Origin of the sequence: Streptomyces sp. NPDC058671 (assembly GCF_042716475.1) — a bacterium.
GTDB lineage: Bacteria > Actinomycetota > Actinomycetes > Streptomycetales > Streptomycetaceae > Streptomyces.
In genome coordinates this window covers 1-57,671 of sequence record NZ_JBHXSA010000032.1, presented here as the reverse complement: position 1 = coordinate 57,671, position 57,671 = coordinate 1, and the positions used below count along the sequence as shown (strand labels likewise).

The following is a 57,671-nucleotide window of genomic DNA, read 5'->3' as shown; positions in this document are numbered from 1 at the left end:
CCAGGATGGTGCTGAAGAGCCCATGAGGACGTGTTGGCCGCCGTCACGGCGTGGCCGAGGCGGCGTGAGCAGGTGTGCGCGTGGAGATGCCGATAGCTGACCGGCTGGAGAAGCAGCGGACGCTGCGGGACTGGCTGCGGTGGTAGCTGGACCAGGCCGATCGGACGATCCGGGAGCTTGAGGCCCAGCAGGAGCAAGACCGCCGGCGCCGGGAGGCGGCCCGCCGGGAGATGTCGTGGAAGGTGCTGCCGTCCCGCGCGGTCGAGGGTCATCCGGTGCTGCATCGCGGGAACCGCACGATCGCCAAGAACATGCCCAGCCTCCTCAGCAAAGCGGGAGTGTGGACTGCGTTCGAGGAGTTCCCCGAGCTGGGGATGTGCGACCGGTGCACCCCCTGGGGAAGCCTCGGCATCGACACACCCCCGGTGCGCCCGAGCGGCAGGTCCTGCCCCTACGGGCTCACCCCTCGGTGAGCCCCGCAGGGGGCAGGCATCACCAGGCAGGCGGGGAGACGCGGTCGTGCCACTCGTACGGGAGCTCGAAGCCGCCCCGGGGTCCGTCATGGCTGCTGGCCGGCGACGTCCCCGACAGAGTCGTCGGCCAACGTGATCACCGTGGTGATGCGCTTACCCACAGGCTCGCGGCGAACCGCGAAGCTCTGGGAGACGGCCATGACGATCTCCAGCCCGTGCTGACCGATCCGGTTGGCGTCGGGTGCCAGGACCGCTGGCGGTGTGGGGTTGCTGTCCCACACGCTCACCTCGACCGCCCCTCCCCCGTTGACCTCCAGGGTCAGCAGACACGGACCGGGTGCGTATTTACGGGCATTGGTCACCAGCTCGCTCACCACCAGCTGCACCGTGCCCATGACGCGCCCTGAGACCGGCAGGCCGTACACGGCCTGTACGTCGGTGAGAAAGCCACGGGCCAGGGCACGGGCGCCGCCGATGTCCTCACTGCCCTCGAACGCCCCGGACACCGCGAAGACATCCCCCCGCAGCAGCCGCATGCGCTCATCGCCCGCCGTCTGTTCCATTTGCCCGCCCCCGTCGTCGTTCCACCAGCCAGGCCGCCGTATACCCCCGAACCCTCACCACAAACTCCCCCACCGGCTCCCCTGGCCAGCCCTTACAGGGTCCCCGGCCAGAAAACCTCCGCACAGGCTGGCCGCACCAGGCGGGCGGGAACTCGGTTGTGTCACTCGTGCGGCGGCTCGAAGCCATCCCAGCCGATGACCACACGGACCGGCTCCACCACGAACGCGTCGCCAGGCGCGTCCGGGTGGGATCGGGTGAGGTGCTCGCGGGCCGCATCGTCGACAAAGTCCGCCGGGCCATCCAGAGGGCCGGCGGGAAGCGCGCTGGCCCCCCACCAAGGTATGGGGAACACAGGAGAGTGCTTTAACGACCACTCGGCTCACCACCCGCATTCACCGTAGTAGGCAGCAGCCGCCGAACCAGCGCTTTCGGACGGTGATAACCCGGAAGAACGACAGTGTGTTGCCGCCTTGGAACCACGCCCGCCCAACCTCTCTCCCGCCGGCGTTCCCACCTTCTGACAGCGGCGTTGCGTGCTGGCCGGGGCGACGCGCAACGTTCCGCAGAGCACAGCGAGGGCCTCCCGATGCTTGGCCGGGCTCGCCACCAACTGCCCAGGGTCATCGCCCGGGGGTGGTCCGTCCTGTCCTTGACGGCTGCGAGGCGTCGGTGAGGTCGGCTCCGGTAGCGGCGTCTCGCTGGTAGTAGTTGGTGCCATGCCAGTCGAGGCACATGACGGTCGCATCGTCCTGCAGGTGGCCGTCGTTGGCGTCGACGATCACCGCGATGAGGGTGCGGGCGGCCTCGCGGGGATGCAGATCGCGGGTGCGCACGATCAGGTCGGACAGATGGATGCTGGCTGCGTTGCGCTCTAGCATGCCGTCGGTCAGCATCACCAGCCGGTCGCCTGGCCGCAGGTCCAGTGACTGGACCCGGTAGGTATGAGGGGCGTGGAAGCCGAACGGCATATCGATCTTCGGAGTGATCTCGCGCACCTGGCCGTTCCTTATACGCAGCGGCCAGGGGTGCCCGGCGTTGATGAACTCGGTCTTGCCGTCGATCAGGCTGATCCGCAGGAGCTGACCGGTGACGTAGCTGTCACGGCCGTGCCGGCGCATGGCCTGGTCCGCCTGGTGGGCCTGCTCGGCGAGATCGGCACCGGCCCGTCGGGCCCGGCGCAGGGCGCCCACCGCAAGGGTGGCCAGCAGCGCGGCCTTGACATCGTGACCCATGGCATCGGTGACGGAGAGCTGGACGGTGTCCCTACCGATCGCGTAGTCGAAGGTGTCACCCCCGACGTGGTCGGCCGGCTCCAGCGCCCCGGCCACCGCGAACTGCGCCGCCTCACACGCCAGTGACGCCGGAAGCAGCCGGTGCTGGATCTCCGCGGCCAGACTCAGCGGCTTGGCTCGGCGTCCTCGCTGGTACACGTCGGTGAGGGACCGGTTCGCGATGACGAGATACGCCAGCGCGGGCGCGGTCTCGCCGATCTCCCGCATCACCTCCGCGTCCGGCGCCGCGGGCAGGAACAGTTCGAGGAGCCCTATGGCATCCCCCCGGTTGGTCACCGGGGCGACGACCCGCACCAGCGCACCCTCACCCTTGTCTTCCACGCTAGGCCGCTGGCCGCGGATCACATCGTCGTACACGGTGCCCCGCAGTTGGATCCGCCGAGCAGGTTCAGAGGTGTCGACACTGCCCGCCGCCCCCAACCGCACGACCGAGCCGCCGGTGAAGTCGGCGATCAGAAACGACACCGCCACCGCCCCGAGGCGCTTCTGGAGCATGCGCGCGACCACGTCGAGCGACTCCGTTGGCGCCGCAGCCTCCGCCGCCTCCAGCGTCCCCGCCAAAGTCATCTCCCCGGCCCGGTCACTCCCGCCCCCGGGAAGACGAGAGACCCGCGCTCCGTCCGGCTCTCTTACGGTCACAGTGGCTCCTTCATTGCTCGATGACGCTCCCGGATCCGCCGCCACCGCCCTAAGAAGCGTGGTGGGCGCTTGAGGCCGTAGACGACGGCACCCGCGGTGGAGAGCAGACCGCCAGCGGGGTAAACGTGCCAGCGATGATGGGCAAGATGTTCGTATGGTCCAGCTGCCGCAGGACCGCCTCCCCGCGCGCACCCCACGTCCCACGGTGATAGACCGCGCTTGTACCGAACAGCAGACAGGCCGACACCGCGTACACCGAGGGCGCCGCAGCCGAACATGAAAACGGCGGTCAGTTAAGTTCCCGAGCCCGTGCATCAAACTCCATGGTGCGCCCGGCGAGGGACGCCGGAACAGGGGGCGCGGCGCACCTATGCCGGGTCGTCAGTAGTCAGCTGGCGTTTGGTGAAACGGTGCCACCAGTGGCGGCGCCGGGGGTGCACTGCGCGACCCATGCGACGGCCCATCAGCAGGTACCCGATGAGGGCCCCCGTGGTGTTGAGCAGTACATCATCGACATCGAAGGCGCGCCCGACAATGAGGGCACCTTGGACGAGTTCGACGAGGACCATCACGAAAGCGGTGGCCACCGCTACGCGGACCAGTCCTCGCGTTCGAGGTACCAGTACCGGCAGCAGCACACCGAACGGTATCCCCATCACGATGTTGCCGCCGAGCTGCTTGACCGTGTCAGGGGCCATGGGATGCGCGAGGTACGCACGGATGGAGTCACCAGGACGCAGGTTATTGTGCGTCAGCGTCACGGATGCCGTCGACGGTTCCAGAGTCAGCCGGGCCAGAACCACCGCGAATACGACCGTTCCCGCGAAGGCCAGCATCATGGCCAGCACCCGGCCAAGCGTAGACAGAGGGGGTTTTCCAGGAGCCCTCTCCCCAAGTGTCTCCGCGGTCTTGTCACGCACGACTATCCGTGCCATTACGAGCTCCCAGCCAGGGTTGGTTTGCTTGGACGTTCCGATACCCGCGTTGTGGAGCGGAGCGCTGCGTGGCGGTTCACGCAGGGACCGAACATGTCCGTACAGGTCGATTCGCCCAGGAGATGGTGGCGAGCATGCGGCGCACCAGCGCATCGCCAGGTATCTCAGCGACCCTGTCAGACATTGACCACGGATCAGTTTTGGTTGGGTCATGGCCGGGTTCGCTGGCGCGATGCCCGGTTGTTTTGGTCCTTGCTGTTCGCGACGGCAGACGACGGCCCCCCAGTCAGGGGAGACGGGATCACGACCGGCTCGTGCACGCGTCACGATGGCGCAAGGGCTGCCTTCGACGAGTCTCAACTGGGCCTTGTGACGCAGCGTGTGTGTACTTCTCAACCTGCCTCCCGGCACCCGCCCGCGCCAGCGGCGCAAATAGCAGCATGGCCCACGCCTAGCGAGACGGTAGGGCGGCCGGGGAGTGGGCCGAGCCCGTTGGTCGCGCGGGCCGCCTCGGCGCTGTCGGCGGTCGTGAACAGGTTGCGGGACTGTGTGATCTGCATCAGTCGGTCCAGCTGCACGGGTATCGGGCCGGCGAGCACCAGGCGGCCGGAGCGCAGGAGCAGGAGCAGCGTGTTGAGCATGGCGGAGTCCGCGAAGGTGACCTGGCTGACGTCCAGGACGATCTGGCGCAGGGCCGGGTCGGCGGCGGCCTCGGTGGTGGCAGCTTTGAGCGGGGGCAGGGTGCCCTGGTCGAACTCTCCCTTGCACACGATGACGCGTACGCCGTCTTCGTCCTGCAGCACCTTTACCTGTTGTTCCATCTGCATACTCCTAGCTGCGTTGAGCCTGCGCGCACTGTCCGTGCCCGCCGGCGTGCGGTGTGGGGCCGTGGGCCCAGGGGGTACACGGCGCGGCGCCTCTTCGTTCCTTTCGCCAGTCACTCGTGGAGCACGCCTGGCGGGCTGGGGACGCTGGAACGAAGGCTGCGGCAGGCGCGGGTGTTCGGTCAGGTGCGGGGGAGACGGACGACGGTCACGAAGAAGTCGTCGATCTGCCGGATGGCGGAGACGAACTGGTCGAGGTCGACGGGCTTGGTGACGTAGGCGTTGGCGTGGAGCCGGTAGCTGCGCAGGATGTCCTCCTCGGCGGAGGAGGTGGTCAGGACGACGACGGGGATGTGGGCGAGCTCGGGATCGGACTTGATGCGTTCAAGAACTTGCCGGCCGTCGTATTTGGGGAGGTTGAGGTCCAGGAGGATGAGGTCGGGGCGTGGTGCGCTGGTGTGCTGGCCCTTGCGGTAGAGGAAGTCGAGGGCCTCCTGGCCGTCGTGGGCGACGTGGAGGGTGTTGCCGATCTTGTTGTCTTCGAAGGCTTCACGGGTCATGAGCTCATCGCCGGGGTCGTCTTCGACTAGGAGGACTTCGATGGGCTGGATGGTCGGGGTGCTCACGCAAGGGCTCCTTCACGGGTGGAGGGCTGGTCGCTGCGGATGGGGGCGGGCAGGGCGGGCAGGGTGAAGCAGATCCGGGTCCCGTCGGTGTGGGCGGTGTCGATCCAGATGCGGCCGCCGTGGTGCTCGATGAGCTTTTTGCACAGGGCCAGGCCGATGCCGGTACCGGTGTAGGTGTCGCGTCCGTGCAGGCGCTGAAAGATGACGAAGACCTTGTCGGCGAATTCTTCGGGGATCCCGATGCCGTTGTCGGTGACACAGAACAGCCACGTGTCGTCCTCGGCGCTGTCGCGAGCGACGCTGATGTGCACGGCGGGTGCGCGGTCCGGGGCGCGGAACTTGACGGCATTGCCGATGAGGTTCTGCCACAGCATCGTCAGCAGCGTGGGATCACCGGTGACGTGCGGCAGCTGCTCGGGGCGCTTGATGTGCGCGCCTGCTTCGTCCACGGCCACGGTGAGGTTGGCCAGGGCCTTGTCCAGGGTGGTGTCGAGGGCGACGGGTTCGCGGGCGTCGTTGTACCGGCCGACCCGAGAGAAGGTCAGCAGGTCGTTGATCAGGATCTGCATGCGTTTGGCGCCGTCGACGGCGAAGTCGATGTACTGCTTGCCGCGGGTATCGAGCTGGTCTCCGTAGCGTTTTTCCAGGAGCTGGCAGAAGGAGGTCACCTTGCGCAGGGGCTCTTGGAGGTCGTGGGAGGCGACGTAGGCGAACTGCTCGAGTTCGGCGTTGGATCGCCGCAGCTCGGCTGCCTGGGCGTCCAGGTCCTGTGCCTGCTGGGCCAGGCGTCGCTGTTGAGAGCGGGAGGCTGCGAGTTCGTCCACGATGCGCTGGCGCATGTCTTCAACGCCCGAGGCCATCGAGCGCAGGTCGCTGGGACCGCGGGCGGATATGCGGTGGCCGAAGTCGCCATCCGCGATTCGCCGGGCGTCGGCCCGCAGGTGGCGCAGCGGCCGCGCGACGATGAAGTGGAGTATGGCCGCCAGAGCGGTTCCGGTGAGGAACACGGCCGCGAGCAGGGCGGCAAAAGACCAGTTACGGACAGAGCGGGTGTGCGCCAGTGTGGCTTTGGCCTGCTCCGCACCCTGTGCGAGGTGCGTGTTCTGCTGAGCGAACAGGGTGCGGAGGCGATCGAAAGCCTGGCGCCCCTGCTCCAAATTCGCCCGGTCGCCGTCGCCGACCGGTCCTGCCTGCGCCGCGGTGATCAGCGGTGTCGCGTAGCGGCGGCGCCAGTCGTTCGCCGCCTGGCGCAGTGTTCGCAGGTCCGTCTGAAGCTGCTTGTCATGGGCGATCAGGCGGCTCATGGTGGCGGCGTGGACCTGTTCGGCCTGCACGCCCTCGGTATACGGCTTGAGGAGCTGCCGGTCGCCGGTGAACGTATAGCCGCGTACTCCCGATTCCTGGTCCACCAGCGCGGTCTGGAGGCGGAAGGCTTCCGCCCGGGCGGGCTGGACCTGGTTGATGAGCCGGTCGGATACCTCGGCGGTCTGCGCGAGCTGGTGCGAGCCGATGACCGCGGCCACGAGGAGGAGTACTCCCATCAGTGCCAGGGCCAGGTGAACCCAGCCCTGCACTGTCAGACGAGCAGCCAGCGTCAGGCCTGGCGGCGCGGAGGCGGAGGCGTTGCCCGCCAGGGCAAGAGGCGGGCTGGAGGTACTCACTTACGCGTTCCATTCCAGGTGTACGAGGGCGCGGTCATCGACGTGCCCGCCGTAGGCGGCCGACAGTGCCTGCGTGCGGGCGACGAGGGTGTCCAGGAGCTGCTCGGCCGGCAGGTGCGCGTGGTGCCGGGCAAGGGAGAGAAGCCCCTCTTCGCCCAGACGCTGTCCCGCCGGTCCTGTGCGGCCCTCGAACAGGCCGTCGGTGAACAAAAGGAGGGCTCCGGCGCCGGGCAGGTCGACGCTGGTCTGCGGCCAGGTGGCCAGCCCGGCGGGGAGTATGCCCAGGGCCGGCCCTGGGGGCGTCTGCAGCAGTTGCGTCCGCTGCGCGCCGGAGATGAGGAGCGCGGGCGGGTGGCCCGCCTGCAGCATGACGGCCCGGTCCCGGTCCGGGGTGAATGTCAAGGTGGTGAGGGTGGCGAAGATTTCGGCTGAGGAGCGTTCGGCGCACAGGATCTCCTCCATGAGAAGCATGAGGGCGCTGCCCCGTGCCCCGGCCATGGTGAAGGAGCGCCAGGCCACCCGTAGGCAGACGCCGAGCGCGGCTTCGGCGGGCCCGTGGCCCGAGACATCGCCGATCAGCGCGTGCACGCTGCCGTCCGCCGATTCGACGACGTCGAAGAAGTCGCCGCCGAGGAGCGCGTCGGTGCGGCCGGACTCGTAGCGGGTGGTGACACGGACGGTGTCGGACCGCAGGAGGGGGGAGGGCAGCAGTCCGCGTTCCAAGCGGGCGTTCTCCTCGGCCCGCAGCCGGCTGGCCTGCACGGCGGCCGCGGCCTGCTCGCTCTGGCGGCGCTGAATGGCGTAGCGGATCGCCCGCCCCAGGTCGGACGGCTCGATGAGGCCCTTGACGAGGTAGTCCTGCGCGCCGGCCGCCACGGCGGCCAGGCCCATGCCTTCTTCGGCGAGCCCGGTCAGCACCACTACGGCCGCGGCGGGTGAGGTGCGAAGGACCTCTCGCAACAGGTCCAGGCCCTGCGCATCAGGAAGATGCAGATCCAGCAGGACACATTGCGGGGGCTGCGCGCCTTCCAGCATGGTCCGGGCCTGCGCCAGTGTCCGCGCCTGCAGCAGCTGCGTGGCCGGGGTGGTGTCGTAGAGGAGCTCTTCCACCAACAGGGCGTCCCCGTCGTCGTCCTCGACGAGCAGGATCTGCGTCAAGGCGCCTTCACGGGGCGCGGAGGGAGGCGGCAGTTGGTCTTGCACGCCGTAGGCCGCCGGGCCGACGGCGTTGATGAGCCCCACTATGGTTCCCTCCACTTCACCACCTTGCTGGCGGCTCCGCGAGAGAATACTTGTCGTTCCTTAATGGTTGCAACGGGGGCTCGTACTCACTCCGCTTCTGCCGTCCCGCCCTGCCAGTCCAGGCACACCACCATCGCGTCATCAGCCGGCGCCGGAGTGCCTCTCCACTCCTCGAGCGCGCGCAGCACCGCGGCCGGGACCTGGGCGGCGGGCAGCAGCCGGGTGTCGTTCAGCGCCCTGGCCAGGGCCTGCTCGCCGTACTTCTCCCCCTGCGCCGAAGCGGCGTCGTAGATGCCGTCGCTGACGAACAGCAGCCGGTCCCCGCGCACCACGTTCATGTACTGGACCTCGTAAGGCGTCTCTTCCACCATGCCCAAAGGCAGCTGGGCCTCGAAGGGCACCAGCGAGACTTTGCCGTCGCGCAGCAGCCACGCCTGAGGGGAGCCGGCATCCACGACCTCCACACGCCCCGTGGACAGCTCGAACCGCAGCAGCAGCGTGGAGACGTGCATGCGCCCCTGGTAGTGGGCGTAGAGGGCCTGGTCTGTGAGCGCAGCCTGGCCTGCCAGCGTGGTGCCGCCGCGGCGTGCGTTACGCAGGGCGTTGACCGCAAGATTGGTGAGCAGGGCGGCGTCGATGCCCTCCCCCATGCCGTTGGTCACCGTGAGGGTCAGGTAGTCGGCCTCGGCGCACCAGTCGAAGTTGTCGCCGTGGATGTTGTAGGCCGGCTCGAGCTGGGCTCCCAGCTCGTACTCGGGACGAGCACAGGCCCGGGCCGGCAGGAGCTGCCACTGCAATTCGGCCGCCAGCGTCAGCCTCCGGGTGCGGCGCGCCTGCAGATACAGGTCTGTGTCCCGTTCGGACATCGCCAGCTCCCGGCCCAGGATGCCCGCGATCACCTCCAGTTCATCCACATCGCACGCCTCGGCGGGCAGCGTTACGCGCAGGACGCCCAGGCGGTCACCGCGCACCGTCACCGGTACCAGCGCCTCCACCCGTCCCGTCGCGACTTCCCGGACAGTGGTCTCCTGCGAGCCGAACAGGCGTCCCAGTTCCCCGGTGAAGGCGGAGATCGGCTTGCCCGTGTAGGGCGGAATCGTCACCGGCTGCAGCACGGTCATCCCGTAGTCCGCCAACAGCAGCTCCACCGGCTCAGCATCCCAGTGCCGGGCCAGCAGGTCACGCAACGTGTCCAGCAACTGGTGGGGAGCCGCGCTTTGCAGAGCCCGCTCCAGCGCAAGAAGAGTCTTCACCTTCGATGGACCACCTTCACAGATCGCCAGCCGCTCGGCGCGGCTGGGGGAACACGCATGAATGCGCGGAAAACGACTTCATAGGGCCGTAGCCGGCGGGGCGGCCCGTGGGAGACAGGTCGGCCGCGGGATGACACAGTAGGCGGGTGACCCGCTCCCCTGTTCTGCCCACCCACGTCGCCGAGGCCGCCAGCCGCGCTCTTGAGCTGATGGAGGAGAGGTGGGCGAACGGGTCCGAGGTGAGCATCGCGCCACTGTCGCCCTCGCAGCTGCGCGTGCTGTACACGCTCGAAGACCACGACGGCACGAGCCTACGCACTCTCGCGCGGACACTGTCGATCACCTCTGCTGCCACCAGCCAGCTCTGTGACCGCATAGAGGCAGTCGGCTTCCTCGAACGAGCCGCGAACCCGCGCAACGGGCGGGAGGTGCAGGTGCAGCTCACCGACCCGGGGCGCGCCTACCTGGAGCGGCTGCGAAGTGAGCGCCGCGGAGTCCTGATGCCGATCATCGAATCCCTGCCCAGTCGCGACCGCACCGCGCTGCTGCACGGCCTCTCTGCTGCAACTGCCGCCACCGCGGCTGAGGCCGCCCCGTCTGCGGGCACAGCACGCGGGGCCTGAGGCTGTCGCAACCATCCCGCTCCCCGTTCCGAAGGCGGACACGCCTTGCCTGCACACGAGGACGCGAACTTCCACCCCGGTTTCCGGATGCCATTCTGACCCAGGAACAACGGTTGTCAAAACTTAACGATCGGCGCGGTAGTCAGGTACTCATTCGCTGCGCTGTCCACCTGAGGCCATCCCGCCCGTGTCCTCCCAGAGGGGCGAGTGATTCAGCGCGGTCATGCCCTGCAGGAGAGCCTGCCGGTCGCGCGGCCCCAGCGGCTGCAGCAAGCGGCGAAGCTCATCCAGGCGCTGCTCTTCTACCTCGCGCAAGAGTTCCTGCCCGTCCACGGACAGGCTGATCAGGGTTTCCCGACGGTTGCTGCTGTTCTCCTCTTTCACCAGCAGGCCGGCGCCTTGCAGCCGGCCGATCAGTCGGCTGATCGACGACGGTATCGCACCGGTCGCCTCAGCGATCTTCGTGGAGGTGACGACACCGGCGGCGCCTACCACCCTCAGCACACGGAACTGAGCGGGCGGAACAGCGGGAGCGACCCGACGGTCTATGGACTCCCACAGCCGAACAAGCCCGTCCGCCGCCTCGGCGGCGCCCCCCTCAGACCCGCTCAAGCCGATCACCTGTCCCATCCCGCGTTCGTGCCTTCCACCAGTCCACCGCGCTGAAGGGCTCTCATCCCCACACCCGTGGCCCACCAGCACCACGCGGCGGGCGCAAGCCAGCGTAAGCCACCCTCCTCGCTCCCACTGTGTACTCCGCACCCGGCCCAGGCCGTGCACACCGGGCCGTACGACCGTCTGGCCCCTGTCGAAGCTGCGCACTGCGCCCTCCCTCACAGGCCCCGGTGCGCACGGGGCGTGGTCTCCACCCCGGCGCACCGGCGGGTGGGCCAACCGCCATCCGGGGGCGGCTGGCCCAGGTCCCCTGGGGCTTGTCCACAGCTACCGGCAGCGCCCGAACCATCCGCGGTTCTTCTTCGCCTCCGCTTCGGCCGCCTCGCGGGCCGCGGCTTTCTCCGCCTGACGCCTCGCAAGACGTTCGGCTGCCGCACGCTCGGTGTCCTCCTTCGCGTGCGACCCGCAGTCCTCGTCCCACGTCCCGGACCACGAGGACCGCCGCACCTGCTGTCACCGTGCGTCGGTGAACTTCGCCCACCACCGCGCACACCCGCCGCTTCGCCTCACCATGCTGATCGGTATCGCGGATAGGGCGACCCTCTGTGGCATTCCCCCGCGCAAGGTGACGGCATATCGACATCTGTTCATCGCGAAGAGGTCCGGATGCTCGGCCTGCAGGGCGAGGACAATTGACGTCACGTCGAGGCCCCGAGTCAGCCGTTCCCTGGCACCGGGTGTCCTTGGCCTTTCGTGGCCGCGTCGTCCAGATCAGGATGGCACCAGGTGGGGTGCGGCCTGGTAGGTAATGGCTGGCGTGTGCGTTCGCATGGCCAGACCGCCTAGCCACTGCTTGAGCCGGTTGATGCCCGCCGGTGTCCGGCGGGCGCGCACCGTCTCAGGCCGCGGCCTGCGGGGCTGCCGCGGCGATGGCGCGGCGGTATTCGGTGGTGTTGCGCTGGGCTTCTTCGAGCTGGTCTTCGAGGGCGATGATGCGGCAGGCGGCTTCGATGGGGGTGCCCTGGTCGACGAGTTCGCGGGCGCGAGCTGCGATGCGCAGCTGGTAGCGGGAGTAGCGGCGGTGGCCGCCCGCCGAGCGGAGCGGGGTGATGAGGCGGGCCTCGCCGATGGCGCGCAGGAAGCCCTGGGTGGTGCCGAGCATCTCGGCGGCCCTGCCCATCGTGAAGGCGGGGTAGTCATCGTCGTCAAGACGGCCGTAGGAGTCGTCTGCTGTCATCTGTACCTCTCTGTGGAAACGCACGGAGGGGCCCTGGTGCCGTACGGCACCAGGGCCCCGAAGGAACTGCTACACCATCGGCCGACCTTGATACCGCGCCGGCCTTCTGTGTCCGCAGACCGGTTCGACCACGACGAGCTCGACCCCCAACAGCACCACCGGGCCGTCCTCAGCCTCGCCGAACACATCGGCGCGGCGCTACGGGACGACCGCCAGGTCGCCCAGGGGCTCACCCTGACCGTCACCTACGCCGACCACAGCCACACCACCCGGACGCGTTCCCTGACCGAAGCCACCGCCCCCCCACCCTCGCCGGAACCGCCCGCGAACTGCTCACCGCCCTCGGCCTCCAACGCGCCGGCGTCCGATCCCTCTCCCTACGAGCCGAGCGCCTCCAGCCCGCCGAGACAGCGGTCCACCAGCTCACCCTCGGGACCGACGACGACCGGGCCCGGGACCTCGAGGCGGCCCTTGACCGCGCCCGCACCCGGTTCAGCCCCGGGATCGTCGGCAGTGCCGCCGCATACCGCCACGCCAGCTGACCACACGCCTCACGCCGCCGCCCCCGACCGGCCAGGAGCTGGTCAGCGCCTACCTCAAACGCAGCCTTCCCCACTCCCACCGGGCCAGGAACCAGACCTTCGCCGCCGAGATCCGCCGGTCCTTCCACTGGCGCCAGCGCCAACCTCACATCGTGCGCGCATACTTCGGCGGCGGGCATGTCCGCTACGTCATCGACGAGTGAACCCCATGAGTTTCTGATCAATAGGAGCCGACGGCCAGAAGCTCCGCGACGGCCTCGCCCTGTTCAGGGCTGCCGTGTTCGGTGAGGTTCTTAAGGGCCGCTTGGAGTTCGGCACGTGCGTGGGCAAGGCGTCCAAGGTGGCGCAGCGCGCGTCCGAGTTCGAGCCGGGTGGGACCGACGTACGCGGGGGTCTCGGCCGTGTCGAAGGCGACCAGGGCGTGCCGCAGAGCGGACTCGGCGTCGTGCCAGCGGTCGAGGGCCGCGTAGTCCCGGCCGAGCTGGAGAAGAGTGAGGCCCCGGTAGGAGGCGAGCACGCCGGGAGTGATGTCGGGCAGGGGTGCCTGAGAGGTCGCGAGGCTGCGGAGGTGCCAGTGGAGGGCGGCTTCGGCGTCGCCCCACTGGCGGAGGGTCTCGCCGAGCGCGTTGACGGTCGACAGCCAGGCCAGCCGGCTTTCGGGCGAGGTTTTTCCCCGGTGGCACGACTCCGCGTCGCGCAACCATGCGATGGCCTCGTCAGTCCTTCCGAGCCGTCGCAGCGCACCGCCTCCGTAGCCCAGGGCCCAGCTGATCTGCAGCGGGTCCTGGCAGGCGTGGGCGACGTCCAGGGCACGTACGGCGGTCTCGAAGGCGGCCTGGTGGTTTTGGGCGCAGAAGCCGTGCGCCCAGGCCAGGTAGTTGAGTTGGGTGGCTTCCTCGCGCTGGTCGCCCAGGGCTCGGGCCGCGCGGGCCGCGATGCCGAACACGTCGACCCATTCTTCCCAGTGATGGGTCGTGTCGGAGAACCAGTGCATGGCCTCGGCGGTGTCGACGACCTGCTGGTGCCGGCCCGCCGCGTACGCGTGGTGAAGGGCGGCGATCCATTGTGGTTGTTCGGCCTGCAGCCATGCCCGTGCCTGGGCGCGGTCCGCCGGAGCGGTCGCGGGCTGTGGATCGCCCACGAGCGGATCGTGATGCCTGGCGTCGAAGCGGGTGGCGGCCGAGGTCGCCCGGGCCAGCATCCATCGGGCGGCCTGGTCCAGGGCGGCTTCGCGGGTCGCCGGGGAATCCTCCAGGGTCACCTGTTCGGCCGCGAACAGCCGGAGAAGGTCGTGGAACCGGTAACGCTCGGTCGTCGGGGCCGCCTGGAGGAGACCCCGGTCGCAGAGCTCCTCCAGGTGTGATTCGGCAGTCCGGAGGGGGACGTCCGCCAGCAGGGCCACCGTCTCGGGACTCACATCGGGACCCGTGGCGAGAGCGCAGCGCCGCAGGACGCGCCGGGAGACGGGGCCGAGCTGCCGGTAGGAGAGCGCGAAGGCGGCCCTGACCTGCAGGTCCCCTGCCTGGAGGGCGTCGAGACGGCGCTCCTCGCGGCGTAGCCTGGCGGCGAGTTTGGCCAGGCTCTCCTGGGGGCGGGCGGCGAGCCGCTGTCCGGCGATCCGCACGGCGAGCGGCAGGCCGCCGCACAGGTCGGCGAGATCGCGCGCGGCCTGGGCCTCTGCCGCCACCCGCTGTGGGCCGACGATGCGGGTCAGCAGCCGAACCGCCTCCTCGCGTCGCAGCAAGGGGAGTTCGATCCGGTGGACCGCCGTGAGACCCGCGAGACTGTTGCGACTGGTGACGAGGGTGAGGCAGGACCCGCTTCCGGGCAGCAGCAGGCGGACCTGGCCCTCGTCGGCCGCGTTGTCGAGGACGAGCAACAGGCGTCGGGCCGCGAGCCGGGACCGGAACATGGCGGCCCGGTCGTCCTCCTCGCGGGGAAGCGACCGCTCGGACACCCCGAGCTCGCGCAGGAGCCGGGCCAGCGCCTCGGCCGGCCGTACCGGGCTGCTGTCCATGCCGCGCAGGTCGAGGTGCAGACAGCCGTCCGGGAAGCCGGGGGCGAGACGACGGGCCGCGTGGACGGCGAACGCCGTCTTCCCGAGCCCGGGGACACCCGAGACCACGACGACGGGTGCGGGTACGGCTCCCTGCGTCTCGCACAGTGTGGTAAGTCGGCCCAGGGCGTCGTCCCTTGCAGTGAAGTCGGCGAGGGCCCGGGGCAGGGACAGGACGTGTGGGTCGTCCGATCCTCGGACCGGACGGCCGCGCCGCCGGCCGGGGACGGCCGCGGCCTCCAGTTCGAGGGCCTGCTCGACGCTCAGTCCCAGGGGCCTTTTCAGGGCCTGGACCGTGCGGAGTTGAGGTCCTGCCGTCCGACCCAGCTCCAGGTTCCGTACGGCACGCACGCTCAACCCGGCGGCAAGAGCGAGGGCTTCCTGACTGAGCCCGGCAGAGAGGCGAAGGCCACGAAGAATGCGCCCGAATTCACGGTTTTCCGATTGCACGGGAGATTCTCCTGACAAGGTGTCAATACCGGACATAAGTACCGGCACAAGTAACGCGGCGCACTTGTGCCGGTCATTGTGCCTGGCCTCGATTTTTGGTGGGTGATGCACTCACCATGCGGGACGGGCCTGCGAGTTGTTCCGAACAGACACCCCGAGTGGGGATGCAAACGACATGAATGGACAAATTTCACGGTGTGGTTCTCCAGACGAGAAACAGGCGGACGGGCGCGTTTCCTTCCGGTGGTGATGGCGGTCGCGTGCGTGGTCTCCGTGGCCCTCGGAGGCCGGCTCCTGGAACGGTCCGACGCGCAGCGGCAGGAAGTGTCCAACCCCGCGGGCATGGGAGCTCAGGAGGGGGACTTCACCCTGTTCGAACCCACCTGGACCACCGCGCACATTCACCAGAAGGGGGTCCTGGGAGGTCACGACACCGGACTCGTGGTGACGTACGCCGGTCCACTTGGGCGCCACCCGGGAGGGGAGGGCGACTGGGTCGGGATCTACGAGAAGGGCCAGCTCTCCAAGGACCAGCGCAAGGACTGGGACTGGGTCTGCCCCAACGAGCAGGAGCGCTGCATGTCGTTCGGCTCGGCGATCATCCCCGCGGGCGATGACGGGCTCGAATCGGGCAAGACCTACACCGCCGCCTACTGGACCGGCAGTGCATCCGAGTCGGGGAGATCGCCGGCCGTGACCATCGACTTCGTGGTGCCTTGGTGACCCCCGCGTCCGGCCCACGATCCGACGACTCGAACCGCTTTCTCCGAAAGGCTTGACCAGCATGCGATTTTTCACTCGTGCGGACGGCAGGCGGAGCTTCGCCCTGCCAGCCCTCGCGGGCCTGTGCTCCCTCGTGTTCGTCCTCGGGAACCACGTTTCGGGTTCTCCGGAAGAACACGCGCCCCGCAGCGGGAGCGCCGACCGGATGAAACTCGTCGCGGCCAATGCGAGCGGCACCGGTTACAGCATCATCGACGCGACGTGGACCACCGCGCACATTCACCAGAAGGGGGTCCTGGGGGGCTACGACACCGGACTCGTGGTGACGTACCTGGCCCCGGTGGGCAGGAATCCCAGCGCCAACAGCGACTGGGTCGGAATCTACGAGCAGGGCCGGCTGGACAAGGCCCACCGCAAGGACTGGGACTGGGTCTGCCCCAACGAGCACGAGCGCTGTACGGACTACGGCTCCGCCGTCGTACCGGCCGGCAACGACGGCATCCTGCCCGGAGCCACGTACACCGTCGCGTACTGGGCGGACGGGGCGTCCGAGGGCAGTGACACACCGGTTGCGACGATGGAGTACGTGGTCCCGTGGTAAACAGATCCGCAGACATGCCGCGAGCCGTCTTCTTCTCGCGCCCTCGTCGTCTCCTCATCAGCTTCCTCGTCACGCTCGCGCTGGCGATCACGTCCTCGATCACCCTGATGCAGAGGCCCGCTGTCGCGGCCGAACCGCATGAAGTGCTCGACGAGGTCCGGCACCTCATCCAGACGCTCCGCGAGGAAGCCCGCGCCAGCGAACGCAGCACCACGGGCCAGAGCAGTGGCACCGCCAGTACGAGCCGTACGGGATCGGCACGCTCTCGCCCGGTCCAGAGCGACACGATCGAGCGCGTGGGTTTCCGGCGCATCAGTCTGGACGCGCTGCGCGTGCATACGAACATGCCTTCGGTCGAGTTCGTGATCCAGATGTCGAACATGTACGTCGCGGGCTTCTACCAGGTGCAGTCAAACGGGACACGCACCTTCTACCAGTTCAGAGACGACGACCCTCCGACGCCTCCGGTCGTCGTGGACCACCATGCGTTCTTCGGATTCACCAACGTGACGAACGTGCGCCTTCCGCACACGTCGAGTTATGCCGCCATGGCCGGTGAGGACGTCTGGACCCAGACGATCTCGACGTACGATCTGGAAACGTCCGTCGGTACGCTCGCTTACGCTTCCCCATTCAGCCTGAACGGCCTGGGGCGACCGCTTGCCCGACTGATCCTGACCCTGGTGGAATCGGCGCGCAGCGAGACGGTCTACAACCACGTCGTCGCAGGGCTCGAAACCACGGGCAGTTGGTACGTGGGGGACATGGAGCGGGTCATTCACAACTGGGCGGACATGTCGACCGCCCTCCGTGAGAACAGGGCCATCAGCGTCTTCATGTACACCTACTGGGCCTTTCTCACCGTCAACAGACTCCGCAGCGTTCTTCAGATCCGCCACATCCCCCCGAAGCCTGGCCCTTCGCCGTTCCTCGGCAAGGTTCCGAGGCTGGCCGTCATGCCGCTGGGTGACTCGATCACCCTGGGCGTGGGCAGTACCACCCGCACGGGATACCGTCCCGAGATCGCCGCGCAACTGGCCGACTCCGCTCAGCAGGTGGAGTTCGTCGGTTCCCAGGTGGACCCGGACGGCACTCACCACGAGGGTCATTCGGGGTGGCGCATCGACCAGATCCAAGCCGAGATCGAGACCTGGCTCGCGGCGGCGAAGCCGAACGTGATCCTGCTGCACATCGGCACCAACGACATGAACCGCGACTACCAGACCGGTACGGCACCGCAACGGCTGGGCCGTCTGCTCGACCAGATCCGCGCGGCCTCGCCCGACACCGCCGTCGTCCTCGCCACGCTGGTGCCGGCGACCGACCCCGCGGTCCAGGCTCGGGTAGACGCCTACAACCAGGCCATCCCTCAGATCGTCTCCTCCCGTGCGGCCCAGGGCCAGTCCATCGTCCAGGTCAGCATGGGGGCACTCACCACCGCCGACCTCAACGACAACCTCCATCCCAACAACGCCGGTTACACGAAGATGGCGGCCGCCTTCAACGGTGGCGTCCGGGCCCTGGTCGAGAAGGGCGGCATCAAGGAGACCGTCGTCGTCAACCCGGCGCCGCCGAAGCCGACGTCGAACCTCGGCGACCACGACGTGGACCTCAACGGCGACGGACGGGCCGACTACCTCGTCGTGGACGCCAACGGCGCCACCCGCGCCTTCCTCAACACTGCGGACGCGACCGGCAAGGTGAAGTGGACCGACCAAGGCTACGTCGCCACCGGATCGACGCAATGGACGGGCGGCCAGGTCAGATTCGCTGACGTGAACGGCGACGGACGGGCCGACTACCTCGTCGTGGAGCCCAACGGCGCCACCCGCGCCTTCCTCAACATTGCGGACACGACCGGCAAGATCAAGTGGACCGACCAGGGAGTCATCGCCACCGGGTCCTCCTACTGGACCTCGGACCTGATCAGGTTCGCCGACATCAACGGCGACGCACGGGCCGACTACCTCGTCCTGGAGTCCAACGGCGCCACCCGCGCCTACGTGAACACGGCGCACGAGACCGGCAAGGTCGTCTGGACCGACCAGGGCTTCATCGCCACCGGGTCCTCCAGCTGGGCCCCCGGTCAGATCAGGTTCGCCGACATCAACGCCGACCAGCGGGCCGACTACCTCGTCCTGGAGCCGAACGGGGCGACCCGCGCGTACCTCAACACGGCGGACCCGACCGGCAAGATCAAGTGGAACGATCAGGGAGTCGTCGCCACCGGCTCGACGCAGTGGACGGCCGACCAGGTCAGGTTCGCCGACATAAACGCCGACCAGCGGGCCGACTACCTCGTCATCGACGCCCAAGGAGCCATCCGTGCGTTCCTGAACACGGCGGACGCGACCGGCAAGGTGAAGTGGACCGACCAGGGTGTCATCGCCACCGGAGCAGGCGCCATCGGATCCAGTGTCCGCATCTGATTCCACCCGCACATGAACCGACCCCGCCGGCCCGGGCACAGTCCCGGGCCGGCGGTGACGCTGTACCGCGACCTCGACGCCGCCCTCGTCCTGTGGGTCATCGCCGGCCCCTGACCGATACGGACATCTACAGGGTCTTGGTCGTCAGCGAGCCACTCATCCTCGGCGTAAAGGCGCTGCAGGTGTTCGCCGTGGCGCGCCGACGACGCCGGCTACGGGGCGGGTAGGCGTCGGGCGAGGTCGGCGGCTGGCTGCCCGGCCGCCTGGCCGCGCCCCTTCGGGTCGAGCTGCTCCAGGACTTGGAGCAGCTCGACCGTTTCGCCGGCCCCGGTGGTGGTGAGCAGAGCGAGGCGGGGCTCGTCGGAGTAGGTGCCGGTCACAGGGTCGGTGTCATGGTCCACGCCGTCTTCAACTGCACCAGCCCGGGCCAGGGCACGGGACGGGCGATGCGGGCCCCTGCAGAACGGGCGATGCCCGCACCTGACGTGGTGCGGGCCTCGCGTGCGTCCTGGTGCGATCTCTCGGCCTCGTGTCAGTGCGCCACCTGCACGAATACCGCCCCGTGACAGTGGAATCGTCGCGATCTCTCACACCCATGACAGTGCGCCCCGCCCCGACAACTCATGCTGCCCCGCGGCGACACGCAGACCTCCCGCTGTCTCTCACTCCGCTGTCACGAAACCCAGAGATCGCACACCCTCGATGACAACTACTGCAGCACCCCAGGGACAACCACCCGCGATATCGCAATCGTGCACGTAAAGATCACTCGTCGTAGGGTTGAAGGGTGGACGCGACCGGGTCAGGCCCGTGTAGGCCGAGCGCTCGGAAGGCTGTCCTTGGCCTGGCCGCCACTCCGCGAAGGGAGTCGGACGCCATGAGTCTCACGATGAGAGCGCGGGCCAACAGCGCGCCGATCTGGTGGACGATCATCGTCAGCGTTTCAGTCTGCGTGTTGGGGTACGCAACACTCTGGGTGGCCCACGCGATTGGCTGGACGAAATCCGGAGCCGTCCCGTGGCAGCCGGTCGTCGGCATCGTGCTGGTTGTCGTCGCGATTGTGTCCTACGGCGGGTTCTACGTAGCGTGCCGCCGCGCCAGGATCGCAATCGCCTCCAGCTTCCTACTCACATTCCTGGTGATGTTGGCCTTCGCCCTCACCCTCCCTGGCTTCGCCGATTTGGCTGAAGAGAGTTACGCCAGAGGCTTCGTGGATGACTTCCGCACCATCGTCATGACGGTCGTTATCTCCTACTTCGGCAGCGAGGCGGTCGTCGGGGCTGCCAAGGTGACGGCGGCGAAGACCGCGCAGGACGCCACGGCAGAGTCCATTCGCCGCTCAGACCGTGACCTGGTGACTCCTCCACCACCAGAAGGTGACCTGGAGACTCCTCCGCCACCAGAAGACTGACGGCCGAGGTCAACGACGGTTGGCTCCAGCAACGTGATGCTGCGGCAGTCTGGCCAGCGCCGTCCCGGGATCGGCGGAACCGCCGCCGAGGCGCCGCCGGACTGGCCGGGGCTCCAGGCGCGCGCGGAGGCGGGTTCGGCCGTCCAGTCGCCGGTGGCGGCGCGGGCGGCGGTCAGGGCGCGCGGGTCACGGGCGGCCGACCCGGAGATTTCAGGGCCGACGCCGAGCAGCCGGCGTCGTGCGGTATTTACCGCCCGAGGGCTTGTCCGGCGCTCCTCGGTTGAGCCGCAGGGTGTCAGGCGGTGGCGATGTGCGCGAGGGTCCGGTAGAGCCCGCGGCGCTGGCCCGGGGGACGGTGGGGGCTATGCTGAAGCCGGATTCCTTTTCGGAGGTTTTCGGCTGGCCGGTCACCCGTACCATCCGCTTCGGCGGCAAGGGGGTCGGCCTTTTTCCTCGTCGCGCCCCGGCCTGATGTGTCGTCACTGACACCCCACCCTGTGACGCCAAACCGGCACATCGCATAGGGCGCCCTGGCCGCACGGCACGGGGTCAGCGGCCGTACATCCTCCGGCACCACTCCGGTGCACCCATGGGGGCCTGAATGCGCTGGGCTTGGCGGCAGAGGTCGCGCATCTGCGGGGCCTGCCGCGTCGTCGGCTGCCGACGCGGGGCGGTCTTCTTCGGGCTCTGGCGGGGCTTGGGGGCCGTCCTGGCGGGAGCCTTGGTGGTCTTCCTCTTCGTGCTCTTCGTGCTCTTCGTGCTCTTTCCGCTCTTCGTGCTCTTCGTGGTCGCGGGCCGCTTCGCCGTCGTCGGTGCGGTCCGGCGGGCGGGCTTGGCGTCGCCGGGCCGTACGGCCGGGCGCGCGGCGGCCGGTGCGGCGGGTACGGGGGCGGCTTTCGCCGGGGTGGGGAGGGGATCGGTGGCGGCCAGGGATTCACGGGGCGCGGCGGGGGTGGCCTCGGCCCACGTTCCGCGTCGGGAGCGGGGCCGGCGGGCGGTCGGCAGCGGGCGCGAGCGCAGCGGGCCGGGGCGGAGCGCCGGGGGCGGGAGCGTGAGGGACTGCCACGCATCCGGTGGTGAGAAGCGCGGCGAGAGCGACGAGGAGGATGTGGCGGGGGTGCATGGGCTTCACGCTGCCGCAGCGCGGGGCACGGTCCGGGGACGTCGCGGCCGGGTCCACCGTGACGAGTAAGCGAGCAGGCTGGCGCCCGGACCTGCGGACGGTTGCGGAACCGCGGGCGCCCGCCCGGCGGTCCGGGCGGGCGCCACCGGGACTGGGTTTGTCCGGGCGGTCACGGGTCCCGTGGGAGTCGGATGTGGCCAGTGGTGGCGATGCTGGCGAGGGTGCGGTGGAGCCGGCGGACCGCGTCTTCGGCTTCCGTGTACTCCTCGATGTTCGGGGGGACGGCGCCGAAGGTAGGACCGTGATCGGCAGGCAGGGCGCGCCAGTGCAGGACGGGTGTGAGGGCGGTGGCCGCTGCGCCGAGGAACCAGGCCAGGCGTCCGTGGACGTGGGCGAGGGCGATGGCCACCGCGGCGAGTGCCTCCCGCAGGTGTGCCAGCCGCTCGACCTCGGACAGGGCCTCCCGGGACTCCAGGGTGCCCACGATGGCGTCCAGGTCGGCGGCGGCCTGCGCCGCGACGGAACGGTCGGCGGGTGTCAGGACCCACGTGTGGTCACGGATCTGCCCTTCGGCTTCCTCCGCCAGCTCTTCAACGACCCCTCGTATATCCACACCCGTAATCCTAAATCCGTGCTGATCAACGGGAGAGCGCAGATGGCCTGCCGGTGATACATAGGCAGGACACGTCCTAACTTGATCTTTAACCTGTAGGAGCCTTCGGGGCCGGGTCGCATACTGGTTCGATGAGTTCGATCCCCATGCGCCACCGGTTCCGGGACCCTCGCAGCACGAAGTTCGACTTCCTCTCATCGGTTCTCGTGTGCTGTCCCGGCTGCGAGAAGGTAGCGCACGTCGGCACAGCACCAGACTCGTCCGGGGTGCACGATCAGGGCCTTTTCGCGTCAAGGCGTCTCGTTTGCCGGAGCTGCGGGATAGCGAAGGAATGGAGTCGGGGCGGTGTGGCCTTGCACCGGGATCGGCACGCGCCGGCCACAGACCCATACTTCGATGTCCGTCTCTGGCTGCAGACCGAAACCCGGCACGGGTGGGTATGGGCATACAACCTGGAACACCTGGACCTGATCAAACGGTTCGTGCAGGCACCGCTGCGTGAAGGGATTCCTTGGCACGACCACGGCCGGAAGATGACCGTGGTGGCCCGCCTGCCCGCATGGATGCAGCAGGCCAAGAACCGTGACGAGGTGCTGCGGGCCATCGCCCGCATTCATGCCTCGCTGCTTCGTACCTAACTTGATCTCTCACCTGTGCGGCGGGGTCGTGGGTTGAGCGACTTCTTGTTCCGGGACATGGGGCTGCCCGTTTTGCGGGGTGCGTGGACGTCATGGCGCGGGGTGGGCCGGGTGTTCTTTCGACCGGGTGGCCGTCCGGGTCCGGGGCGGGCGGGTTTCGGTGCTGCGGCTGGGCAGACGGCCTTCGGGCGGATGTGCCGAAAATCGCGGCGGACACGGGCGGGCGTCAGTCTGTCCGCGGGAACGGGCCTTTCCCATGGGCGGCGCCGGTCGGCTGCCAGTGGTCGGGCCAGTCGCAGTTGGGTGTAGGCGGCGAGAATGAGCCAGGTCCAGCGGTCGGCTGCTTCGGGGGTGCGGATCTTTGGGCAGGTCCAGCCGAGGGTCTGTTTGAACAGGCGGAAGGTGTGCTCGATGTCGAAGCGTCGCAGGTATGCCTGCCAGAGCCGGTTCGTGTCCGCTGGGGTGGCATCGACTCCGGACCACCACAGCCAGACCGGCTTCGGGGTGGCTCCGCCGGGCAGGTGCTCGATGCCAGGCGAATCACGGTCCCTTCGACGATCGGAAGGGCGCCGTCGGCCGCGGCCCAGGAAGAGCGGTGGGTGAGCTTGGGGTGAAGCCGGTCCCAGGACCGGGCGGCGGCGGTGCCGTAGAGGCGTGTGTGGGTGACGGTTTCGGTGTCCGGGGTGCCCCAGGTGTCGGGCTGTCCGAAGACGAACTCGCCACCGTGCGGGGGCGGACGGCCCTTGGTGTGAGGCTGCCGTGGCGGGGCCGGCCTGCGCAGGACCCGGTCTGAGCGCATCCGGGCCAGCACCTGCACCGGCAGGTCCTTCAGCAGGAAGGCGAGGCGGGGTGCGTCGTATCCGGCGTCCGCGATGACCAGGACGTCCGGGTCGCCGGTCTGCCACTGACCTGCGGTGATCGGCCGCTCGACCAGCTCGCGTAGTTGCCGGGCGGTGACCGTGGCGGTGTCGTCCCCCGGCGCCAGACGCAGGGTATCCAGTGGCGCGGTCCACGAGCTGCGGCCTGGCTCGAGTGCGCAGACGATCGAGTAGGGCCAGCCGGGGACAGGAATGTGCTGGTCCTTGCCCCGGCCGTAGGTGTGGCAGAGGATTCGCTGCGGTGAGGTGTGGGCGTCCGGCCTGAGCCAGCACGTGACGTCGACGGCCAGGACCAGCCGGCCGTCAGCAGCTCGTGGCAGCGGCACCGAAGCCAGGGCCCGTCGCATCCGGTCCGCGTCGACCTGGCCTCGGGCGAGCGCGGCGTAGAGCCCGCCGTGCCCGCGGTGGTGTTCACCCACCAGCGACAGCTCGGCCAGCGACCTCAGCGGCCCTTCCCCGCACAGAACCGCATCCGCCAGCTCGAACAGAGCATCCGAACGAGCGTGAGACAGGAGAAGAACTCGCCCCGGAAGCGTGACAGGGCGGCCAACGGCTCTCGCCGGGCATCGTGATGCAGCAGACTCATCCTCACGGCCTTCGTGCTGGACGTGTGTGTTCCTTGGTCGGAGCACATGTTCAGACGAAGGCCGCTTCCGCGTACGGCGGATACCGAACCGAGTGATCAAGTACGACGCACCGTTCGAGCCGCACGTTAAAGATCAAGCTAGCCGGGCGTGGTGCTCACCGGCACAGCCGCACCAGTTGAAGCCACGAACCGGCCGGTTCCCTCGAACGGGCGAGGTTTCGGCGGCTAGGCCGACAGCTGACGTCGACAACGAAGGGTCGACTTCAGTCCGGCAGGCTTAGACCACCGCCAGGCGGCAGGAACCAGTCGCCTGGCCTGCCGCCTTCCCTCTGCCCGGTCAGTTGATGGTGACTGCCCTCTGCCCGGTCACGGTCCGGGAGTCCCGTGCGGTGGCGAAGGTATGGAGGCCGGGGACGAGGGTCCAGGTTCCGGCGTGCCAGATGGTCAGGTCGTCGGCGGGGACGGTGAAGGTGACGCGCTGGTTGGCTCCCGGCGCGAGGGCCAGCTTGCGGAAGGCGACGAGGCGGCGCGGTTCGGCCGCCGCCGCGGCCGGGAGGGTGGCGTAGATCTGGACGACGTCGGTGCCCTGGCGGTTTCCGCTGTTGGTGACGGTGACCGAGAGGGTCACCGTCTTGGCGGTGGCGTTGTAGGCGGCTTCGAGGGAGCCGTGGGCGAAGGTGGTGTAGGACAGGCCATATCCGAAGGGGAACTGGGGTTGCTGTCCCTTGGCGTCGTAGTAGCGGTAGCCGATGGCGGTGCCCTCGTCGTAGGAGACGGTGGCGTTCGCGCCGGGGTAGGTCGCGGCAGTGGTGCCGGGGCCCTGCGCGGGGCCCGCGGGGAAGGTGACGGGGAGCCGGCCGGAGGGGTCGCTGTCGCCGAAGAGGACGGCGGCGAGCGCGGTGCCCATGCCGCGGCCTCCGTACCAGGCCTGGACGACGGCTTCGACGTCGTCCAGCCAGGGCATCGTCACGGGCCCGTCGGTGTTGAGGACGACGATGGTGCGGGGGTTCGCGGCGGCGACAGCGGTGATGAGCTGGTTCTGGTCCGCGGGAAGGGTGAGCTGTTCGTGGTCCATCGCTTCGCCGGCGATGCGGTTGACGAAGACGACGGCGGCGTCGGCCGTGCGGGCGGCCTGGACGGCGGCGGGGATCAGGGAGGCGGGCTGCCAGCCGAGCGTGAGTCCGCAGGTGCCCTGGTCGGCGGTGGCGTTGCTGTAGGTGAGCTCGATGAAGACGGTCTTGCCGGCGGTGAGCTCGATCGTGCCCTGAAGGGGGTAGTCATAGGTGCCCAGGAAGAAGCGGCGGGTGCCCCGGGAGCCGGAGACCACCGTGACGCCGCCGATCTTCAGGGTGGCGGTGCCGGCGGGCAGGAGGGAGAAGCGGTGCAGGCCCGTGTGGGTCGGGGTCAGGGTGCCCGTCCAGGTGGCGGACCAGACCGGGGGGAGGTTGTCGACCGGGGCGCTGGTGAAGTCGACGACGCTGTCGGTCCGGGTGGCGACCGGGGTGCCGGTGGGCTGGGCGGAGGCGTAGTAGCGGCCGGTGAGACCGAGGGCTCCGCCGGAGGTGCGCAGCGCGGAGGCCGGGACGGTGGTCAGCGGGATGTCGCCGGTGGTGCCCTGGGCGTGGGTGACGGTGGTGCCGCTGCCGGCGCGTGCCCTGATGGCCTGGAGGGGGGTGGTCCAGGTGCCGGGGTCGACGTAGGTGGAACCGGCGACGCCGGTGAGGGCGTCGGTGCCGGCCGGGCCGATGACGGCAAGCGACCTCAATGAGGACGGCAACGGCAGCGCCGAGGAGCGGTTCGCGAGCAGGACGGTCGAGGCGAGGGCCGCTTCGTGGGCGAGGCTCTTGTGAGCCGTGGTGCTGACGTCCGGGGCCGGGGCCGGGACGGGGTTGTCGACGAGTCCGTTGGCGAACATGGTCACGAGGATGCGGCGGGCCGCGTCGTCGAGCCTGGCGGTGGATACGGCCCCGCCGGTGAGTGCGCCGGGTGCGAGCTTGACGCCGCCGGGGCCGAGTCCGGCGAGGTCCATGCCGGCCTTGGCGGCGGCGACCTGGTCGTCGCCGGCCCAGAAGTCGGGGACGGTGTAGCCCTGGAGGCCCAGGCGGTTCTTGACGTCGGCGAAGAGGGTGGGGTTCTGGGTGGCGAAGGTGCCGTTGATCTTCGGGTAGGCCATCATCACCGAGGTGGTGGGCGCGGCGGCGATCACGCGGCGGAAGGGCGCCTGGTAGATCTCGTGCATGGCCCGGTCGGGCACCCGGGTGTCGGTGAAGAAGCGGTTCACCTCCTGGGTGTAACCGGCGAAGTGCTTGACAGTGGCGGTGACCTGACGGCTCTGCATGCCGGTGGTGAGGGCGGCGCCGAGGCGGCCGGCGAGCAGCGGGTCCTCACCGAGGCTCTCGGCCTGGCGCCCGAAGTGCCAGGTGCGGGTGAGGTCGATGGTGGGGCCGAGGAGGCTGTTGTAGCCCTTGGCACGTCCCTCGGTGCCGATGGCGACGCCGATGCGCCGGGCCAGGTCCTCGTCGAACGTCGCGGCCTGGGCGAGGGGCACCGGGAAGGCGGTGACGTTCTGCTCACCTCGGAGACCCGCCGACGCGTCGACCATGGTCAGGGCCGGGATGCCGAGGTGATCGAGGGCGGCGAAGTCGCAGCGGACGAGGGCCTCCTTCTCCGCCGCAGTCATCCGTGCGAGAACGGCGTCAACGCGGTCGAAGACACGGGGATCGGTGGCGGCGATTGCCTGAATGGTTGCTCCAGGCGTCATGGTGGCGACAGCTGCTGTTGCGATGGCGGCGGACAGGAAGGCGCGTCGGTTCACGGCGACTCTCCGGGTGGTGGGAGTGGGGGTGGCGGGCGGGACCCGCAGAATCGGATGCCGCATATCCGGCTGTAGGGGAATTTGCCGGTTATTCAGCGTCTCCCTTGAGAGCTTCCCGCGCCCCGCGAGAAGCTCCAGGGGCTTTTCAGGCGCTTCGGACTCAGCGCCTCACGCAATCCAAAAAGTTATGGCCACGAACACTTCGGGTCAACCCATCGTGCGCAAGAAATCCAGCGCCAACGCCCTGAGCTGCATCGACGCAATTCTTACGAAGAATTCCACAGGCTGTCCGCCGAGGAACCCCTCAAGTCACCATACGGATATTCGATAGCTCTCATCTGTCACGTGGATGCGGTTAATCGTTTTTCTCCGACAGACACGTGCCCGGCATGACTGAAAAGCCATGCCGGGCACTCTGTGATGTTCTCAGGTAGAGCCGATCATTTTTCAGATGACGCCGTCGGGCCGAGGGTGTGCGTGCCTGTGGCGAGTCTGCTGGGTTGACGCCCGGGAAGTTCGACGAGGGCCGTGCAGTTCGGGGGCACGGTGATCTCGGCCTTCATGCCGTCCGGGGTGGTTTCCCAGAACAGGGAGGCGGTGCCGTGGGGTGTCTCGTAGCGAGTGCGGGCCCAGGTGATGCCGCCTCCTGGGCGGGGCCTGAAGGCCAGGGTCCGGGCGCCCGGGGCCACCACCTCGATGCCGCCGACGACCCGGTGGAGCCAGTCCGCGACGGCGCCGAGGGCGTAGTGGTTGAAGGAGGTCATTCCCCCGGGGTTGAGGGTCCCGTCGGGGCGGAGGCTGTCCCAGCGCTCCCAGATGGTGGTGGCGCCCATGGTCACCGGGTAGAGCCACGACGGGCATTGGGTCTGCAGCAACAGGCGGTACGCCGTGTCCAGATGACCGGTGTCGGTCAGCGCGTCACAGATCAGGGGCGTGCCCACGAAGCCGGTGGCGATGCGGGCGTCGTCCTGGTCGACGAGTGCGGCGAGGCGGTCGCCGGCGGTCTGACGGCGGCCGGCGTCCAGCAGGTCGAAAGCGAGCGCGAGGGCGTACGCGGTGGGGCTGTCGCTGGTCAGGCGGCCGTCGGCGCGGACGTAGCGACGGCGGAAGGCTGTGGTGATCTCCTCGGCCAGTGTGTCGTAGCGGGCGGCGTCACCTGTGTCGCCGAGTTCGCGGGCGGCGCGGGCGAGGTGGCGGGTGGAGTGGGCGTAGTAGGCGGTGGCGACGAGGTACCGGTCGGTGCGGCCCGCGGCGGGATCCTCGGGCGGGGCGGCCGGGTCGAGCCAGTCGCCGAGCTGGAAGCCGGTGTCCCAGAGCCGGTCGGGTCCGGCGAGCTTCTCGACGAGGTCGACCCACGCCCTGCCCATGGGGTAGTGGCGCCGCAGGAGTTCGAGGTCTCCGAACCGCTGGTAGAGGGCCCAGGGGGTGAGGGTGGCGACGTCGCCCCAGGCGGCTCCGGGCCGGATGGGGGTCCACATCGGTTCGCCGGGGATGACGGGGACGTACCAGGGGATGGTGCCGTCCGGGAGCTGTTCGAGTCCCACATCCGTGAGCCAGGAGTCGAGCATGCCGACGCAGTCGTAGAGGAAGCTCGCGGTGGGGGCGAAGACCTGGATGTCGCCGGTCCAGCCGAGGCGTTCGTCGCGCTGGGGGCAGTCGGTGGGTATGTCGACGAAGTTGCCCCGCATGCTCCACAGGACGTTCTCGTGGAGGCGGTTGACCATCGGATCGCTGCACTCGAACCAGCCCGTGCGGCGCATGTCCGTGTGGTAGACGCGGGCGGTCACGTCCTGTGGGTCGAGATCGCCGGGCCAGCCGGTGATCTCGGCGTAGCGGAAGCCGTGGAGGGTGAAACGGGGCTCCCAGACGTACGGTCCGCCACCGGGCAGGACCAGGGTGTCGGTGGAGTGTGCTTCGCGCAGGGGCCGGGTGGCGAGCTCGTCGTCCTGGAGGACTTCGGCGTGCCGGAAGGTGAGGGTGGTACCGACGGGCCCGTCTGCGGTGACGCGCAGGCGGCCCACCAGGTTCTGGCCGAAGTCGAGCAGGTGACGGCCGTCGGGGGTGCGGGTGATGGTGCCAGGCGGGATCTCCTCGGTGCACCTGACCGGGGGGCCTTGGGGCGCGACGAGGGCCCCGGGGTTCCGGGTTCCGGCCCGTACGGGTGTCCAGCCGTCCGGGGACGCGGCCGGGGTGGCCCAGTGGGGGTCGTCGAGGCGGGCGTCGAAGACCTCGCCCTCGTACAGCCCGCTGGTCAGGATGGGGCCGACGGCGGCCTGCCAGGTGTGGTCGGTCGCGATCACGGTGGTGGTGCCGTCGGTGTGGGTGATCTCGAGCTGGGCGATGAGGGACTGGTCGGTGCCGTAGATGTTGCGGGTGCCGCCGTCGAAGCCGTACGTGCCGCGGTACCAGCCGTCTCCGAGCCATGCGCCGATGGTGTTGGCGCCGGGGGCGAGGAGGGCGGTGACGTCGTGGGTACGGTAGCGCAGCCGATGGGGGTAGACGGTCCAGCCGGGGGCGAGGGCCTCGTCGCCGACCCGGGTGCCGTTGATCTCCGCTTCGTACAGGCCGTGGGCGGTGATGTAGAGCCGTGCGCGTGCGATCGGCCTGTCGTCGGCCCGGAAGTGCTTGCGCACCCGGGCCGGACGGCGTTCCGCCGCGGGGTCCTCGTCCCAGGCCGCTCCGACGGGCACAGCGGACCAGTCGGTGGGTGCGAGCAGGCCGGCCTCGACGGTGCCGGGCTCGCTCCACGCGGACGGCTCGTCGTCGCTTTCCGACCAGGTGCGGACGCGGACGACGGCGCGTTCGCGGGAGGTGAGCGGTTCGGCGGGCCAGGCGACGAGGACGTGGTCCGCGCCGCTGACGCGGCCTGTGCGATGGGTGTGGCCGGGGCGTTCGATCTCGACTTCGTAGGCGTGCTGGTCGCCTGATCCGGCAGCGGGGGTCCAGGACAGTCGGGGGGTGCCGGTGCCGATGCCGAGACCGTCCGTCAGGTGCTCGAAGTGCACCGGGGAGGGCGGGAGGGGCTGCAAGGAAGGGGCCTTTCGTGTGCTCGGGGGGCGTTCGGCGGATCAGCCCTTGACCGCTCCCGACGTCAGGCCCTTCATGACCTTCTGGTTGAGGAAGAGGTAGATCACGAGGGTGCCGAAGACGTTGATGCAGATGGCCGCGAACAGCGGGCCGTACTGGGTGGCGCCGAAGTCGCCGGTGAAGTTGAGCAGGCCGACCTGGATGGTGCGGAGGTCCTGGCTGTTGGTGAAGGTGAGGGCGATCAGCAGGTCGTTCCAGATGAAGAAGAACTGCACGAGGCCGACGGTCAGGAGTGCGTTGCGGACCATGGGGACGCTGATGGTCCAGAAAGCGCGGAGGATGCCGGCGCCGTCGAGGGTGGCGGCTTCGAAGAGTTCGCGCGGGACGGTCCTGTAGTAGGTGGCCATCATGAAGACGGTCAGGGGCAGGCCGGTGCCGGTATAGGTGAGGATGAGCGGCCACAGGGTCCCGGAGAGGCCGGCCTGGAAGTACACCGTGAACAGCGGCAGGAGGATCATCTGCGGGGGGATCATCATGCCGGCGAGGAAGACGAGCAGGGTGAGGTTGCGTCCCTTCCAGACCATGATCTGCAGGGCGAAGCCGGCCGCGGTCCCGAGGAGCAGGATCAGTGCGAGGGAGGGGACGACGGCGAGGAGGCTGTTCTTGACGTAGAGGCCGATGTTGCCGGTGGTCCACGCCTCGGTGTAGTTGCCCCATTCCCAGGTGGTGGGAAGGCTCCAGGTGGAGTTGTTCAGGTAGTCGCTGTTGGACTTCAGCGACGTGAGGAACATCCAGATCAGCGGGTAGATCTCGATGATCAGGAGGACGCCGACGGCGAACCGGATCCAGAGGCGGCCGCCCGTCCGACGGGTGGGCCTGCTCGTGCGCCGGTGTCCGGCGGAGGTCTTCAGCGGTGTGTCGATGGCCATGGCGTTCAGCCCTCCGTGATGTCGCGTCGCGAGACGCGGTAGACCGCCAGGCTCACCAGCAGGCAGACCACGGTCAGGAGCAGCGCGATGGTGCTGCCGTAGCCGTACTCGCTGTAGGTGAACGACGACTGGAACATGTAAAGGGTCAGCGGGGTGGTGCCGCTGCCCGGACCGCCGTTGGTGAGGGCGACGACGGAGTCGAAGACCTTCAGGGTGCCGTTGATGCTGAAGATCAGGGAGGACATGAGCACAGGCAGGGAGAGCGGAAGCACGATGTGGCGGATGAGACGGAGGCCGGAGGCGCCGTCGAGGCGGGCCGATTCGAGGACCTCGTCGGGGATGTCGACGAGGCCGGCGAAGAGCAGGACGGCGTAGAAGCCCATGGAGCGCCAGATGTCCATGACGACCAGGACCCAGAAGGCGCTGCCCGCGCTGCCGAAGAAGTCGACGGATTCCATGCCGACGGCGTTGAGCAGGGAGTTGACCGGGCCGGGCTGCGGAGCCACCTGGAAGAGCTTCTGGAAGAGCAGGCCGACGGCGACGGTGGGCAGCACGACGGGGAAGAAGACCAGGGTGCGGACGAGCGCGGAGGCCTTCTTGAGGAAGAAGACGTACAGCAGCGCCAGGAGGTAGCCGGCGACGACCTGGCCGATGGTGACGACGGCCGCGTACTTCAGGGTGAACCACAGCGCGTCGTGCACAGCCGGGTCTTCGAGGAGGCGGTTGAAGTTGGCCAGACCGTTGCCGGTGAAGCCCTCGATGGAGTTGCCCTTGGTGAAGGAGTACCCCAGCGACCACACCATCGGGACGAGCATGATCAGTGTGTAGACGAGGAGTGCGGGACCGAGCAGGATCAGGATCGCCCTGCGGTCACCGAGTACGCGGTGCATGAGAGGTGTCCACTTCGTTTCTGGTGAAGGGCCGGCCGGACGAGGACGGGCGGCGCGCCTGGGGCCGGCAAGCCGCCCGACTCGTGGGTGTTACCTGCTGCCGAGCGCGGCCTGGACGTTCTCCATGAACTGCTTCGGGCTCACGCTGCCGTTGACGAGGCCGGCGGCGTTGGTCTGGCTGATCGTGGTGGCCTTGGTGCTGAAGAGCGCCTCGAACCACAGGACGTTCTGCTGGGAGGAGCTGATGGTCTTGCGGACGGTGCTGGTGACGTCGTTGGCGTCCTTGACCGGGGTGTTGACCTTGAAGCCGGAGATGGTGCCGTGGTCCTTCAGGGCCGTGCTGCCGTAGTTCTTGGTGATGCAGGACAGCCAGGCGCCGGTCTTCTTGTCGAAGTTCTTCGAGCCGAGGGTGATGGCGAGGCCGATGTTGGAGGGGTACTGGCCGACGGAGCCGGCTCCGCCCTTGACGGCGGGGAAGGGCATGAAGCCGACGTTCTCGGCGCCGACCTTGTTCTGCTCGGGGTCGGAGATGTTGGCCAGGGCCCAGCTGCCCATGTAGAACATGGCGGACTTGCCGGTGAGGAACTGGTTCATCGCGGTGTCGTAGTCGATGGAGCCGACGCCCTTGCCGAAGTAGCCCTTCTTGCCGAGCGCGGCGATCTCCTCGGCGGCCTTGACGTAGGCGGGGTCGGTCAGTTTGGCCGTGCCGGCGTCGACCTTGTCCAGGGCGTCGGGGCCGAGGCTGCGGTACAGGTAGCCGCTGATGAGGCGGGTCAGCGGCCAGCCCTGCGCACCGGAGGCGGAGAACGGCTGGACGCCCTTCGCGTTCAGTTTCTCCGACGCGGCCAGCAGTTCGTCCCAGGTGCCCGGGACGGCGACGCCGTTCTCCTTGAAGAGCTTCTTGTTGTAGAAGATCCCCTCGATGTTGTACTCGTACGGCAGTGCCTGCAGCTTGCCGCCGTAGAGGGCCTTGATGGTGGAGACTGCGGCCGGTTCCAGCTGACCGAGGACCCCGAGTCGGTCAAGCTCGAGCTGGATGTCCACGACCTTGCCGCTCTTGGCGAGCTGCTTGGTCAGCGCCGGGGCGTTACCGGCGGCGAACTGGGCGGGCAGCGCGTCCTGGCCGGCGAGCAGCTGAAGCTTCTGGTCCAACTGCGCCTGGGGAACCGTCTCCACCTTCAACGGCAGTGTGTCGTTCTCGGCCTTGCAGGAGCCCTTGGAGAGCGTGGTCAGCGCCGTCCGGGTGGTCGTGTTCTCGGTGACGCTGAGGTACGTGAAGTCCTTGGGCGCCGCGGAGGTGCCGCCGCCACTGCCGCCACAGGCGGTGGCGAGAACGGCCAGGGACAGGACGCCGGCCGAGGCGAAGGTCAGTCGGCGGGCGCGGATCGTGCGGTGGGGCACTGGAGACTCCCAGGGATCGTGAGAGAAGAAGGGGCGCTCAGCGGGCGCGAGGGGCGGCGCAAGGCTCAGCCGCGTAGAGACAGAGGTGTGTAGAACGTTCTCCATCTGGACTGGCAACACCATGACGCCATCCCTCTGGCGCCGTCAAGACACAGACGCGTAACATCATCTTCGCCTGGTCGAATGAACGAGCCCAGTCATGGCCCTGGGCGTAGAACATTGCACTCAGAGTGAGGAGATCGGGGTTCTCATGGCTGCGGACAGCGCGTCCAGGAACACCAAACGGGTGACGATCACCGACGTCGCCCGCCATGCCGGCGTGTCCACCGCCGCCGTGTCCAAGGTCATGCGCAACGCCTACGGCGTAAGCCCCAGCATGCAAGAACGCGTCCGGGCGGCCATGGCAGAGCTGGGCTACCGGCCCCATGCCGCCGCGCGGGGCATGCGGGGGCGTACGTACACGATCGGCGTCCTGCTCGACAACCTCCGCAACCCGTTTTTCGCCGACATCCTCGACGGCATCCGCGAACAACTGGGGGAAAGCGAGTACACGGTGCTGATCGGCGCGGCCGGCTTCGGCGCCGAGGACCAGGCGCGCACCATCAGGGCGATGGTGGACCGCCAGATGGACGGGCTGATCCTCATCGCGCCAGGGACACCCCGCACCGAGGTCCTGGCCACGGCCGTGGTGACCCCCACCGTGGTCATCGGTCACCACGACACCTCCGACGCGCACGACTCCGTCGTCGACGCGGACGACCTCGGCGCGGGACTGGTGGTCGACCACCTCGTCGCGCTCGGACACCGTGACATCGCCCTGGTCTCGGCCGCCGGGAACAAGGCCGGCCGCTGGCAGCGCACCCCGGAGATCGCCCTCGCCGACGGTTACCTCGAGGCCATGGACCGCCATGGCCTGTCGGGGCGCGCGCGCGTGCACCACGCCGCCTACTCCGATGAAGGCGGCCACGCGGCCGGCATCGCGCTGCTGTCCGATGACGCCCGGCCCACAGCGATTCTGACCGGTGCCGACATCGCGGCTCTGGGCGTCTACCGCGCGGCCGCTGATCTGGGTCTTTCCATCCCAGGCGACCTCTCGCTCGTCGGCTACAACAACACCGCGGTCGCCGCGCTCGCCCCCGTCCAGCTGACCAGCGTCGACCAGGCCGGACACACCATGGGCGCGACCGCCGCACGGATGCTGATCGAACGCGTCGAAGGGCGGCGCGACAGGGCCATGCAGGTCAGGATGACTCCACGACTGGTCGTCCGGCGAAGCACCGTAGCGCCCGGCGCTCCGTAGGCTCAGGGCACGGGAACGTGTCCTGCGCGGCGTATCGGAATGGAGGACGTCGCCCGGACAGCGGCCCCCCGGCCGACGGCGGTCCTCCGCCTGCATGACCTGCCGGCTCTCGGCCTCGTGCAAGCGTTGCAGGAAAGCGGTGTACGTGTGCCTGGCGATGTCGCGGCGGCGGGGTATGAGGACCTCGCCTTCGCCGCAACCTCGGTGGTGCCGCTGACCTCGGTCCGCCGGCCCGCACACGCCGTGGGCATGCGGGCAGGCCGACTGCTCATGGAGCAGACGGCCCAGTAGCCTCATGAACACGTTCACGAGGTGCTGACACCCGAACTGGTGGTGCGGCGTTCTCCGTTGGGCATCCCCGAGTAGCGCCTTGCCGGCATCACTGCCGCGCGCCTTCGGGCGAGTGGGCGGGTACGACACGGCGGGCCGCCGTGAAGAGCGCCGCGGCGAGGACGGCGGCAGCCACCCCGAGCAGAGCTACCGCGGAGGCGAGGCTGCCCGCCGGCTCCTTGCCGGCCAACAGGACCAGCGGGCAGAGGAACTGTCCGAAGAAGAAGGCGGCGGTCCACAGGCCCATGCCGCGGCCCCGGTCGGCGAAGTCCAGCAGGGACATGGCCCTCGTGACCAGCGACGGGAGCATCAGGCCGGTACCGACGCAGTTGACGACGGCTCCTGCGATCAGGAGGGGGAGGTTGTCGGCGAGGCCCATCAGGAGGAAGCCGGCGGCGCACAGGGCGAAGAGGACGGGCAGCCGGCTGCGACGGTTCGGGGAGAGACGGGTGAAGACGAGGGAGCCGAGGACGGTGGCGGCACTGGCCACCGCGGTGACGGCGCCGATGGTGCGGGTGGAGTCGGTGCCCAGGTCGTCCAGGAGGTAGGCCATCTCGACGGGAACGGTGTAGAAGACGACGGCGCCGAAGACCGTGAGGAGACAGGTCCCCGCCATGCGGCGTACAGGGAAGGCGCGTCGGGGGATCCGCTCAGCGGTCTCGGTCTCGCGCTGTGGGGGAAGAGGCGTCGGCAGGACGCGGGCCATGACGGGCGCGATGGCCAGACCCACGGCGTAGAGCCAGAAGGGGGCGCGCCAGTCGGCGGCCCCGAGGACTCCCCCGAGGACGAAGAAGACTGTCGCCGACGCGGAGGCGCACATGGCCTGCAGGGCGAGGTAGCGGTCGCGGAGTTCGCCGCTGTAGTAGTCGCCGATGAGGGTCGTGCAGACCGTCATGATCGCCGCTTCGGCGATGCCCACGAGGATGCGGCTGATCAGGATGGCGTGCAGCGAATCCAGCCAGAGGGGGGCTGTCCCGAAGAGGGCGTAAAGGGCGGTGGCGGTGACGAGCAGGCGTTTGCGGCCGAGCCGGTCGACGATCATGCCGGCGAACGGGGCGAGCAGGGCGAGAGCCAGCGCGGGGACGGTGAGCACGACGGGAACCAGCGCCGCGCTTCCCGGTACGCCGTCGAAGTGGTCCTGCATGCGGGGCAGTACGGGGGCAAGGAGCACCGCGCCGAGAACGGGCAGGCAGCTGCCGGCCATGAGCACGACGGCGGGCCGGCGTCCGGCCGCAGCGGTTTCGTGGGCTTGGTCGCGGGGCGGCGGTACGACAGCTGCGGGCATGACGGCGCTCCAGGGCGGGAGAGGGGAAGGGGCGCCCGGTCGGGACGGCGTACTTGGCCGATGCCGGGACCGGGGCGGAGGTGCCCTCGACTATGCGGGCCGGCAGGCGCGCTGCCCACCCTTTCCGCCATCCGGTTTAGCGATGACTCCCATCCATGGAATCGATGGGCCGTGCTCCGGATTTCTCGGCGGCGCGGCGACAGCCGGCAATGCGAGAAAACGTCAGGACTGCGTTTCCGCGATGCGGCGGCCGACCCTTGCCGCGGTCTCCCGGAGCCAGGTGTGGGCCGCGTCATGCGTGTGGACCGGGTGCCACCAAAGGGCCTCGCGCAGCGGCACGGCCTCGTAGGGCGGTTCCAGGACGCGTACGGCGGCGATGGGGGCGAGCAGGCGGGCGAGGCGGGCCTGGACGAGGGCGATGCGACGGGTGCCGGCGACGAGGGTGGGCAGGGCGTGGAAGCTGTCGACGGAGACCTCGACGCGCGGCTCGATGCCGAGCATGCCGAGTTGGCGTACGGCGGGGGCGTCGTAGGTGCGCTGGTAGGTGACCCAGGGCAGCCGGGCGAGGTCCTGCCGGGTCAGGCGGTCTTCGACGCTGGGGTGATCGTCGGCTACGACGAAGACCCACCGGTCGTCGTAGAGGTCGGTGGCGGGGAATCCGCTGATGACGCCGTGGGGCATCAGGAGTCCGTCGGTGGCGCTGAGCAGGCTGGCGGTGTCGTCGACGACGGTGATGGGGGTGCGGGTGAAGCGCAGCCGGATCCCCGGGGCCTCCTCGTGGATGACGCGGGCGAGTTCGACGCCGAAGACGTCGACGGCGTAGTCGGAGGCGATGATGCGGAACTCGCGGGTCTCGGTGGCCGGGTCGAACGTCGCCTGGCTGGTGAAGAGGCGTTCGAGCACGTCGTAGGCAGTGGCGGTGCGGTCCAGGAGGACCTGGCCGAGCGCGGTGAGCTCGTACTGGCTTCCCACGCGGGAGAGGAGTTCGTCGTCGAAGTGGCGGCGCAGCCGGGCCAGCGCGGCGCTCATGGCGGGCTGGCTCAGGCCCACGCGTTGCCCCGCCTTGGTGACGTTGCGTTCTTCGAGGAGGGCGCGGAGCGCGACCACGAGGTTGAGATCGAGTCGGGCCAGGTTCACGAGGCGAGGTCCCTTCCGGAACGGCACAGCACAATAGTATTTGTCTTATCGATGGCGTTGATCCACAGAATCTATTTCCCTGATTGCCCGATGCGGGTCCACATTAGTCCCATCGCAATCAGGAGGACATGTCGGTGAAACCTCAATCCGGTTCTGATCTTTTCGTCGGGCCTTTCGCTCTCGGCACTCTCGCGGCCGATGACGGGCCCGCTTTCCCCGCTCTCGTCGACCGCGAGGGGCGGGTTCTCGACCTGCGGACGGCCTTGGCCGATCCCGCTCTGACGATGCGGGGCCTCCTGGAGGCGTGGCCGGATGCTCTCCCCCGGCTGAAGGCCCTCGCCGCCGAGCCGGATCTCGATCGGCGCTCCCTGACCGAGTTCCGTGTTCTCGCGCCGGTCGAGCCGCGCCAGGTCTTCCAGTCGGGCGCCAACTACCGCCAGCACGTCATCGACCTGCATGTCGCGCACCGGGCTCCGGACGACGACCGCTCCGAGGAGGAACGGCGCGCCGAGGCGGCCGAGATCATGGACCGGCGAGCCGCCGAGGACTTGCCGTACGTGTTCATCGGTCTTCCCAGCGCCGTCACCGGCCCCTACGACGACGTGACACTCCCTGCCTGGGCGGCCAAGCCCGACTGGGAACTGGAGCTCGCCGTGGTGATCGGCCGCCCGGCATATCAGATTTCTCCCGAGGAGGCGCTGGAGTACGTCGCGGGCTACACGATCGCCAACGACCTGACCGACCGGGCCACCGTCTTCCGCAGGGACATGCCGCAGATCGGCACGGACTGGCTGCGCAGCAAGAACGCGCCCGGCTTCACACCGCTCGGCCCGTGGATCGTGCCGACCGAATCCGTCGGCGACACGAGTGACTTCCAGTTGACGCTGAAGCTCAACGGCGAGGTCATGCAGGACGAGTCCACCAAGGACATGATCTTCGACGTGGCGCGCATGGTGGCCTACGCTTCCCAGACGGCGCAGCTCCTGCCCGGTGACCTCGTACTCACCGGATCGCCCGCGGGCAACGGCATGCACTGGGGCCGGCTGCTGCGCGACGGCGACATCATGGACGCCTCCATCACCGGCCTCGGCGCACAGCGCACCCGCTGCACGGCGGAGGACGTGTGAACCGCACCGACCCCGAGGGCGCGATCGCCCTGGCCGCGGAGGCCTGCTCCAACTGGGGCCGTTGGGGCGAGGAAGACCGTCTCGGCACCGTGAACTTCCTGGACGCGGCCAAGCGCCGAGAAGGCGCCGCGTTGGTCCGCCGGGGAGCCAGCTTCTCGCTGTCCCAGCGCTTCGACATCAACGGCCCGCAGAAGGGCTGGCGGCGCCGGACCAACCCCGTCCACACCATGCTCGACACCGGCACGGACGCCGCCCTGGGCAACCAGGGACTCCCCCACGGCATCGGCGGCGCCGACGACGTGATCGCGATGCCCCTGCAGTGCTCCACCCAGTGGGACGGCCTGGGCCACATCTTCGACCACGGCAAGGCCTGGAACGGCCGTCCGGCCGAGCAGGTCGTCACCTCCGACGGCGACCAGATCACCGGCATCGAGCACATGGCGCCCCACATCGCCGGACGCGCCGTACTCCTCGACGTCGGCCGGACCGTCGGCGACGACGGCGAACTCCCCGACGGCTTCGCCATCACCGAGGAACACCTCACGGCCACCGCCGAAGCCCACGGAGTGACGATCGGCCGCGGCGACATCGTGCTCGTACGCACCGGACAGCTCGCCCGCGTCCGCCGGAACGGCTGGGGCGACTACGCCGGCGGCGCCGCCCCCGGCCTCTCGTTCACCACCGCGTCCTGGCTGCACCGCAGCGAGATCACCGCGATCGCCACCGACACCTGGGGCTTCGAGGTCCGGCCCAACGAGTTCGACCACGCCTTCCAACCCCTGCACCAGGTCGTCATCCCGCACATCGGCCTGCTGATCGGCGAGATGTGGGACTTCGAGGCGCTCGCCGACGACTGCGCGGCTGACGGTGTGTACGAGTTCTGGCTCACCGCCGCCCCCCTGCCCATCACCGGTGCCGTCGGATCCCCCGTCAATCCCGTCGCCGTCAAGTAGGCCGATCAGTCCGGGGCCACAGGCCCGAGGGACAAGGGAGTTCCCCATGAGCACACCCCGCAGAGTCCTGGTCGTCGGTGGCGGCGCCGCCGGAAACACCGCGACGATCCTGCTGCGACGCGCCGGGATCGACGTCGACCTCGTCGAGGCCAAGGAAGACTGGAACGCCACCGCCGGCTCCGGCATCACCCTCCAGGGCAACGCGCTGCGCGTCCTGCGCGAACTCGGCGTCTGGGAAGAGGTGAAGGCGTCCGGCTTCCCCTTCGGGTCCGTCGGCATCACCGCGCCCGACGGCACCGTCCTGCACGTCCAGCGCGACCTGCGCACCGGCGGCGACGACCTGCCCGCCACCGTCGGCATGCAGCGGCCCCGGCTCCAGCAGATCCTGATCGACGCCGTCCGCGCCAGCGGCGCGACCGTCCGCCTGGGCACGACCGCCACGGTCCAGGACCAGGACGCCACCGGCGTCTCGGTGCGGTTCGGCGACGGCAACGAGCACCGCTACGACCTGGTGATCGCCGCCGACGGCCTGGGTTCGGCCACCCGGGAACAGATCGGGATCACCGACAAGCCCGAACCGACCGGCATGGCCATCTGGCGGGTCGCCGCCCCACGCCCCGTCGGCGTCGAGCACACCGACCTCGCCTACGGCGGCCCCGCGTTCATCGCCGGCTACTGCCCCACCAGCGACACCACCCTGTACGCGTACGTCGTCGAGAAGAACCGCGACCGCTCCTCCATACCTCCCGAGTCGTACGCCGAGGAGATGGTCCGTCTCGCCTCGGCCTACGGCGGCGCGTGGCCGGAGATCACCGCGACGATCACCGACCCGTCGAAGGTCAACTACACGTGGTTCGACCGGCTGCTCGTCGAAGGTGCCTGGCACCGCGGTCGGGTCGTCCTCGTCGGGGACGCCGCACACTGCTGCCCGCCCACCCTGGCCCAGGGCGCGGCGCTGTCCCTGGAGGACTCCTGGGTCCTGGCCCAGATGCTGATCGCTGCGGACACCTGGGACGACGAGCTCCTCCAGGCCTACTACGAGCGCCGGATCGAGCGAGTTCGCCCGGTCGTGGAGGGCTCGGTCCAGATCGGCCAGTGGCAACTGGACGGCGTCCGCGACGCCGATGTGCCCGGGCTGATGGCCCGCACCATGACCATGCTCAGGGAGCTCCCGTGACCACGCCGACCGTGGACGTCCACGCCCACGTCCTGCTGCCGCAGATTGAAGCCCTCGTCGCGGGCCTTCCCGGACATGCCGAGGCCACGGCACTCGACAGGCGCCGCAACGGTCCCGACGCGCTCGCCGTCAGCGGACCCATGGTCCGCGACCGCATCCCGGCCCTGACCGACCCCGCCGTCCGGCTCGCCCGGATGGACACGCAGGGCGTCGATTTCCAGCTCGTGAGCCCTTCGCCGTCGCACTACCACTACTGGGCGGACACGGACACGGCCGAGAAGGTCTACCGCCTGGCCAACGAGGCGACCGCGGCGCACTGCGCGGCGGCGCCCGGCCGGCTGAAGGGGCTGGGTCTGGTTCCGCTGCAGCATCCCGAACTGGTCGTGTCTGCCTTGGACCACGCTCTGGAGCTGGGGCTCGCCGGAGTGGAGATCTCCAGCAACGCCCCGGGACAGGAGCTGTCCGATCCGGCGTACGAGCCCTTCTGGGCGCGTGCCGAGGAGACCGGGGCGATCGTGTTCCTGCATCCGTTCGGCTGCACGCTCGACGAGCGCCTTGACCGGTGGTACCTGTCCAACACCGTGGGCCAGCCCACCGAGAACGCCGTCGCCCTCTCCCACCTGATCTTCTCCGGCGTCCTCGACCGGCACCCCGGCCTGAAGATCGTCGCGGCCCACGGCGGCGGCTACCTGCCCACCCACATCGGCCGCAGCGACCACGCCTGGCGGGCCCGGACCGACGCGTCGACCGGATGCGCCCAACTGCCCAGCAGCTACCTGCGGCGCCTGTACTTCGACTCGCTCGTGCACGACCCGCGGGTGCTGCGGGCGCTGGTGGAAGCGGCCGGCGCGGACAGGGTGCTGCTCGGCTCGGACTTCCCGTTCGACATGGGATCCGACGACCCCGTCGGCGCGCTGCGTGCGGCAAACCTGTCCGAGGCCGACTTCCACGCCGTGCGCGGCGCCACCGCCGCCGCCCTTCTCCACCTCTCCCCCGCCTGAGGAGGCACCCCATGCCGAACAACCGCCTGCTCACCCATCTGAGGCATGTCGACCTCGCCGTGCCCGACTACGACAAGCAGCTCGACTTCTACGCCGGCGTGTGGGGCCTGACCAAGGTCGCCGAGGATTCCGGCATCTCCTTCCTCGCCGCCGAGGGCAGCCCTGAGCAGTACGTGGTCCGGCTCCGCAAGGCCGACGAGAAGCGCCTGGACCTGGTGTCCTACGGCGCCGCGACCCCGGCCGACGTGGACACCCTCGCCGAGCAGCTCCTGGCCGGCGGCGTGCAGCTGATCTCGCAGCCCGGCACCGTCGACACCCCCGGCGGAGGCTACGGCTTCCGGTTCTTCGACATCGACGGACGCACCATCGAGGTCTCCGCCGACGTCGAGGTCCGCCGGCACCGCAAGATCGAGGAGAAGGAAGCCATCCCGGTCAAGCTGTCCCACGTCGTCCTGAACTCCCCCGACCTGGGACGCACCCGCGCCTGGTACGAGCAGCACCTCGGCTTCCGGCTGTCCGACACGCTCAGCTCGCCCCACATGGGTGAGGTCATGCACTTCATGCGGATCAGCAGTCAGCACCACTCCATGGCGCTGGCGAAGGGTCCGCACACCTCCCTGCACCACGTCTCCTTCGAGATGCGCGGCATCGACGAGTACATGCGCGGCTCGGGGCGGGTCCTGCGGGCCGGCCACAGGAAGCTCTGGGGTCCGGGCCGGCACATGGCCGGGGACAACACCTTCACCTACTTCCTCGACCCGCACGGCAACACCGTCGAGTACACCACCGAGCTGGAGAACCTCGACGAGGACACCTGGCACCCCCACGTCTACGACTTCTCCCAGCCCGAGGTCACCGACCAGTGGGGCACCGCGAACGCGATGAACGAGCTCATCGCGAAGGAGTCGTTCAACGACCCCGACCGGGGCTGCTTCCTCGCACCGCCGGTCTGACCCCGGCCGGCCGAATCCCCGGGAACGCGGCGGACCCTGTCCCGCCCTGACTGCCGCCGCGTTCCCGGCCCCGGTCCACGGGACCGGAGCCGTCCGAAGAAGGCCGGCAACGGGCCATCTCTCCGTCCCGGACGGTCCGGTCCCGTGTCCCCCGTCTCTCCACCTGGGAGCCGCACCATGCGCTTCGCCGCTTTCGCATACCGGCACCGGAACCGTGTCGCCGTCGTCGAGGACGACGGCACGCTGTTCCCCTTGCCCGGAGTCACCTCGCTCGCGGACCTGATCCGCGACACCGACGGCCTCCCCGGCCTACTCGCTGCCGGAGCCGCGGCCCTGGACGTGCCACCCGGGCCGAACGTATCCGAGGTCCACCTCCTCTCGCCGCTCCAGCCCTCCTCCCTCAGGGACTTCGTCACCTTCGAGGAACACGTCGAGGGCGTGCGCCGCTCCGTCAGCGGTGAATCCGGAGTACCCGCCCAGTGGTACGAGGCGCCCACCTACTACTTCACCAACCCCCACGCGGTCTTCGGGCCTCATGACGACGTGCCCATGCCGCCCGGGTCGTCCGTGCTCGACTTCGAGCTGGAGGTGGCGGCCGTCATCGGCCGTGAGGGCCGTGACCTCACCCCGGAGCAGGCACGGGAGCACATCGTCGGCTACACCGTGTTCAACGACTGGTCCGCGCGAGACCTGCAGTCCGCCGAGATGCAGGTCGGACTCGGCCCCTGCAAGGGCAAGGACACCGCCACCACGCTGGGCCCCTACCTGGTGACCGCCGACGAGCTGGAGCCCTACCGCGACGCCGACGGCTTCCTGCGGCTGGCGCTGACGGCCGAGGTCAACGGCGAGAAGGTCGGCAGCGACCTGCTGTCCAACATGAGCTGGACGTTCGAGGAGATGACCTCCTACGCCTCGCGCGGCACCCGGGTCGTCGCGGGTGACGTCCTGGGATCGGGCACCTGCGGCAACGGCGGTTGCCTCGCCGAGCTGTGGGGCCGCTCGGGCACGCGGGTCCCGCCGCCGCTCCAACCCGGCGACACCGTCACCCTCACCGTGGAGGCCATCGGTTCTCTCACCACGCGCGTGGTCCCGGGAACCGAGCCGGTCGCCCTGCCCAAGGGGCGGCGCCGCAACCGGGAGCGGCCGTGAGCGGCGGGCGTCTCGCGGGGAAGGTCGTCGTCGTCACGGGCGCCGCCCGCGGCCAGGGCGCCGCCGAAGCGGCGGCCCTGCAACGCGAAGGCGCCACGGTCATCGCCACGGACGTGAACGGCGGGGAGGGCGTGCGCCGGCTCGATGTCACCCTGGCCGACGACTGGGCAGATCTGGCCGACTACCTCCGTACCACCCACGGGGCGGTGCACGGCCTGGTCAACAACGCCGGCATCACCTGGCGGGCCCGGCTGGACGAGGTCACCGCCAAGGACATGAGCTGCGTCCACGCCGTGAACGTGCACGGCCCGCTCCTGGGCATCCAGCATCTGACTCCGCTGATGCCGCCGGGTTCGTCGATCGTGAACGTCGGCTCCTCCGCCGCGCTGACCGCCCACTACCCGGTGGCGTACACGACGAGCAAGTGGGCCCTGCGCGGGCTGTCGAAGACCGCCGCCCTGGAGCTCGGCCCCCGGGGGATTCGGGTGAACACCGTCCATCCCGGGTTCATCGAGACGGAGATGACGACCTCCGCCGCGCCCGTCTTCCGGGAGGCCAACATCCGCGAGACGCCGCTCGGCCGGGTGGGCACCGTCGAGGAGGTCACGCCGCTGGTGGTCTTCCTGCTGTCCGACGAGTCGTCGTTCATCACCGGGGCGGAGATCCCCGTCGACGGCGGTCTCACCTCGCACGGCGGGGTGAAGTCCGTGTCCGACGCGCTGCTTGACGGGACGACGCGATGAGACGGCTGGAGGGCAGGGTCGCCCTGATCTCGGGCACGGCCCGCGGCCTGGGCCGTGCCGCGGCGCTCCGCTTCGCCGCCGAGGGCGCGATCGTCGTCGGCGGCGACCTCCTGCACGACGAGGCCGTCGAAACCCAGCGGCTGATCGCCCGGGAAGGAGGCACCGCCCTGACTCCGAGCCCTCTCGACGTCACCTCGCCCGACTCCGTCGACGCCTGGGTGGAGGAGGCCGTCGCCGCCTTCGGCGGTATCGACATCTGCTGCACCAACGTGGGAACCGCGCGGACCGCCCCCCTCACCGAACAGTCGCAAGAGGACTACACCTCGACCGTACGGGCCGAACCGGAATCAGTCCGGCTCACCGCCCGCGCCGCGTGGAAGCACCTGACGCGGAGCCGCGGCTGCGTCGTCACCATCGGCTCGACCGCCGGGCTCACCGGCTCCGGGACCGACCACCGCACCACGCACGCCGCGGCCAACGACGGAGTCATCGCCCTGACCCGTCGACTCGCCGCCGAAGGCGCCGAGCACGGCGTCCGCGCCAACTGCGTCAACCCCGGTCTGACCAACACCGAGGGGTCGCGCGGCAACCTGCTCGTCGACGCCCACCCGATGCGCGACACCGCCGGACACCTCCCCCTCGGCCGCCCGGGGCTTTCCCAGGACGTGGCAGACGCGGCCGTCTTCCTCGCCTCGGACGACGCCGCCTCCATCACCGGCGCCAACCTCGTCGTCGACGGCGGATGGTCCGTCGTCCTGCCCGGCCCCCTCACCCGAAAGGAGCACCCGAACCGTGGACAAGGTCATCCGTGAGGCGGCGGACGCCGTCGCCGACATCCCCGACGGCGCGTCGCTCGCCGTCGGCGGCTTCGGTCTCACCGGCATCCCCGAGGCCCTGATCCGGGCCCTGCACACGCAGAGGGCCCGCGATCTCAAGGTCGTTTCCAACAACTGCGGCGTGGACGGCCGAGGACTGGGCGTGCTCCTGTCCTCGGGGCGCATCTCCCGCGTGACCGGCTCGTACGTCGGCGAGAACAAGGAGTTCGCCCGCCAGTACCTCAGCGGAGAACTCGAGGTCGAGCTCGTCCCCCAGGGCACCCTGGCCGAGCGGCTGCGCGCCGGCGGCTGCGGCATCCCCGCCTTCTACACCCCCGCGGGAGTCGGCACCCAGGTCGCCGACGGCGGACTGCCCTGGCGGTACGCGGCGGACGGCGGCGTCGCCGTCGCCTCCCCGCCCAAGGAGATCCGCGAGTACGCCGGCCGGCCGCACGTCCTCGAACACGGCATCACCACCGACTACGCCCTCGTGCGCGCCTGGCGCGGCGACCGGCACGGCAACCTCGTCTTCCGCCACGCCTCGGCCAACTTCAACCCGCTGGCCGCCATGGCCGGCCGGATCACGATCGCCGAGGTCGAGGAGCTCGTCGAACCCGGCGCCCTCGACCCCGACCGGGTGCACCTGCCCGGCGTCTTCGTCCAGCGCGTCGTACCGCTCACCCCCGCCCAGGCGGCCGACAAGCAGATCGAGAAGAGGACGGTGCGAGCCTGATGGCGTGGAACCGCAACCAGATGGCCGCACGGGCCGCCGCCGAACTGGCCGACGGCTCGTACGTGAACCTCGGCATCGGCCTGCCGACCCTGATCCCCGCGTACGTCCCGGCCGGCGTGCACGTGGTGCTGCACTCCGAGAACGGCATCCTCGGCACGGGGCCGTATCCCACCGATGACGAGGTCGACCCGGATCTGATCAACGCCGGCAAGGAGACCGTCACCGTCCTGCCCGGAGCATCGTTCTTCGACTCCGCCCTGTCCTTCGGGATGATCCGCGGCGGCCACATCGACACCGCCGTCCTCGGCGCCATGCAGGTCTCGTCCGCCGGCGACCTCGCCAACTGGATGATCCCCGGGAAGATGGTCAAGGGCATGGGCGGCGCCATGGACCTCGTCCACGGCGCACGACGGGTCATCGTCCTGATGGAGCACACCGCCAAGGACGGCACCCCGAAGATCGTCGAGGACTGCACCCTCCCGCTCACCGGGCGCAGCTGCGTCGACCGGATCATCACCGACCTCGGCGTCCTCGACGTCACCGACGCCGGCCTGGCCCTGGTGGAGACCGCACCCGGCGTCACCGCCGAGGACATCCACGCCCGCACAGGCGCCCACGTGCACGTCGGGAGCACCACGGCCGCCTGCTGACCGCCCTCCCGCCCCTGCGGGCCCGCACCGAGGCCCCTCCCCCGCTCCTGCCCCGATGGTCCGTACACCAATGATCCCGACGCCGAAGATCCACCGCGACGGGAGGCGGATCGACCCGATCCTTCAAGGAGGCACCTGCCCGTGACGACCTCGCCCCTGCACATCGCCGTCGTCGGCGGCGGCATCGGCGGCCTGGCCGCCGCCCTCGCCATCGCCCGCTCCGGCCACCGCGTGACCGTGGTGGAGCGCGCCGCCCGCTTCGGCGAGATCGGAGCCGGCCTGCAGCTGGCACCTAACGCTTCCCTGGCGCTGGAGGAACTCGGCGTCCTCGACGCCGTACGGCGCTCCGCCGTCGCCCCGCCGCAGCTCGTCATGATGGACGCGCTCACCGGCGAGCAGGTCACCGCTCTCGACCTGCGCGGTGACGCCTACCTCAGCCGTTTCGAGCACCCCTACCTCGTCACCCACCGCACCGACCTCCACGGAGCGCTGCTGGGCGCCTGCCAGGAGCACCCGTCGATCACCCTGCGCACCGGACACACCCTCACCGACGCGGTCCAGACATCGGCCGAAGTGCGCCTCCACTTCGCCGAGACCCCTGAACGGCTCGCGGCGGACGCGGTGGTGGCCGCCGACGGCCTGCACTCCCGGCTCCGGCAGATCCTCGTGGATGACGGCGCCCCCGTCTGCTCGAAGTACGTCGCGTACCGCGGCGCCCTGCCCGTCAGCAGCATGACGGGATCGATGGCGCAGCACGCCACGACGGAATCGGTCATCGTCTGGGTCGGGCCGCGCATGCACCTCGTGCAGTACCCGGTGCGGCGCGGCGAGCTCTACAACCAGGTCGCCGTCTTCGAGAGCGACCACTACACCCCCGACTCCGACGACTGGGGCACCGAGGCCGAGCTGGAGGACCGATTCGCCGGAGCCTGCGACACCGTGCGCGACGCGTTGCCACTCATCGCGCGGGACCGGCGCTGGCCGCTGTTCGACCGGCTGCCCATCACCGACTGGGTCCACGGCCGCATCGTGCTCCTGGGCGACGCGGCGCACCCGATGCTGCAGTACCTGGCCCAAGGAGCCTGCCAGGCCCTGGAGGACGCCGTGGCCCTGGGGCGTGCCCTGCGCGCGCACGGCCGCCCGGAAGACGCTTTCACCGCCTACGCCGCCGTGCGCACGGAGCGGGCCGCGTCGATCCAGACCAACGCCCGGGGCTTCGGCGAGATCTGCCATCTGGACGGCATGGGAGCCGTCCTGCGCAACCAACTCCTGTCGGGTCGCACCGCGCAGGATTTCGACGACATCGCCTGGGTGTGGACCCCCGCCGGCGACCGCCAGCCCTCGATCACCCCGTGAGCACCCACCGCGAGGAGACACCATGAACGACGACCCCGCCTACCAGGCCCTCGAGGCCCTTGGCGCCGCCCCGCTCTGGCGCTTCTACGGCAACCTGTTCCCCGCCCAGCCCCGCAGCAGGGCCGTCCCCTACCGGTGGAGCTGGAAGGAGCTGCGCCCGCACCTGCTTCACTTTTCCCGGACCCTGTCCCTGGACGAGGCCGAACGCCGGGTCCTCATGCTCGTCAACCCCGGCCTGACCGACCCGCCGGCGACGGTCAACACCCTGTACGCGGGCCTGCAGATCATCCTCCCTGGCGAGACGGCCCAGGCCCACCGGCACACCTCCAACGCCTTCCGGTTCATCCTGGAAGGCGACGGCGCCTGGACGACCGTCAACGGCGAGCGCGTGTTCATGTCCCCCGGCGACCTCCTGCTCACCCCCGGATGGCACTGGCACGACCACACCCACGAGGGCGACGCGCCGATGATCTGGCTCGACGCGCTGGACTACCCCCTGGTCAACGCGCTGGAAGCCGGTTTCTACGAGAAGTACCCGCAGCGGCTCCAGCCCGTGACCCGCCCCGACGACGCCGGCAGCCGGCAGTTCCTCCACGGCCGCCTCACCCCCACCTGGATCACGCCCGACGGCCCCAACTCCCCCGTCACCCGCTACACCTGGCAGGAAACCAGCCGGGCTCTGGACGCCGTCGCCGACACCGCCGAGGGCAGCGACGTCGACGGCATCGTCCTGGAGTACACCAACCCCTGGACCGGCGGGCCGGTCATGCCCACCATCGGCTGCCGGATCCACCGGCTGCGCCCCGGTTTCGAGGGGGCGGGCCGGCGCCATACCGCCTCCACCATTTTCAGCGTCGTCCGCGGCGAAGGCACCACCATCGTGGACGGCAAGCGCCTGGAGTGGGCCGAGAACGACACCTTCGCCATCCCTGGCTGGGCCTCCTACCGGCACCTGAACACGTCGACGTCCAGCGACGCGGTCCTGTTCTCGTACAGCGACGAGCCCGTCATGCGCTCCCTGGGCCTCTACCGCAGCGAGACCGCCGACCCCGGCGCCTGACCACCCTTTCTCTTCTCCGACACCAGCAAGGAGGCCACGATGCGTCTGGCCCTGTTCGACAAGGGACGACTCGGCGTCGTCGACGGCGACACCATCACCGACGTGACCGACCAGGTCGCCCCCTCTTCCGCCAGCCCGGCCGGCGCGCTCCACCAGTACATCGAAACGGTGTCGTCCAACGTTTCCGGACCGGTGCCCGACCCGACGCGCGGACGCCGGGTGCCGCTGGCGGAGGTGACGCTGGAGGCGCCGCTGCCCCGGCCCGGCAAGATCATCGGCGCGCCCGTCAACTACCTCGACCACAAGGCGGAGATGGACTACCCCACCTCCATCGCCGACCTGGGAGTCTTCCTCAAGGCCAACTCCTCGGTGATCGGTCCGGGCCAGGACATCGTCCTGCCCTACTCCGACATCCGCACCGACCAGGAAGGCGAACTGGCGGTGGTCATCGGCCGGACCGCGTCGCAGGTCAGTGCCGACGACGCCCTGGACTACGTCTTCGGCTACACCTGCCTGCTCGACATCACCGTGCGTTCCGTGGAGGACCGTTCGACACGCAAGTCCTTCGACACCTTCACCCCCATCGGCCCGTGGGTGGTCACCGCCGACGAGATCGCCGACCCCGACCGGCTCGACCTGCGCTGCGACGTGGCCGGTGAGACCCGGCAGAACACCAACACCGCGTACCTCATCTTCGGGGTGCGGGAGCTGGTCGCCTACGCCTCCTCGGTGATGACCCTGTACCCGGGTGACGTGATCGCGACGGGCACTCCGGCCGGCGTCGGCCCGATCGCCGACGGAGACCGCGTCGTCGTCGAAATCGAGAAGATCGGCACGCTCGAAGTGGGCGTGGACGGCTCCCGGGCCACGCCGTACGAGTCCCGTCCAGGGCACCGCCGCGGCTGACGCATCCGTATACCCGCGCGGGGCGGTCCCGGACCAGAGGTGTCGGTCCAGGCCCGCGCCGCGGGGCCGTCTGAACAGGAGGGAACGATGACCGGAGCCCTCGACCCGGACGGCTACGCCGGTCACCTGATCCGGCGGGCCGAGCAGGTCCACACCTCGCTGTGGAGCAGGTTCGTCTCCGAGGCCGTGACGTCCCAGCAGTCCGCCGTGCTCGACGCCTTGCGGCAGCGCGGCGGGATCGACCAGCGCACGGTCGCCCGGCTGACGTCGTTGGACAGGTCGACGGCACACCACATCGTGCGCAGGCTGAGTGAGCAGAACCACCTCAGCCGGACACGGGACGAGACAGATCGGCGACGGACCCTGCTGGCGCTGACGGAGGAGGGCAGAGGGCTGCACGTCTCCCTCGCGCCGGCCGCCGAGAGGATCAACGGCGAGCTCCTCGCCGTCTTCCCCAGCGAGGAGCGGGACGGCGTGACGCGCGTTCTCGCCCGGCCGAGGGCGAACGGGATCCGGTCCACGCCGGCGATGACGCCTGACGCTGCGCGGCGGGACGGCGGGTGCGGACTTCGGTCAGGGCCGCGGCATGCTGGATCTGCGCACAACGAGCTCCGGCTGGAGCACGATGTCGGTGTGCCGATGGCCATGCTCCAGGTCCGGCGGCTCGATCTCCTGCAGCAAGAGCCCGGCTGCGAGGCGGCCGATCTCCGCGGCCGGGTGGCGCACCGAGGTGAGCGGGATGAGGCTCGCCTCCGCGAACTCGATGTCGTCGTAACCGACGACGGCGAGGTCGTCCGGGATGCGTACGCCTGAGTCGAAGGCCGTCTGCATGACGCCCAGTGCCAGGAGGTCGTTCGCGCAGAAGACGGCCGTCGGCCGGGGCGAGAGCCCGATGAGCCGGGCCCCGGCGTCCCGGCCGGAGCCGACATCCAGCTTCTCGGCCGGGATGTCGACGATCGCGTCGGCACCGAGCCCCGACTCCTCCACCGCGCGGACAAGGCCCTCACGCCGGTCCCGGACCTGCTGCAGATGATGAGGGCCCCGCACATAGGCGATACGCCGATGGCCGGCGGAGAGCAGGTGTCTGCCCGCGAGCGTGCCTCCCTGGACGTCGTCGGCGGCCACCGAACAGGCCGTCTGCGCGTCGACCGCCCGGTCGACGACGACGAACGGGATGTTCGCGCGCAGCAGCGCCTTCCATGGTTCGCCGTCGGACGCGACCGGTGCGAGCAGGACACCACGAAGGCGCTGCTCGACGAAGAGCGACAGGTAGGCCTGCTCGGCCGAAGCGCTCTCGGCGCTGTTGCACACCATCACACCGAGTCCCGCCTCGGCGGCCACTCGCTCGGTGCCCTGGGCGAGGGCGGCGAAAAAGGGGTTTCCGGTGTCCATGACCAGCAGACCGAGCATGCGGCTGCGACCGGCACGCAGTTGCCGCGCCGACTCGCTCCGAACGTAACCCAGCAGGTCGATCGCCGCGTGGACACGGGCCAAAACATCACCGGAGACACGCTCAGGCCTGTTCAGGACGTTGGAGACCGTCCCGACGGAGACGCCCGCCTGCCGCGCCACCTCCTTGATGCCCACCACTGCCGACCATCCGTTCGCCGTAAATCCAGGTGCTCGCCCCTCTGGGCGGCCCTGACCATCATAAATGAATCCATTCACCAAGGATCATCGAGCTCTCTTGACCACTCTCCAGATACATGTTTCTGTATCGATGAAACGATTCACATGCCGACGCGTACAGCGCGGCCCTGGTTCCGAGGTTGCCCAATGACTGTCGTACGGGACGCCGTGAAGGCCACGCTCAAGGCCCAGCGGATCGAGACGCCCTCCTGGGGCTACGGGAACTCCGGCACCCGGTTCAAGGTATTCGCGCAGCCCGGCGTCCCGAGGACGCCGTGGGAGAAGCTCGACGACGCCGCGAAGGTGCACGAGTTCACCGGCATCGCCCCGAAGGTCTCCCTCCACATCCCCTGGGACCGTGTCGACGACTACACCGGGCTCGCCGCGTATGCGAAGGACCGCGCCCTGGAGCTGGGGGCGATCAATTCCAACACCTTCCAGAACGACGACTACCGGCTCGGCAGCGTCTGCCACCCGGACGCGAAGGTGCGCCGCAAGGCCGTCGACCACCTGCTGGACTGCGTCGACATCATGGACGCCACCGGGTCGACGGACCTGAAGCTGTGGTTCGCCGACGGCACCAACTACCCCGGCCAGGACAACATCTCCGGCCGCCAGGATCGGCTCGCCGAGTCCCTCGCCGCGGTGTACGAGCGGCTCGGCGACGACCAGCGCCTGCTCCTGGAGTACAAGTTCTTCGAGCCGGCCTTCTACACCACCGACGTGCCGGACTGGGGCACCTCGTACGCCCACTGCCTCAAGCTCGGTCCCAAGGCGCAGGTCGTCGTGGACACCGGTCACCACGCTCCGGGCACCAACATCGAGTTCATCGTGGCGTTCCTGCTGCGGGAGGGAAAGCTCGGCGGCTTCGACTTCAACTCGCGCTTCTACGCCGACGACGACCTGATGGTCGGCTCCGCCGACCCTTTCCAGCTCTTCCGGATCATGCACGAGGTCGCCAAGAACGGCGGTCTCGACGCGGCCGCGAACGTGGCCTTCATGCTCGACCAGTGCCACAACATCGAGGCGAAGATCCCGGCCGTCATCCGCTCCGTGATGAACGTCCAGGAGGCCACCGCCAAGGCCCTCCTCATCGACCCCGACGCGCTCACCGCCGCCCAGGCCGCCGGTGACGTCCTCGCCGCCAACGCGGTGCTGATGGACGCATACAACACCGACGTCCGCCCCCTGCTGCAGGAAGTCCGCGAGGAACAGGGCCTGAATCCCGACCCCATCGCCGCATACGCGGCGTCCGGGTGGCAGGAGCAGGTCGCATCCGAGCGCGTCGGCGGCGAACAGGCCGGCTGGGGCGCCTGAGCCCCCACCCCTCCTGCACCGGCCCGCCGATCCGAACTGCTCTGGCGCCGAGCACGCGCCCTTCACTTCCTCCTCCGCACGCTTCGCACCTGAAGGACCGATCTCACATGGCCACGCATCCCGAAGTCGCCGCCCTCCTCGACCGCGCGCGGCGGCTGGGCTCCGATCCCCGGAACACCAACTACGCCGGCGGCAACGCCTCCGCCAAGGGCACCGTCACCGATCCCGTCACCGGTTCGGACACTGAGCTGATGTGGGTGAAGGGCTCGGGTGGCGACCTCGGCACGCTCACCGAGAGCGGGCTCGCCGTCCTGCGGCTCGACCGGCTGCGGGCGCTCACGAACGTGTACCCGGGGGTGGAGCGCGAGGACGAGATGGTCGCCGCCTTCGACTACTGCCTGCACGGCAAGGGCGGCGCGGCGCCGTCCATCGACACCGCCATGCACGGCCTGGTGGACGCCGCGCACGTGGACCACCTCCACCCGGACTCCGGCATCGCGCTCGCCTGCTCCGCCGACGGCGAGAAGCTGACCTCGGAGTGTTTCGGCGGGAAGGTGGCGTGGGTGCCGTGGCGCCGGCCCGGCTTCCAGCTCGGCCTCGACATCGCGGCGATCAAGGAAGCCCATCCCGAGGCCGTCGGCGTGGTCCTCGGTGGGCACGGCATCACCGCCTGGGGTAAGAGCGCCGAGGAATGCGAAGTCAACGCGCTGTGGATGATCCGCACCGCGGAGACCTTCCTCGCCGACCGAGGCAAGGAACAGCCCTTCGGCGCGCCGCTGGCCGGCTATGCGGCGTTGGAGGACAAGGAGCGCCGGGAGCGGGCCGCCGCGCTCGCCCCCGTCATCCGGTCCCTGGCCTCGCAGGACCGCCCGCAGGTCGGCCACTTCACCGACTCCGACGTCGTCCTCGACTTCCTCGCCCATGACCAGCATCCGCGTCTCGCCGCCCTGGGCACCTCGTGCCCGGACCACTTCCTGCGTACCAAGGTCCGCCCGCTGGTCCTGGACCTTCCGCCCACGGTCCTGCTGGACGAGGCCGTGGCACGGCTGAAGGAGCTGCACGCGCAGTACCGCGAGGAGTACGCCGCCTACTACACGCGGCACGCCACGGCGGATTCCCCCGCGATGCGCGGCGCGGACCCGGCGATCGTCCTTGTTCCAGGCGTGGGCATGTTCTCCTTCGGCAAGGACAAGCAGACCGCCCGGGTGGCGGGCGAGTTCTACGTCAACGCGATCAATGTGATGCGCGGTGCCGAGGCGGTGTCGGCCTACGCCCCCATCGAGGAGGCGGAGAAGTTCCGCATCGAGTACTGGGAGCTGGAGGAGGCCAAGCTGCGGCGCATGCCGAAGCCGAAGCCTCTGGCGACGCGAGTGACTCTGGTGACGGGCGCCGGATCCGGAATCGGCAGGGCCATCGCCCACCGGCTGGCAGCCGAGGGTGCCTGCGTCGTCGTCGCCGACCTGAACAGCGAGAATGCCCAGGCGGTCGCCGAAGAGCTCGGCGGCCCGGACAAGGCCGTGGCAGTGACGGTGGACGTCACGTCCGAGGAGCAGATCGCCGCTGCGTTCCGCGAGACCGTCCTCGCGTTCGGCGGTGTCGACCTGGTCGTCAACAACGCGGGGATCTCGATCTCCAAGCCACTGCTGGAGACGACAACGAAGGACTGGGACCTTCAGCACGACATCATGGCCCGCGGCTCCTTCCTGGTCTCCCGTGAAGCCGCCCGGATCATGATCGAGCAGGGCCTGGGCGGCGACATCATCTACATCGCCTCCAAGAACGCCGTCTTCGCCGGTCCGAACAACATCGCCTACTCGGCCACCAAGGCCGACCAGGCCCACCAGGTCCGCCTCCTCGCCGCCGAACTCGGCGAGCACGGCATCCGCGTCAACGGCGTCAACCCGGACGGCGTCGTCCGCGGCTCCGGCATCTTCGCCGCCGGATGGGGCGCCCAGCGCGCCGCCACCTACGGCATCGAGGAGGCCAAGCTCGGCGAGTTCTACGCCCAGCGCACCCTCCTCAAGCGCGAGGTGCTTCCCGAGCACGTCGCGAACGCGGTCTTCGCCCTGACCGGCGGCGACCTCACCCACACCACCGGCCTGCACATCCCCGTCGACGCCGGCGTCGCCGCAGCCTTCCTCCGCTGAAAGGCCCTTGCTCGCCCTGGGTCGGGTGACTGACGCACTCGCCCCAGGTGCACCGCGGACCGGCGGCACAAAGCCGTACGGGAACCGGCCCTGACACCGTGCCCGCCAGGCGCCGCCGGTCCGCCCCCTCTCCTGTCCCATCCCTGATGAGCCGCCCGCACCGCAGAGGTATCCCCGTGACCACCATTCCACCGTCCTCCGCCTTCGCGTCCGCGTTCGCCGCGGTCGATCTCGGCGCTACCAGCGGACGGGTGATCGTCGGCCGCGTGGGCCGGGACAACCTCGACCTCACCGAGGTTCACCGCTTCCCCAACACACCCGTGCGGCTGCCGGACGGCCTGCGCTGGGACGTCCTCGCCCTGTTCCAGGGCATCCTCGACGGCCTGCGCGAGGCGAGCCGCTCCGGCGGTGTCGCTTCCATCGGTGTCGACACCTGGGCGGTGGACTACGGACTCCTCGACGCCGACGGCGCCCTGCTCGGCCACCCGTTCCACTACCGCGACTCCCGCACCGACAGCGCCGCCGCCGGCGTCTGGGCCAAGGTTGGCGTCGAGGAGCTGTACGGCATCACGGGACTTCAGCACCTGCCGTTCAACACGGTCTTCCAGCTCGCCGCGAGCGCGGGCACCGCCCAGCACGATGCCGCCCACACCCTCCTGCTCGTCCCCGACCTGCTGGTCCACTGGCTGACCGGCTCGATCGGCGCCGAGGAAACCAACGCCTCCACGACCGGTCTCTTCGATGCCCGCACCGGCACCTGGTCCACAGACCTCCTGAGCCGGCTCTCCCTCGACCCCACTCTGTTCCCTCCGCTGCGCGCCCCGGGCGACCCGGCCGGCACCCTGCTCCCCCACGTCGCCGCGTTCACCGGCCTCGACCCCCGTACCCCGGTGACAACGGTCGCCTCACACGACACCGCCTCCGCGGTCGTCGCCGTGCCCGCGACGGTGCCCGGCTTCGCGTACATCTCCTGCGGCACCTGGTCGCTGGCCGGCCTGGAGCTCGACACCCCGGTGCTGAGCGAGGCGTCCCGGGCGGCGAACTTCACCAACGAGCGCGGCGTCGACGGGACGATCCGCTACCTGCGCAACATCATGGGCATGTGGCTCCTGGAGGAGTGCCGGCGCACCTGGGAGAAGGAGAACCTGCCCACTCACATCCCCACGCTCCTCGCCGACGCGGCCCGGGCCGAGCCCTTCGCGTCGCTCGTCGACCCGGACGCCCCGGAGTTCCTGGCCCCTGGCGACATGCCGGCCCGCATCCGGGGGTACTGCGCCCGTACCGGGCAGGGTGTTCCCGGCAGCCAGGGCGCGGTGGTGCGCTGCATCCTGGAAAGTCTGGCCCTCGCCCACCGCCGCGTCTTGCGGCAGGCTGCCGCGCTCGCCGACCGTGACATCACCCAGATCCACCTTGTCGGCGGCGGCTCGCGCAACGACCTGCTGTGCCAGCTCACCGCCGACGCCGCCAGCCTTCCGGTCGTCGCCGGCCCCACGGAGGCCACCGCGCTGGGCAACATCCTCGTCCAGGCTCGCGCCGTCGGCCTGGTCGGAGGCCTCGCCGACATGCGCCGCTTGATCGCCTCCACCCAACACCTACGGCACTACGCCCCCCGAGGTGACAGCGCCGCCTGGGACGCGGCCGCCGCCCGACTCGAAGCCGCCCCGTGGAACTGCTGATGCGTGTCGCCCTCTTCGCCACCTGCGTCAACGACGCGCTCCACCCCTCCACGGCCGTCGCCACCGTCAAGGCCCTCGAACGCTCCGGCGCGGACGTCGACTTCCCCGCAGGACAGCCCTGCTGCGGCCAGCCGCAGTACAACACCGGCTATCGGCGGGAGACCGAACCCTCGGTCCGCCGCACGGCCCAGCCGCGACACAGGACCCGATGGGGTGACCACGTAGTCAAGACCCTCGAAGGCCCTCGGTTGAGGGGATGGCGCACGGCGGGGCCGGCGCCGCGGACATCGTCCAGGTCCACATAGGGCACGGCCGGGGCCGCGGTGCGGCCGAAGGAGACAGTCGGCAGCGAGGTCCTGGCCGGCAGGGCGGGCAGCGGGTCGGCGCCGTGCAGGGAAAGGAGGAGAAGAACACCGTCCACGTTGCCGACGGCTACGTAGCTTCCGACGCGCGCCCGGCTTCGGCCAGGCTCCGCGAGCATGAGCACCACCTGTTTGTCGGCCGCCTCCAGTTCGCGGCTTGCGGGCCGCACCACGGTGGAGAACAGGCGGTCGTCGGAGTGCCGGTCTGATAGATGTCGGGGATGCCGTCGGCGTCGTCGTCGCGCTCTTCCACTTCCCACAGCTTGCCGCGCACCACGTCCACGACGTGCCGGAACTTGCGCAGCTGGACGAAACCGAACCAGCCGGTGAGGACCAGACCGGTGACCACGAACCACGCCACGATCAGCGGGAGCTGGGTGCCGGCCTCGGGCACGGCGTAGCAGACGATCGCGCCGAGCCTCCTGCACGCCGACTGGCTGGGGAGGCAGTGCACACCTGCCGGTGGCTGGGGCGTCGACTCGGCCATGCCCTGATGCGCGTCCCCTTAACTGATCGTTTCAGAATGAAACGCTTGGCCAGAGAGTTGCGCGCTGCGATGATGCGAACTTGACCGGGTGGTGGGGGATGGGGACACCAGATGACGCGATGGCAGCTCTTGCATGGAGACGTCCTGGTCGGTGAGCTCAGCGAGTACGGCTGTGATCAGCCATTCGTCCTAGGCCCTGTCTGATAATTGATCTTGTGGTGGGTCGTGGTGAGCTGACGGATGCGGCGTGGGGTCGGATAGCGCCGTTGTTGCCGGGTGTTG

At 69.6% G+C, this 57,671-nt stretch carries 47 protein-coding genes and 5 pseudogenes; 28 read left to right on the top strand and 24 right to left on the bottom strand.

Going from position 1 to position 57,671, the window contains the following annotated elements; all coding sequences use genetic code 11:
- Positions 1-230 precede the first annotated feature (230 nt).
- The gene (locus ACFWV2_RS29980) at positions 231-473 is read left to right on the top strand and encodes a hypothetical protein (protein WP_384409691.1); all 243 of its coding nucleotides are present in this window, start codon (positions 231-233) and stop codon (positions 471-473) included.
- 86 nt (positions 474-559) lie between these two features.
- On the opposite strand, the gene ACFWV2_RS29975 is transcribed toward ACFWV2_RS29980, so the two are convergent.
- The 9 genes and pseudogenes from ACFWV2_RS29975 to ACFWV2_RS29935 form a co-directional block, all read right to left on the bottom strand.
- A complete protein-coding gene (locus ACFWV2_RS29975; protein WP_384409689.1) occupies positions 560-1,036 on the bottom strand; it encodes an ATP-binding protein in 477 nt (158 codons plus the stop codon).
- 621 nt (positions 1,037-1,657) lie between these two features.
- The gene (locus tag ACFWV2_RS29970) at positions 1,658-2,896 is read right to left on the bottom strand and encodes a PP2C family protein-serine/threonine phosphatase (protein ID WP_384409687.1); all 1,239 of its coding nucleotides are present in this window, start codon (positions 2,894-2,896) and stop codon (positions 1,658-1,660) included.
- 166 nt (positions 2,897-3,062) lie between these two features.
- Positions 3,063-3,236 (bottom strand): annotated as a pseudogene (locus ACFWV2_RS29965) (hemolysin III family protein); the annotation flags it as partial.
- 100 nt (positions 3,237-3,336) lie between these two features.
- Positions 3,337-3,903, bottom strand: a complete 567-nt coding sequence (locus ACFWV2_RS29960; protein ID WP_384409685.1) for a VanZ family protein — start codon at positions 3,901-3,903, stop codon at positions 3,337-3,339.
- 392 nt (positions 3,904-4,295) lie between these two features.
- Positions 4,296-4,724: an STAS domain-containing protein gene (locus ACFWV2_RS29955; RefSeq protein WP_384409683.1), complete on the bottom strand. Its 429-nt coding sequence runs from the start codon at positions 4,722-4,724 to the stop codon at positions 4,296-4,298.
- Positions 4,725-4,909: 185 nt separating this feature from the next.
- A complete protein-coding gene (locus ACFWV2_RS29950; protein WP_384409681.1) occupies positions 4,910-5,353 on the bottom strand; it encodes a response regulator in 444 nt (147 codons plus the stop codon).
- Entirely contained in the window at positions 5,350-7,014 is a 1,665-nt protein-coding gene (locus tag ACFWV2_RS29945; RefSeq protein WP_384409679.1) for an ATP-binding protein, read from the bottom strand. Before ACFWV2_RS29945 ends, ACFWV2_RS29950 begins: the two co-directional genes overlap by 4 nt.
- Positions 7,015-8,271 (bottom strand): PP2C family protein-serine/threonine phosphatase, encoded by a 1,257-nt coding sequence (locus ACFWV2_RS29940; protein WP_384409677.1) that lies wholly within the window; start codon positions 8,269-8,271, stop codon positions 7,015-7,017. It abuts the gene before it with no gap.
- Between the two features lie 71 nt (positions 8,272-8,342).
- A complete protein-coding gene (locus ACFWV2_RS29935) occupies positions 8,343-9,509 on the bottom strand; it encodes a PP2C family protein-serine/threonine phosphatase (RefSeq protein WP_384409674.1) in 1,167 nt (388 codons plus the stop codon).
- Positions 9,510-9,655: 146 nt separating this feature from the next.
- Between ACFWV2_RS29935 and ACFWV2_RS29930 the strand changes: the two genes are divergently transcribed.
- Positions 9,656-10,132, top strand: coding sequence for a MarR family transcriptional regulator (locus ACFWV2_RS29930; RefSeq protein ID WP_384409672.1), 477 nt, complete (start codon positions 9,656-9,658; stop codon positions 10,130-10,132).
- A gap of 150 nt (positions 10,133-10,282) precedes the next feature.
- Here the strand turns inward: ACFWV2_RS29930 and ACFWV2_RS29925 are convergent, their stop codons facing one another.
- A complete protein-coding gene (locus ACFWV2_RS29925) occupies positions 10,283-10,762 on the bottom strand; it encodes a MarR family winged helix-turn-helix transcriptional regulator (RefSeq protein WP_384409670.1) in 480 nt (159 codons plus the stop codon).
- An 883-nt stretch (positions 10,763-11,645) separates the two neighbouring features.
- On the bottom strand, positions 11,646-11,984 hold the full coding sequence (locus ACFWV2_RS29920) for a MerR family transcriptional regulator (protein ID WP_384409668.1): 339 nt from the start codon (positions 11,982-11,984) through the stop codon (positions 11,646-11,648).
- A 12-nt stretch (positions 11,985-11,996) separates the two neighbouring features.
- Here ACFWV2_RS29920 and ACFWV2_RS29915 point away from each other — a divergent pair, with 12 nt between their 5' ends.
- Entirely contained in the window at positions 11,997-12,746 is a 750-nt protein-coding gene (locus ACFWV2_RS29915) for a hypothetical protein (protein WP_384409666.1), read from the top strand.
- Here the strand turns inward: ACFWV2_RS29915 and ACFWV2_RS29910 are convergent, their stop codons facing one another.
- Complete coding sequence (locus tag ACFWV2_RS29910) at positions 12,747-15,068, bottom strand: NB-ARC domain-containing protein (RefSeq protein ID WP_384409664.1); 2,322 nt, start codon at positions 15,066-15,068, stop codon at positions 12,747-12,749.
- 210 nt (positions 15,069-15,278) lie between these two features.
- Between ACFWV2_RS29910 and ACFWV2_RS29905 the strand changes: the two genes are divergently transcribed.
- The 3 genes from ACFWV2_RS29905 (at position 15,279) to ACFWV2_RS29895 (ending at position 18,785) form a co-directional block, all read left to right on the top strand.
- On the top strand, positions 15,279-15,755 hold the full coding sequence (locus ACFWV2_RS29905; RefSeq protein ID WP_384409662.1) for a hypothetical protein: 477 nt from the start codon (positions 15,279-15,281) through the stop codon (positions 15,753-15,755).
- Between the two features lie 205 nt (positions 15,756-15,960).
- A complete protein-coding gene (locus ACFWV2_RS29900; RefSeq protein ID WP_384409660.1) occupies positions 15,961-16,356 on the top strand; it encodes a hypothetical protein in 396 nt (131 codons plus the stop codon).
- Between the two features lie 14 nt (positions 16,357-16,370).
- Positions 16,371-18,785, top strand: coding sequence for an FG-GAP-like repeat-containing protein (locus tag ACFWV2_RS29895; RefSeq protein ID WP_384409658.1), 2,415 nt, complete (start codon positions 16,371-16,373; stop codon positions 18,783-18,785).
- A 212-nt stretch (positions 18,786-18,997) separates the two neighbouring features.
- On the opposite strand, the gene ACFWV2_RS29890 is transcribed toward ACFWV2_RS29895, so the two are convergent.
- Entirely contained in the window at positions 18,998-19,186 is a 189-nt protein-coding gene (locus tag ACFWV2_RS29890; protein WP_384409656.1) for a hypothetical protein, read from the bottom strand.
- Positions 19,187-19,662: 476 nt separating this feature from the next.
- On the opposite strand from ACFWV2_RS29890, the gene ACFWV2_RS29885 reads away from it, so the two are divergent.
- Positions 19,663-20,196 (top strand): hypothetical protein, encoded by a 534-nt coding sequence (locus tag ACFWV2_RS29885; protein ID WP_384409654.1) that lies wholly within the window; start codon positions 19,663-19,665, stop codon positions 20,194-20,196.
- 1,292 nt (positions 20,197-21,488) lie between these two features.
- Here the strand turns inward: ACFWV2_RS29885 and ACFWV2_RS29880 are convergent.
- Entirely contained in the window at positions 21,489-21,932 is a 444-nt protein-coding gene (locus ACFWV2_RS29880) for a hypothetical protein (RefSeq protein ID WP_384409652.1), read from the bottom strand.
- Positions 21,933-22,063: 131 nt separating this feature from the next.
- Between ACFWV2_RS29880 and ACFWV2_RS29875 the strand changes: the two genes are divergently transcribed.
- Positions 22,064-22,570 carry a hypothetical protein gene (locus ACFWV2_RS29875; protein ID WP_384409650.1) on the top strand — a complete coding sequence of 169 codons (507 nt, stop codon included), beginning with the start codon at positions 22,064-22,066 and terminating at the stop codon, positions 22,568-22,570.
- On the opposite strand, the pseudogene ACFWV2_RS29870 reads toward ACFWV2_RS29875, so the two are convergent.
- From ACFWV2_RS29870 to ACFWV2_RS29845, 6 genes and pseudogenes are all read right to left on the bottom strand, one after another.
- A pseudogene (locus ACFWV2_RS29870) lies at positions 22,567-24,034 on the bottom strand (NF041680 family putative transposase). The gene ACFWV2_RS29875 and the pseudogene ACFWV2_RS29870 sit on opposite strands and share 4 nt — an antisense overlap.
- Before the next feature lie 337 nt (positions 24,035-24,371).
- Complete coding sequence (locus ACFWV2_RS29865) at positions 24,372-26,714, bottom strand: glycoside hydrolase family 3 protein (RefSeq protein ID WP_384409648.1); 2,343 nt, start codon at positions 26,712-26,714, stop codon at positions 24,372-24,374.
- 575 nt (positions 26,715-27,289) lie between these two features.
- Positions 27,290-29,878 carry a family 78 glycoside hydrolase catalytic domain gene (locus tag ACFWV2_RS29860; RefSeq protein WP_384409645.1) on the bottom strand — a complete coding sequence of 863 codons (2,589 nt, stop codon included), beginning with the start codon at positions 29,876-29,878 and terminating at the stop codon, positions 27,290-27,292.
- 39 nt (positions 29,879-29,917) lie between these two features.
- Positions 29,918-30,805, bottom strand: a complete 888-nt coding sequence (locus ACFWV2_RS29855) for a carbohydrate ABC transporter permease (RefSeq protein ID WP_384409643.1) — start codon at positions 30,803-30,805, stop codon at positions 29,918-29,920.
- Between the two features lie 5 nt (positions 30,806-30,810).
- Positions 30,811-31,695: a carbohydrate ABC transporter permease gene (locus ACFWV2_RS29850; protein WP_384409641.1), complete on the bottom strand. Its 885-nt coding sequence runs from the start codon at positions 31,693-31,695 to the stop codon at positions 30,811-30,813.
- 90 nt (positions 31,696-31,785) lie between these two features.
- Positions 31,786-33,096, bottom strand: coding sequence for an ABC transporter substrate-binding protein (locus ACFWV2_RS29845; protein WP_384409639.1), 1,311 nt, complete (start codon positions 33,094-33,096; stop codon positions 31,786-31,788).
- A gap of 250 nt (positions 33,097-33,346) precedes the next feature.
- On the opposite strand from ACFWV2_RS29845, the gene ACFWV2_RS29840 reads away from it, so the two are divergent.
- Positions 33,347-34,396: a LacI family DNA-binding transcriptional regulator gene (locus ACFWV2_RS29840; RefSeq protein ID WP_384409637.1), complete on the top strand. Its 1,050-nt coding sequence runs from the start codon at positions 33,347-33,349 to the stop codon at positions 34,394-34,396.
- Positions 34,397-34,435: 39 nt separating this feature from the next.
- The gene (locus ACFWV2_RS29835; RefSeq protein ID WP_384409635.1) at positions 34,436-34,687 is read left to right on the top strand and encodes a substrate-binding domain-containing protein; all 252 of its coding nucleotides are present in this window, start codon (positions 34,436-34,438) and stop codon (positions 34,685-34,687) included.
- Between the two features lie 88 nt (positions 34,688-34,775).
- On the opposite strand, the gene ACFWV2_RS29830 is transcribed toward ACFWV2_RS29835, so the two are convergent.
- Together ACFWV2_RS29830 and ACFWV2_RS29825 are read right to left on the bottom strand one after the other, a co-directional pair.
- Complete coding sequence (locus ACFWV2_RS29830; protein ID WP_384409633.1) at positions 34,776-36,011, bottom strand: MFS transporter; 1,236 nt, start codon at positions 36,009-36,011, stop codon at positions 34,776-34,778.
- Between the two features lie 222 nt (positions 36,012-36,233).
- Positions 36,234-37,148 carry a LysR family transcriptional regulator gene (locus tag ACFWV2_RS29825; RefSeq protein ID WP_384409631.1) on the bottom strand — a complete coding sequence of 305 codons (915 nt, stop codon included), beginning with the start codon at positions 37,146-37,148 and terminating at the stop codon, positions 36,234-36,236.
- Between the two features lie 128 nt (positions 37,149-37,276).
- Here ACFWV2_RS29825 and ACFWV2_RS29820 point away from each other — a divergent pair, with 128 nt between their 5' ends.
- From ACFWV2_RS29820 to ACFWV2_RS29755, 14 genes and pseudogenes are all read left to right on the top strand, one after another.
- The gene (locus ACFWV2_RS29820; protein WP_384409629.1) at positions 37,277-38,275 is read left to right on the top strand and encodes a fumarylacetoacetate hydrolase family protein; all 999 of its coding nucleotides are present in this window, start codon (positions 37,277-37,279) and stop codon (positions 38,273-38,275) included.
- Positions 38,272-39,228 carry a cyclase family protein gene (locus tag ACFWV2_RS29815; protein ID WP_384409627.1) on the top strand — a complete coding sequence of 319 codons (957 nt, stop codon included), beginning with the start codon at positions 38,272-38,274 and terminating at the stop codon, positions 39,226-39,228. Before ACFWV2_RS29820 ends, ACFWV2_RS29815 begins: the two co-directional genes overlap by 4 nt.
- Positions 39,229-39,274: 46 nt before the next feature.
- Positions 39,275-40,405 (top strand): FAD-dependent oxidoreductase, encoded by a 1,131-nt coding sequence (locus ACFWV2_RS29810; RefSeq protein ID WP_384409625.1) that lies wholly within the window; start codon positions 39,275-39,277, stop codon positions 40,403-40,405.
- Entirely contained in the window at positions 40,402-41,406 is a 1,005-nt protein-coding gene (locus ACFWV2_RS29805; protein ID WP_384409623.1) for an amidohydrolase family protein, read from the top strand. Before ACFWV2_RS29810 ends, ACFWV2_RS29805 begins: the two co-directional genes overlap by 4 nt.
- Before the next feature lie 11 nt (positions 41,407-41,417).
- Positions 41,418-42,359, top strand: coding sequence for a VOC family protein (locus tag ACFWV2_RS29800; protein WP_384409621.1), 942 nt, complete (start codon positions 41,418-41,420; stop codon positions 42,357-42,359).
- Between the two features lie 177 nt (positions 42,360-42,536).
- Entirely contained in the window at positions 42,537-43,508 is a 972-nt protein-coding gene (locus tag ACFWV2_RS29795) for a fumarylacetoacetate hydrolase family protein (RefSeq protein WP_384409619.1), read from the top strand.
- Complete coding sequence (locus ACFWV2_RS29790; protein WP_384409617.1) at positions 43,505-44,251, top strand: SDR family NAD(P)-dependent oxidoreductase; 747 nt, start codon at positions 43,505-43,507, stop codon at positions 44,249-44,251. The genes ACFWV2_RS29795 and ACFWV2_RS29790 overlap by 4 nt, the downstream gene beginning before the upstream one ends.
- Complete coding sequence (locus ACFWV2_RS29785) at positions 44,248-45,063, top strand: SDR family NAD(P)-dependent oxidoreductase (RefSeq protein ID WP_384409614.1); 816 nt, start codon at positions 44,248-44,250, stop codon at positions 45,061-45,063. Before ACFWV2_RS29790 ends, ACFWV2_RS29785 begins: the two co-directional genes overlap by 4 nt.
- The gene (locus ACFWV2_RS29780) at positions 45,044-45,799 is read left to right on the top strand and encodes a CoA transferase subunit A (protein ID WP_384409612.1); all 756 of its coding nucleotides are present in this window, start codon (positions 45,044-45,046) and stop codon (positions 45,797-45,799) included. The genes ACFWV2_RS29785 and ACFWV2_RS29780 overlap by 20 nt, the downstream gene beginning before the upstream one ends.
- Positions 45,799-46,449: a CoA transferase subunit B gene (locus ACFWV2_RS29775; protein ID WP_384409610.1), complete on the top strand. Its 651-nt coding sequence runs from the start codon at positions 45,799-45,801 to the stop codon at positions 46,447-46,449. The genes ACFWV2_RS29780 and ACFWV2_RS29775 overlap by 1 nt, the downstream gene beginning before the upstream one ends.
- A 141-nt stretch (positions 46,450-46,590) precedes the next feature.
- Positions 46,591-47,805, top strand: coding sequence for an FAD-dependent monooxygenase (locus ACFWV2_RS29770; RefSeq protein ID WP_384409608.1), 1,215 nt, complete (start codon positions 46,591-46,593; stop codon positions 47,803-47,805).
- A 22-nt stretch (positions 47,806-47,827) separates the two neighbouring features.
- Positions 47,828-48,865, top strand: a complete 1,038-nt coding sequence (locus ACFWV2_RS29765) for a cupin domain-containing protein (protein ID WP_384409606.1) — start codon at positions 47,828-47,830, stop codon at positions 48,863-48,865.
- A 39-nt stretch (positions 48,866-48,904) separates the two neighbouring features.
- Complete coding sequence (locus ACFWV2_RS29760; RefSeq protein ID WP_384409604.1) at positions 48,905-49,771, top strand: fumarylacetoacetate hydrolase family protein; 867 nt, start codon at positions 48,905-48,907, stop codon at positions 49,769-49,771.
- 87 nt (positions 49,772-49,858) lie between these two features.
- Positions 49,859-50,104: pseudogene (locus ACFWV2_RS29755) on the top strand (MarR family transcriptional regulator); the annotation flags it as partial.
- Between the two features lie 240 nt (positions 50,105-50,344).
- Here the strand turns inward: ACFWV2_RS29755 and ACFWV2_RS29750 are convergent.
- A complete protein-coding gene (locus ACFWV2_RS29750) occupies positions 50,345-51,361 on the bottom strand; it encodes a LacI family DNA-binding transcriptional regulator (RefSeq protein WP_384409602.1) in 1,017 nt (338 codons plus the stop codon).
- 186 nt (positions 51,362-51,547) lie between these two features.
- On the opposite strand from ACFWV2_RS29750, the gene rhaI reads away from it, so the two are divergent.
- The 4 genes and pseudogenes from rhaI to ACFWV2_RS29730 form a co-directional block, all read left to right on the top strand.
- The gene (gene rhaI / locus ACFWV2_RS29745; RefSeq protein ID WP_384409600.1) at positions 51,548-52,717 is read left to right on the top strand and encodes an L-rhamnose isomerase; all 1,170 of its coding nucleotides are present in this window, start codon (positions 51,548-51,550) and stop codon (positions 52,715-52,717) included.
- A gap of 89 nt (positions 52,718-52,806) precedes the next feature.
- Positions 52,807-54,864 (top strand): bifunctional aldolase/short-chain dehydrogenase, encoded by a 2,058-nt coding sequence (locus ACFWV2_RS29740; RefSeq protein WP_384409717.1) that lies wholly within the window; start codon positions 52,807-52,809, stop codon positions 54,862-54,864.
- Between the two features lie 146 nt (positions 54,865-55,010).
- Positions 55,011-56,540, top strand: a complete 1,530-nt coding sequence (locus ACFWV2_RS29735; RefSeq protein ID WP_384409598.1) for a rhamnulokinase family protein — start codon at positions 55,011-55,013, stop codon at positions 56,538-56,540.
- A pseudogene (locus ACFWV2_RS29730) lies at positions 56,540-56,728 on the top strand (heterodisulfide reductase-related iron-sulfur binding cluster); the annotation flags it as partial. The gene ACFWV2_RS29735 and the pseudogene ACFWV2_RS29730, both read left to right, overlap by 1 nt.
- Before the next feature lie 436 nt (positions 56,729-57,164).
- Here the strand turns inward: ACFWV2_RS29730 and ACFWV2_RS29725 are convergent.
- Positions 57,165-57,320, bottom strand: a pseudogene (locus ACFWV2_RS29725) (D-alanine glycine permease); the annotation flags it as partial.
- Positions 57,321-57,671 lie beyond the last annotated feature (351 nt).

What these genes read in the sequence shown, in the direction of transcription:
- ACFWV2_RS29980 (WP_384409691.1), top strand. Translation starts at nt 231, where the DNA reads ATGTCGTGGAAGGTGCTGCCGTCCCGCGCGGTCGAGGGTCATCCGGTG.
- ACFWV2_RS29975 (WP_384409689.1), bottom strand. Translation starts at nt 1,036, where the DNA reads ATGGAACAGACGGCGGGCGATGAGCGCATGCGGCTGCTGCGGGGGGAT.
- ACFWV2_RS29970 (WP_384409687.1), bottom strand. Translation starts at nt 2,896, where the DNA reads ATGACTTTGGCGGGGACGCTGGAGGCGGCGGAGGCTGCGGCGCCAACG.
- ACFWV2_RS29960 (WP_384409685.1), bottom strand. Translation starts at nt 3,903, where the DNA reads ATGGCACGGATAGTCGTGCGTGACAAGACCGCGGAGACACTTGGGGAG.
- ACFWV2_RS29955 (WP_384409683.1), bottom strand. Translation starts at nt 4,724, where the DNA reads ATGGAACAACAGGTAAAGGTGCTGCAGGACGAAGACGGCGTACGCGTC.
- ACFWV2_RS29925 (WP_384409670.1), bottom strand. Translation starts at nt 10,762, where the DNA reads ATGGGACAGGTGATCGGCTTGAGCGGGTCTGAGGGGGGCGCCGCCGAG.
- ACFWV2_RS29920 (WP_384409668.1), bottom strand. Translation starts at nt 11,984, where the DNA reads ATGACAGCAGACGACTCCTACGGCCGTCTTGACGACGATGACTACCCC.
- ACFWV2_RS29910 (WP_384409664.1), bottom strand. Translation starts at nt 15,068, where the DNA reads ATGTCCGGTATTGACACCTTGTCAGGAGAATCTCCCGTGCAATCGGAA.
- ACFWV2_RS29900 (WP_384409660.1), top strand. Translation starts at nt 15,961, where the DNA reads ATGAAACTCGTCGCGGCCAATGCGAGCGGCACCGGTTACAGCATCATC.
- ACFWV2_RS29895 (WP_384409658.1), top strand. Translation starts at nt 16,371, where the DNA reads ATGCCGCGAGCCGTCTTCTTCTCGCGCCCTCGTCGTCTCCTCATCAGC.
- ACFWV2_RS29885 (WP_384409654.1), top strand. Translation starts at nt 19,663, where the DNA reads ATGAGTCTCACGATGAGAGCGCGGGCCAACAGCGCGCCGATCTGGTGG.
- ACFWV2_RS29875 (WP_384409650.1), top strand. Translation starts at nt 22,064, where the DNA reads ATGAGTTCGATCCCCATGCGCCACCGGTTCCGGGACCCTCGCAGCACG.
- ACFWV2_RS29865 (WP_384409648.1), bottom strand. Translation starts at nt 26,714, where the DNA reads ATGACTGCGGCGGAGAAGGAGGCCCTCGTCCGCTGCGACTTCGCCGCC.
- ACFWV2_RS29855 (WP_384409643.1), bottom strand. Translation starts at nt 30,805, where the DNA reads ATGGCCATCGACACACCGCTGAAGACCTCCGCCGGACACCGGCGCACG.
- ACFWV2_RS29850 (WP_384409641.1), bottom strand. Translation starts at nt 31,695, where the DNA reads ATGCACCGCGTACTCGGTGACCGCAGGGCGATCCTGATCCTGCTCGGT.
- ACFWV2_RS29840 (WP_384409637.1), top strand. Translation starts at nt 33,347, where the DNA reads ATGGCTGCGGACAGCGCGTCCAGGAACACCAAACGGGTGACGATCACC.
- ACFWV2_RS29835 (WP_384409635.1), top strand. Translation starts at nt 34,436, where the DNA reads ATGGAGGACGTCGCCCGGACAGCGGCCCCCCGGCCGACGGCGGTCCTC.
- ACFWV2_RS29830 (WP_384409633.1), bottom strand. Translation starts at nt 36,011, where the DNA reads ATGCCCGCAGCTGTCGTACCGCCGCCCCGCGACCAAGCCCACGAAACC.
- ACFWV2_RS29820 (WP_384409629.1), top strand. Translation starts at nt 37,277, where the DNA reads ATGTCGGTGAAACCTCAATCCGGTTCTGATCTTTTCGTCGGGCCTTTC.
- ACFWV2_RS29810 (WP_384409625.1), top strand. Translation starts at nt 39,275, where the DNA reads ATGAGCACACCCCGCAGAGTCCTGGTCGTCGGTGGCGGCGCCGCCGGA.
- ACFWV2_RS29800 (WP_384409621.1), top strand. Translation starts at nt 41,418, where the DNA reads ATGCCGAACAACCGCCTGCTCACCCATCTGAGGCATGTCGACCTCGCC.
- ACFWV2_RS29795 (WP_384409619.1), top strand. Translation starts at nt 42,537, where the DNA reads ATGCGCTTCGCCGCTTTCGCATACCGGCACCGGAACCGTGTCGCCGTC.
- ACFWV2_RS29785 (WP_384409614.1), top strand. Translation starts at nt 44,248, where the DNA reads ATGAGACGGCTGGAGGGCAGGGTCGCCCTGATCTCGGGCACGGCCCGC.
- ACFWV2_RS29775 (WP_384409610.1), top strand. Translation starts at nt 45,799, where the DNA reads ATGGCGTGGAACCGCAACCAGATGGCCGCACGGGCCGCCGCCGAACTG.
- ACFWV2_RS29765 (WP_384409606.1), top strand. Translation starts at nt 47,828, where the DNA reads ATGAACGACGACCCCGCCTACCAGGCCCTCGAGGCCCTTGGCGCCGCC.
- ACFWV2_RS29760 (WP_384409604.1), top strand. Translation starts at nt 48,905, where the DNA reads ATGCGTCTGGCCCTGTTCGACAAGGGACGACTCGGCGTCGTCGACGGC.
- rhaI (WP_384409600.1), top strand. Translation starts at nt 51,548, where the DNA reads ATGACTGTCGTACGGGACGCCGTGAAGGCCACGCTCAAGGCCCAGCGG.
- ACFWV2_RS29735 (WP_384409598.1), top strand. Translation starts at nt 55,011, where the DNA reads ATGAGCCGCCCGCACCGCAGAGGTATCCCCGTGACCACCATTCCACCG.